Raw genomic sequence first — 51400 nt, 5'->3', positions numbered from 1 at the left:
TAGGTTGAGGTTTTGTGAAACAATAAAAAAACAATGGGATTGGTCAGGGTTGATGACCAAAATGAATCTCTGACCACCAGCATGCCCCGTCCTAACTTGAAATTTTTCCTCGATTAATTTTATAACTTTCTTCGATTTGTAGGAGGAGTTTAGACTGAAGTAGTTCTGATATTCTGATTCATCATAAACAAAACGTAAATCCGATTCTACAGACCCATCAATCAATACTTTGACGGAATTCACTTGTGATAACTCCTCCCATAATTCGAAGATTGCGGGAAGAGTTAAGTATCCTGAGGAAATATAAATCTCTGATTGATTAGAAATTACTTTTTTTAATTCGTCTAAAAGGAGCGTGTCTTGGTTGTTAATCAGCTTCATTCACATCACTATTTTGGTCTCAAAAATTAATAAAAACCTAAAATAGCATTTTTCATCTTTTTAGGGCAATTCTATTTTATGATTGATAAAGATATCACCTATTTAGTTAGCTGTCTTGCCAGCTCAAATTCCTTCTCGAAAGGCATCTGAAGGTCCCCCAGTACCTCAGGCATGGCAATTGCCCAACTGACATAGTAAAAAGCCAGAAGTTTGTATCCAGAAAATGAAGTATTAGGAATCAGATTCAATTTGTACCCTTTTTTCTGAGGATTAATACCAGTTCTACCTAACATAGCTATTTCAAAGGCTATTTCCTTGACCTTATCGATTGACATGTTTTTGAAGTAGTTCAAAGCACCCACCATATACATGGCCACAGCCATATTGAGGTCCTTGCCTGCGTGCTGTTGTTTGAAAAGCTCCAGTTCAGCCGCTTCATCCTCTTCCAAGGTGGAATTTTGGAAAGGATCATTTTCGATCTGCTCCAAGATATCCTCTGCTGATTTGGTCAGAACAGATGGTTCGGAACTCGTTGTCTTTTCTTCTTCCAATCGAAAATACGCATCCAGCTCTAGGTCCTCGCCCCAATGCTGAACCAATTCGTATTCTTCCCCCGGCTTCTTATCAGTTCGATATTCGTTGAATTCTTCCCAGAAAGCATCTATCTGTTCCTGTTCAAAGGGTTTGACGGTATATGCCTTTTCCATTTTGATTCCATAGAGTGATTCAAAGTGTCTGGCAGATACCACGTTGAAAATTCGGCTTTTGGTGAGGATATCGGGAGGTGAAAGTTCGATGATTTTTGGATCATTGACTGCTTGGTGCGCTTCCAGATTCAGTTGATAGAGGGAAATAAACTGCACATAGCGCAATTCGGGAAACTGATTGAATAAATAATCCTCTATAAAGAGGTCTATTGGTGCATTGTACACCTGCCCAAGGATTCCATGGAACAAATCGTGCGAATATTTAGAAATGCTCGCCGCAGGTATTCCTCTTTTTTCCAGTTTTTTCAAGGATGTCTTGATGCTTCCCTTGAACTCTTCGAGTTTGCTGTCTTTCCCGATAAAGCGCATGTTTACGCCTTCTTGCCGAGCTTCCTCAGCTAGTTTGAGGTGGGTAAGTTCGTGTGCGATTAGATGGTCCGTATTAGGGTATTTTGGATTGGTTTTGACCAAGTGAAAATCTCGATTGTAATTTTCTGCAAACTCAACTTTTGCCGCTGTCGTGATCGTGGAATCCTCTTCAATTCTGACTTCCTTTCTTGTCAAGGTTTCGATTTCGTTGATGTAGTCAACGAGGGTTTCTTTTCCAATTTGTTGTTTGACGAGGGTATTGGCAGCTTCTAATGCAAGCTGGAGAGCTTTTTGATAAACTGGTCCATCTATCTTTTCTTCATTTTTAATCGTGTCAATTGCCAGTTCAAAAGCCTTTCTGAATTCCCCTTTCTCAAAATTCACCAAACCTAAGCCCAAGGTGATATGAGGAAATTTTGGATTTACTTTATAGGCTTTGGAGAGGAATTTTTCAGCTAACGTGAGTTTGCCCAATTGTAGGAATGTCCCTCCGATATTGTTTAAAGCGACATAATTATCCGGATCTGCTTCCATCACCTGGTCAAAGTAGGTCATAGCCGTATTCACATCTGAGAAATAGCGGATGTAAATATTTCCCATCAAGATCAAAGCCCAGTGATTTTTAGGGTCCCACTTGAGTGCTTCTATCAAGATATCAATTGCTTCCTGATAATTGCCTTCCTCTTCGTAGGTCTGCGCTAGGTTTCTATGATATTCACTAACCGTTGGATACCTGCTGATAAGTTCTTCTAATAGAGGACGCGCTTCTGAGAATCTTCCTTGTGCACATAAGTTTGTAGCCTTGGAAAAAACCTTCGGGTCTTCTTTTAATTGCTCTTTTGGAAATAGTACTTCAATGGTATCTGCTGAGAGTTTGATTTCCGGATTAAGTTTACTGTTATTGAAAAAAGTTTTCAATGCACCTAACACCTGTTCGTCATCATGAATATCGATAGAAGGAAAAAGCTTTTTTAGAAATTCAGAGCGTTGATAAAATATCTTCATTGGGGTCGGTCTCATGTATAATTATGCAATTGTAAAGATAGTCCTTAGCGCTTGGATGGACAAAAAATCAAATAAAACAAAAAACCCGAAGAGCTTAATCTAAAATTCCTATGATCCATCTTCCCATACTAGAGAAAGTGCGTGTTTTGCCATACTAATCAGGGTCTGTGCACTTAGTGACGTTCAACTTGACGTAGGTTTCTTTCTCCTTCGCATTTGAAGCTGTGACTTTGGAAATGATCATGATAAAACAATGATTTCATACACTGCCATCACCCAACTCCAAACCAGCTGTGCGTATCTGATTGAAAAAAGAGGTTTTGAAAGTTGGCAGATATAAAAAGTGCGCGTTACTTCCTCTCCTACAGGAAGGTAGAAGAGGACTTAACATACAAGTCTATTCTCCTTAGGAATACGTATGCCCTAAAACACTAAATCAATACGTACATAACCCACAAAATCATCGGATTCATGCTGTAGGAGCTTCAGGTACATGCCGGTAGGAGTGAAAAAGGCCTGGGAAGAGAGACGCCCGCCATCGAACTTTAGCTCGGCCAAAAGCGTAAATTGAGCATCAAATACCAAAAAACGACTGTCACGCCGCACCTTCTCTTCTTCACGCACCTCAGAAACAAGCACGTGTCGAAATACAAGCGAACGATATGGATCTTCCTGCAAGGAACCATAGCGACTGCTCTCGGGATTAGGTACAAAGTAAACCATGTCCCCCTGTTCCACTGCTTTTCCCTTTACGAAGTTCATCTTTGCAGCGGGAGCTGCAAAAACCCAATCTTCGCCCTCTTTCCCGATGCGCAACAAAGAGTCCGATGCCGCAAAAGAAATTACATGCATACCCGTAGCCTCCTGATAGAGATTGAAATAAGTGCCTAGCTCCACATCATCGGTAAACTCCTTATACCCAGTAGGAAATGAAAAGGTCTGTAAAGGCTGTACGCTGTCCCTCAGCATATCTACCTCCCAAATCCAAGGCAAAGGACGCAAGCTTTCCTCCTTAAGGATAAAAGGAATACGTGGTAACACAACGCGCTGCCGTGCCGAATCAAAATGCATGCTTTGACCTTTCAGTGTAGTGAAAATGCTGTGCGGTAAATCGCTTTCCTGCGGAAAGGGTATGCGCTTAATCACCTTACCTGAATAATTAAGTTGAATCAACTCCTTGGGACTGTTTAGCACCAAGAAAAATTCAGAAGTAAATAGACTTCCATAACTAAAAGGACCAATGCCGTCTGGCCCTTCTTTATCCAAAGGAGTTTTGCGCAAAGGAGCTAAAGCAGGATAGGGGACCTGTAGCAGCTCCCCCTGGTTTATGGCAAAAAGCGCTGATGCGGTAGGAACATAATGCCACTTAGCTGGCAGCGCTGCGGTTTGCGCGTCTTTTTCTAAATAAACCGTATCTTGTATAAAATCAACTAAATGACCATAAAAAACATCCCGGCTTTTCTGCCCGTCCTTGGAGGAACAGGCAAAAAGAATATAAAAGGACAGCAAAAAGGTAATGCCGCATAAATAAAAACTACCTGGTTTCATGTAGGTAATATACAGAAAAAGCCAGAGATACAAAACGTTTCAGTCTACCATGCAGCAAGAGTGAAGTAGGAAGAGATGGTGTCAGGATAGTTAAAACAGCCAAGCATTTTGCTATGGCTTTTACTTTCCGAAATCCAATTTAATACGTTGAAAACCGAGCTCATCCTCCACGTTAATATCTGACCATAGATGTTAAGCGTGTAAAATGCGAAAAAGTGTTGCCACTTTCAAACCCTTTTAGAGAAATCGCACTACTTTTTTGGTTATAAATAACTGAATAAGAATTCGTTCTCAGTGTTGCTAATCCGTGATTTTTTCGAACAGCAGCTCCGCACCGCCTTGCAATAAGGTGAACTGACCCACCTCGGGTTGGAAAATAAGGGTGATCCCGGCCGGCTCAAATTTAAAAACATGCCCCTCGTAGGCCACCATCGGAATGGCACTTTGGCCCGTGGCCTGCGTAAATAAGGTCCCCGCTTCTGCCGTCACCGTGATGGTCAAAGGAAAGTTTTCACTCCCATACACGCCCACATAGGCCTCCAAGGTTTGCTGGCTGGGCTTGATCTTGCGCTCCTCCTGGATAGGCTCGCCATACAGGGCCCGCCGCATCGGGCGAACGGGTAGCGTGGTGCTCGGCAAACTGTTGTTGGAAAGCAAAATAAGCGCTTTGTCGGTGTCCAAGTGGCGCTCTATGTACGTGGTGAAGCCAGCCCAGCCCCCAGCATGGAAAGCGATTTTACCGAAAACAGGGTCCTCTTCCACGAACCAGCCCAAGCCATACGGATGCTTCTCCCCATCTGCCGTTCGCGCCGTCGTATAGAGCAGGTCCCGGTTTGTAGCGTCCAACCAGTCGCCTTCCCGCAGCGCCCGATCCCATAGGTAGAGATCGCCCACCGTGCTAGTGACCATACCGTCGCCCACGATACCGTCGAGGAAATAGGTGAAAAAATCCTTTCCCAGCTCCGCAGTAGTTACCTTTTGACCATCGGTGCCCAGGCCATAGCCGAGGGCCTTATTTGGCATTTCTCTGGGCGCATAGAAACGTTGGTAAACAGTAGTTTGGGCCATGCCCAAAGGCTGAAACAACTCCTCCTCCAAAAATTCCCCAAAAGAACGACCGGAAACCCGCTCGATCACGGAGGCGAGCAAGACGTAGCCGGTATTGCTGTACGCAAAATCTGTCCCCGGAGGAAAGTCCAGCGGCACCTGCTGTTCCTCAAAATACTGAATCAGCGTCTCGTTGGTCACAAACTCCACATCAGGGGCCTTCTCGGCCAGTGGCTCGATGTAGTCAGGCAGGCCACTGGTATGCTGTAACAGTTGGAGCAGCGTAATGTCCCCATAAAATGCCAGCTCGGGGATAAAAGTCGCCAACGTCTGTTCATAGGTCAGCTTCCCTTGCTGCTGGAGCAGCACGATGCCCATGGCAGTAAACTGCTTGGATACGGAGGCGAGCTCAAAGCGTGTGTCGGGCATTAACGGGCGACGCTCGGGCTCTTCTGCCCAGCCGAAACTCTTCTGGTACACGATCTCTCCCTGGTCGATGAGCAACACATTGCCATTAAATGCTTCTACCTCTAAAAGATTCGCAAACAAGCTATCGAGGGTAGCTTCTGGAAAAGGATCTTGAGCAAAAACCGGCCGCTGGGCCAGCAGGAAAAGGCCTATAAGGCACCCGATGAGCAAGTGAGCTAAGCGCATATAAAATGGAGAAATGACATTAATTATTTACAAAAGATAAAATTACCGCCAATTTAGGACCTCACCAAAAAATACGCTAACATTCTGTCGGGTAGGAAGGTTGATAGGCTATGGAAGCATACGCCACCTTTACCCCCCTTATGCAGGGAATTGTCCTGATCCGTTTTACTGGCGCGGCAGGAACGAAAGAAAATTTCGAAAACTATCTCCAAGAGACCCTTGCCCTTTATGCCGAAAAGCAGCCGCTTTGCCTCTTGTTCGACGCCAGCCAGGCCAGCATTCCCGGAACCGCCCTCCAAAAAATGCAGGCCGACTGGTTGAAAACCCATGAGGACTTGATGCAGCGCTACTGTCGGGGAACGGCCTATGTCATCCGAAACACCCTGGTGCGGACTGTTTTGAAAGCGATTTTTGCGCTTCAGCGCCAACCCGTCCCCTATGCCCTCTTCAAGACGAATGAAGAGGCCCTTACTTGGTGCGAGCAGCGCATGGGGGCAGACTCCTCCGAGACAATGACGCCTTCCTAAGCAGGATTCTTTGGGAGGAAATGGACTTTTGGCAGGGATTTTGGGCCTTTTTTGTGTAAATTACGTACACCTTTCAAAGAATTGTTCCATTTTAAAACCCAAAACCATGCAAACAAACTCTTTTCCGCAAGTAGGGGTATGGCTTGACCAAGCCAAGGCCCGCATCTTTAAATATGAAAATGGTCAGGCGGAACTGTACGAAATCGTGGACTCACCGGTAGAAACCGTTAAACGTATTCCCGGAGAAGAGCCCGATACCACCCGCTTTAGCACGAACAACGAGCACATTTCTAATAATGAATACCGGAAAAATAACATCACCCAAAATGAAATTAACGAATACCTGAAGTTGCTGGAGCAAAAGCTGGTACCTTATGAGGACATTTTGATTTTCGGGCCTGGCAAGTTTAAAGACCAGTTCATTAACCATATAAAGGAGAATAAAACCTTCGGAAAGAAGTGGATCGCCGTAGAATCTGCGGACCAGATGACTGCCAATCAGCTTTTGGCCTTCGTGCGCGATTTCTTTAATAAGTCCGTGCCCGATCGCCCTTAATTTTCAGCGAAGGCCGCCTGTTGGGGATTCCCTAGCAGGCACATCGCAGGCTTACCAATCCTCGTCTTCCTCTTCACCAGGGGCTGACGAGGATTTTTTTTGTGCCGGCTCCTCCGGGCTCGGATAGGGAAGGGCAGCTCCGGAATTAGGCGCTAGAAACGCGTCACTTTTTAGCCCTTTTTTCGAGAGGCCGAGGGCATCCGCATGAGTTGGAAAATACCTGAGCTCCGGGTAGCGGGCTTGCGCCCAAATGTCATCCAAATAGGCAAAACCAGGCTTTTCCACGGTAGCATCTAGCAGGCGAAGGCGTGCATCCTCCTTGGTAAAGCTGGCGCCCTGCCCAAAAAAATGTGGGAGCAACAAGGCGGAGCAGTGAAAGGCTATGCGGTCCACCCGATATAGCGCCTCATAATGCGCCATGCGAGCATGAATTTCTATCAGAAACCGCTGCGTTTCGGCTAGACGTATCCGCGAGCCAGCCCGCGACTTCCCTTTGGTTTTCAAATGCTTAAGCTGGCTTTTCCCCTGCTTTTTACGTACCATATAAGCCCGGAAAACCTTGTGGTCGAGGAGCGTATCTCCTTCATAAAAAGCGGTTAAGGCCTGGCCGGACTGGATGTAGCAGAGGGCCACATGCACATCGTGCTCCTGCTGGAGGTTAAGCCCTTTCCAAGACTGGGCGATGCCCGGGCGCAACTTGGCTAGGCGCTGCTGCCCCTGATAGACTTCCAGCAGCATACTTTTCTCCGGGCGATGCAGCGACAGCCCCGCCTGCTTTTTCCAGTGCTCCACCAGCCTCAGGGCCTCCTGTTCTGAGATCCGAATCCTCTCCATAAGGGGTAAAGATACCAAAAATAGTGCTGGGGAATTCAGACGAAAGGCCTACCTTTGCAAAAAAAAGATGCGAGACTTATCCTACTACATCGCCAAAATCACCGATCCAAACGAAGAGGAGGCCTATTTTTTTGCCGACAGAATCGGACAGCTCGGAACACCCGAAGCCCTGCAGGCGATGGTGGACCTCTTGCATCAGGAAGATGAGGCCCTGCAGTACCTGGCCGCACGCGCCCTGAGTGGGATGGAAGATAATGCCGCCGCCTTAGAACCCCTCATGACCCTTATCTTAGCTCCAGAAAACAAGCAGCGAAACGGGGCATTAGTAGAAGCCTTAGAGGGATTTGACCTAAGTGAACATTTCGTAGAAGTGGTACGCATTTATTTGTTTGGCAACTTCAAAGCCAGCCGTTTAGCCAAAAACTATTTGGATTATACTGATTTTTCGATTAGTCCAAGAATGATTAAAAAAGCAAAGAAACACCTCAGTCATTTCCTCAATAACAGCAATCAAACATTGGCCGATGAGGCCGAAAAAGCCGCCGAGGTAGGGGCCATAATCGCCGAATTAGAGGACATGTTCCGTGCCGACTAAAACAAATTAAAACCATGGGGGTTAAGAAGCAGTTCATCCTCACCTTTAATCCCCTATGGATCAGATAGAAGACTTCCTAACCGACTTTGGCTTTCACTACGATAAAGAGATAGAGGCTTTTACCAAGCCCAGTGCCTACGGCAAGCAGGTGGTGCTCCACCACTACATCAAAAGCGACTCCTACAGTTATTTAGAATTTCACCTTGGCATCCGCGTGAAAGAGGTAGAAGAGACCATTTACACCTTTTTGCCCAGCTTTCACCAGTACCGCCAAAAAAGCTTCACCTACATCAGCCCGCTTGATCATGTAGATGCCCAAATGCCCCGCCGCCAGTTTATTAATCACCCAGGAGAGCTCGCCTTGCATTATGACAAGTTCGAGCGCTTTATGGTGCATCAAGGCTTTCGCTGGCTGGACCGCCATGAGGAACCCGAGGTGCTGACACCGATCTTTTTGGAAAAAATTCACCTCAACTTACAGATGCAGGCCTATGTCAACAAAGCCTGCCGGGCCTTAACCTTGGCGGCGATGTGCGCACCTGAGGATTTCCACCAGGTGAAGGAGCAGTATTTGGAGCAGCTGAAGCGGAATAGGACCCCGGTGATCCAGCTGAAACAGTTTGATTCTTTACACAAGCATCTCACAGAAAAGCATTTTCTCTACCAGGTGCGCTAGGCCCGTCCGGGACCAAAGAGCAAATTGCGGCAGGGTATCCGAAAAACATGCAGCCCCCAACAGGGCGGAGGCTGCATGTTTTATTTAGAGGGCCTTGGCTTGGCGCCACGCATGGGAGCGGCCTGCAAAGGATCCTCGGGCCAGGCGTGCTTGGGGTAACGCTGGCGCAATTCTTTTCGCACCTCAAAATAGGTTTCCGCCCAAAAGCTTCGCAGATCCTTCGTCAGCTGAACCGGCTTGAAACCCGGTGACAGCAGCTCCAACACCAAAGGTAATTTTCCCTCCAGAAGAGTAGGCGTCTCCAGCTGCCCGAACATTTCCTGCAGACGTACGCGGAGATGCGGCACCTCCCCATCCTCCCGATACGTGAGGGGGATGGCGGCGCCGGTGGGCACCAAGATGGACTTTGGCGCCAGCCGATCCAAGACCTGCTGCTGCTCATAGGGAAGCCATGCCAGCAGCACCTGCTCCAGCTCAATCGCCTGCAGGGCCTTGGCATCACGCACCTGAGTCAGGTAGGGCCGCAGCCAGTCCAGATCTCCTGCCAACAGCGTGTCGGGCCGTAGATCCGGCCATTTTTCTCCCTGCTGACAGCGCAGAAAATAGAGGCGTAGAATAAACTGCATGACGTTTTCGTCCCAGTTGAGAAGCGCCTTCCCTCTTTTACGAAGCTCTGGAAGCAGCACCTCCCAGACCTCATCATCTGTATAATCCGCTGTAGGTGTTCGCTTTAACTCGATGGCGCCCAAGCGCAAAACGAGATGCGCTTGCACCTTTTCTTCCTCTCGGTTCCACTGAAGACGTTTACTTTCACGTAAGAAATCCTTAAGATCCGCAGGGTTTAGCGGTGCAGCAGAAAAGACTTTTCCGACTCGCTCCCGAGGATTTACTTCCCCGATGGCCAGCCAAGCCTGGAAGGCCATGTCGTCATGGCCGGGGATTTGGGCCAAGGTGCCATTCGCCAGCTGAAAATGTCCCTTGCGCTGGGGAAGTTGGCAGGCGATGCGCTCTGGAAAAGCATAGGCGAGCAGGAGGCCCACCTGGTAGGGGTCGGGCGGCTTCTGGTTGGTTTTCACTCCCAAATGCCGGGCATACTGCTGAGCGACCTTCTCCAGTTTGCTGAAATTCCGAAGGCCATCGGGCTTTTTTTGGCTTCGCAAACGATACCAAGCCTCGAGACGCAGCGTGATATCCACGCTCCCCAGTTGCGGCAGCGGATCTTTTTCTTCCAAAAGTGCCGCTAGATCCACCCCTAAGGAACCGATACCCAAGCGTTTGGCCTGCAGGAGCAGCTGAGCCAGTCGAGGAGGGGCGGGTACGGCCAAAAGCTGACGGCCATGTGGGGTCAGCCTTGTGCCTTTTACCGCTTCCCAAGCTTCCAGCAGCTCCCAAGCCTGATAAATGGCTTTTTTCGGCGGGGGACTCAGCCAAGGCAAGCTAAAGGGGTCTTGCACACCAAAATCCAATAAAAGCAGCAGTAGGGCGCTTAAATCTGCCGTCTCTATTTCCGGTTGGCGAAATGCCTGCATGCGCAACTCACTGGCCTTCGACCAGAGGCGGTAGCAATGCCCGGGCCCCAAGCGACCGGCTCTTCCCGTACGCTGCGTGGCGGCATCTAAAGACACTGGAATCGTCACCAGCCGATTCAGGCCAGACTGTCCATCGTAAACGGCCTGTCGATTACGCCCTCCATCGATCACGATGCTGACACCCTCTATGGTGAGGGAGGTTTCAGCGATGCTCGTCGCGACCACGATTTTTCTTTTACCCCCTGGATGAGGCAGGAGAGTTTGCTGCTGTGCAGCCAGGTTCATCATGCCATACAAAGGTTTTATGGCTACTTCCTGCCGATTTACTTCAGCATGTAGGGCAGCACAACAGGCCTCTATCTCTGCTTTTCCGGGTAAAAAAATGAGGAGGTCACCTTCCTGTTCCTGCATAGCGCGAAGTGCGGTGGCGGCAGCGGCCTGCGGCAAAAGCTCCGGTACTACATCGCCGATGTAGTGAATTTCCACAGGATACATTCGGCCCGGAACATCCAGTACGGGAGCCTCCAGCAGGGCAGATAGCGCCTGAAAATCCATGGAAGCAGACATGAGTAAAAGCCGCAGATCAGGCCGAAGCAGTTGCTGTGCCTCCCGGGAAAGAGCCATGGCCAGGTCGGCTTGTAAATTGCGCTCATGAAACTCATCGAAGATGACCAGGCCAACTTCCTCGAGCGCATTGTCGTTCTGCAACATCCTCCCGAGGACCCCTTCGGTGACCACGAGTAGCCGTGTTTTCTCACTTGACCTTCGTTCAAATCGGATCGCGTAACCTACCGTACCGCCCAGAGGTTCCCCTAAAAGGGAAGCGAGCCGTTCGGCGATGGCTTTGGTAGCCAGTCGTCGGGGTTCGAGCATAACAATTTTTTTACCCTCCAACCAGGGGGCATCTAGCAGCGCGAGGGGAACCACTGTACTTTTTCCAGCACCGGGTGGCGCATGTAAAATGAGGTTGGGATGGGTGGCTAGGGCCTGTTGGATTTGCCCTAGCGCACCCGAAATGGGCAATTCAGGTAAACGGATCTCCATGCATTTAGATATGGACCCAAGCGTCTTTCTTAGCGCTTTCCACGATTTTTTCACAAATGATTAATTCCCGCAGGCCAGCGGCAAAGTCCGGATATTGTCCTTCTTGCGGTTGTCCTGCACGAATGGCCGCATAGACCTCCTTAAAGAGTTGCTTCGAGGTATCGGGAAAACCCTCATTATGCCCACCCGGGAATGAAATGAGTTGTCCCGCCGCAGGTTCTGCCAGTGCAGGATCTTTTAGCAGGTGGCCATTGGCTGTCTCCCGCTTGCCGATCCAGAGCTCATTAGGGCGCTCCGAGTTCCATTCTAGGTTGGCCTTCGAGCCTGCGATTTCGATATTGAGGCGATTTTTTCTTCCTGCATGTACCTGGCTGACCGTCACGGAACCCTTGGTGCCATTCGTAAAGCGCAGCAGCACAGTGGCATGGTCTTCAGTATGGATGGGCACCTCTTCGTAATCCTCTGGCTGCAAGCTTTTTCCGCTATACGTTTCGATCGCCTTTAGCGGCTTAAAGCGCGTCTTATGCACAGTAGAGAAGTCCGCCATGACGGCACTTAAGGAAAGCCCGGTCACATATTCGGTGATGTCTAGTAGGTGGCTTCCGATATCCGCGATGGCGCGTGAGTCGCCCGATTTATCTGGCTCCAGGCGCCAGTTATAGTCTGTCTGCAGGAACAACCAGTCCTGGAGGTAGGAGCCGAGCACGGCAAAAATCTCACCCAGCTCTCCTTTTTCGCGCAAGGCTTTCATCTGGCGCACCATCGGGTAGTAGCGTAAGTTAAAATGTACAGCATGGATGAGCCCCTTTTCCTTAGCGATAGCCAAAAGCTCTTCCGCCTCTTCCGCACGATTTGCTAGGGGCTTTTCGCAGATCACGTGCTTGCCTGCTAAGAGCGCAGCCTTCGACTGAGGGTAATGGAGAAAGTTGGGCGTACAAATATGGACCACATGGATGTCTGGATCCTGCAGCATGTCTTCGAAAGAATAGGCGCGAGGAATGCCCAGCTGGGCTGCTTTTTCAGCAGCCAGTTCGGGGCTCGCTTCGCAAAGTCCCAGTACCTGCACATACGGAATACGGCGTAGGGCCTCCAGGTGAGCGGGGCCTATAAATCCAGTGCCCACAATGGCGGCATTAATAGTGTCGGTTTTTTTCATGGTTAGGATAGGTTTAATAGGCTAAATATACGGCTTTTCCTTTATTTAGGGCTGTTTTCACAGCAAATCCTTTCCTGCCCGTCCAGCGGGGCAGCAGCTCAGCATCTTTCTGTTTCTCCACGAATGGGGATAAGCCGTTTGGGGGGCTAGCTGGCCCTTAGCAGCTTATTGAGGATGTCCTATAAAAAAAAGCCCGGCCGTAGCCAGGCTTTAGGAAGTAAATGACCCTAAACGGAAGTGGCTGCCGAAGCTGCCACTTGCTTAAGCTGAAAAATCCATTTTGGATAAAGGGAGGCGACGCACCCGCTTGCCTGTAGCCGCGAAAATGGCATTTGTAAAGGCAGGAATGGCGGGGGGCAGGCCCGGTTCTCCCAAACCAGTCGGCGGGTACGGTGTGTCGAGGAACTTGGTCTCGATCTGCACTGGGGCATCGCGGAGCATGGCTAGCCGGTAGGCATTGAAATTTTGTTCGGCCACTTTCCCCTCTTTGAGCGTCAGCTCACCGAAGAGCGCATGCCCGATACCGTCCACGATACCCCCTTCGATCTGGTTTTCTGCTCCCGAAAGGTTCACCACCTGGCCACAATCCACCGCAGCATAGACTTTTACAATCTTGGGCTTGTTGTTGACCATTTCGATTTCAACGACCTCGGCCACATAACTCATAAACGAGTAGTGCGCGGCAAAACCCTGAAAACGAGGGCCTCCGGAACGGTTATTGTCCCACTTGCTCATCTGCGCTACCGCTTCGATAACGCCTTTATAGCGCTTCGGGTCATAGTTGAGCTCACCCACAGGATTGGCGATGGCTCGGTCCAGGAGCTCCAGCTGCAGCTGCAGGGGGTCCTTTCCAGCAGCGTGGGCACATTCGTCGAGGAAGCTTTGCTCTGCCCAGCAGACGATATTGTGGTTGGGCGCACGCCAAGGCGCTGTGGTGACGTTACTGGAGAGATTATGATCGTCGATACGGAAATTTTCTAAGGTACCCGCCGGAAAGCTGGGCCCGAGAGAAGCTCTACGGCTGTTGAGTGCAGCAGCAGAAAGATGCCAGGCTTGGATCTGGCCCGCATCGGAAATTTTCGCTTTGTAGCGATAGCGCCCATTCGGACGGTACATGCCGGCCTGCATATCGTCTTCGCGCATCCAAACGAGCAGCACCGGCTCTTGTGCAGCAGCAGAAATTTGCGCAGCTTCCAAGGTAAAATCTGCCATCAGGCGACGACCGAAGCCACCGCCCATACGGCTCAGTCCTATTTCGATGTTTTCTGCTGGTATACCCAGCACACGGGCTACTTCGGCGTGTGTACGGGCAGGCGTCTGCACGGGCCCATACAGATAGGCCCGATCTCCTTTCACATCAGCGAAAAAGTTCATGGGCTCTAGCGTGGCATGGGGGAGGAGAGGCGCCTCATACAAGGCCTCCAGCACAGTACCATTAGCCAGCTGCTCTTCGGGATTCCCATCCTTTCGGGTAGGCCTTTCGGCCAAAGTCTCCGTCAGCGCGGCCATCGTTTTTTCTTGCTCGGCACTGCTTTCTGCAGGGCTATCGGTTACCCAGTCAATTTTCAAGGCATCGCGTCCTTTTTTTGCTGTCCAGGTATTTTTGGCCAATACGGCCACCACATCGCCTGCTTGCACCACCTTATGTACTCCGGGGATGGCTTCCGCTGCGCTGGCATCGAAGGACCCCAACTTGAGCCCGAAGGCGGGAGGACGGGCCACAACTGCCATGTACATCCCCTCGGTTCTGTAGTCTAGGCCAAAAAGTGGCTTTCCAGTTAAAATCGCCGGGTTGTCCACATTTTCGATACGCTTCCCGATGAGGCGGAAATCTTTTTTCTCCTTAAGTCTGATGTTCTCGGGCACGGGCAACTTCGCAGCCTCAGCCACAAGATCGGCATACGCTAAGGACGGACTTCCCTTGGGGTGGATCACCTTGCCGGCCTGGGTGGTACATGCTTCAGGCGAAACACCCCACTTTTGGGCGGCAGCCTGCACGAGCATCAGCCGTGCTGTAGCTCCCGCCTTCCGGGTTTCTTCCCAGCGATTGCGCACCGAGCCACTCCCGCCAGCGATCTGCACTCCGAACTTCTTGGCATCGAAGTGTGCTTGTTCCACCTTGATGCTATTCCAGTCCAGGTCCATCTCTTCTGCCAGCAGCATGGGCAAGGCCGTTTTCACGCCCTGTCCGATTTCTGGATTGGGAGCCAAAAGGGTGATTTGGCCGTCGGCCGTCAATTTAATATAGGCATTCGGGATAAAGTCGGTGGCAGCTACTGCTTCACTTTTGCCTACGAAAGGAAAGCCGATGAGAAGACCTCCTCCCAGCAAGCTCGTGACCTTTAAAAAGTCCCGGCGGGCTATTTTTCCTACTCCTTCCATGCATTACCTCCTTTCTCAGCTGCCAGTGCTACGGCCTTGCGAATCCGCGTATAAGTGCCGCAGCGGCAAATGTTAAACATACCATTTTCGATGTCCGTGTCTGTTGGATTCGGGGTTCGCTTCAGGAGTGCTACCGCCTGCATCACTTGCCCCGCTTGGCAGTAACCGCACTGGGCCACATCCACCTCGCGCCAAGCCAGCTGCACGGGATGATCTCCCTTTTCACTGATGCCTTCGATGGTGGTGACGCTCCGCTGGCCGATCGCCGAAACTGGGAGGGAGCAAGAGCGTATCGCAGTATCATCAAGGTGAATCGTGCAGGCGCCACACTGGGCCACACCGCAGCCGTATTTGGTGCCCACCAGCTGCAGCTCATCACGCAGCACCCATAGGAGGGGCATTTGCGGGTCTACATCGACCTCATGCTGCTTGCCGTTAATGTTCAAGGTGAATTTTGCCATATGGAATTGGGTTTATGGTCTGTTACGTATTTCTTTTACTTTTTTCGCGCTTATCGTGCCGCCTTCATTTCCCCAGCTGTTCAAAATGTAATTCATTACATCGGCCACCTCTTGATCCTCCAGATGGGCCTGTGCGGGCATGGGCATATCATAGGTTTCCCCATTAACCACGATCTCCTCTGCCTGTCCGTTTAGGATGATGCGTACGGCACGCTCCGGATCCTCTAGGAGGTAATCGGCTTGCGCCAAAGGAGGGAAGGTGCCTGCCATTCCTTTGCCATCCGCCATGTGGCAGGAACTGCAAGAACGTCCGTAGATAACTTCTCCGCGTGCCTTACTGGCCGCCAAATCATCCTGCTGCGATAACGCTAAGGAAAACAGTTGCAGCACAACGAAGGCGCTGACCACGAGGGATTTTGTTAGCATATAAAGATGTATATAGATTCAGATTTTAACTTAGGCCTTCAACTTTTTGCCCAGTAGGGATGTTTAACCACTAAAGGTCTAGAATAGCCGTTTGTCTAAAATCGGGTGAAAACAGGCCTTAAGATAGGGCTTTTGGCTTATTTTAACAAACTTTCCTAGCGTTTCAGGACGCTGGCTTTCGCAAATTCCAACTCCCACATGCTGTATTTAGATTACAATGCCACTACGCCTCTCGATGAAGAAGTCCTCGACGGTATGTTGCCGTACTTTCGGACGCATTTCGCAAATCCCGCCTCGGCGCTGCATGGTGCCGGCTGGCTCGCAGCAGATGCGGTGGAAGAAGCGCGCATGCGCTTAGCGCTGGCAAGTGGCTTGGAAGCAGATGGCTTTTCTTTTCATGGCAGTGCTACAGAGGCGCTAAACGTCATGCTACTGGGCTTCGATGCCGCACATGCTAGGCAAAAACGACACTATCTGGTCAATCCCACGGAACATAAGGCCGTGCTGGCCTGTGTGGAACAGCTTAAGTTGAACGGTGCCGATATTACATACATACCTGTGGATAAGGAAGGTAAGCTGCATTTGAATCAAGTTCAAGATTGTATACTACCCCATACCCGTGCATTGATTTGTATGGCAGCGAATAATGAGACAGGGTGGATTTATCCATTGGAAACCTTGGCTGAACTCGCCCGTGAACGAGGTTTGGCACTCCTTACTGATGCCGCCCAAAGCTTCGGGAAAATAGAGTTGAATTACGGTCAACTCTCCGCGTGTGTTTTTTCAGCGCATAAATTTTACGGACCGAAAGGTGTTGGAGCTCTTTACTTAGCAGAAGAGCTGCGCCCACTTTATAAGTCTTTCCGTCTGCTACATGGGGGAAATTCGGCCCCTATCTACGGTGCGGGAACTGCGGCCGTGCCCCTTTTGGTGGGGATGGGACTCGCGGCATGGAAGGCTAGAAGCTATCCCGAGCGCTACGCTGCGCATATTCGACCGCTACGTTTGGAATTGGAAGCAGGTATACGGAAGCATTTTCCAGCGGCTCATATCCATAGCCATCGGGAAGGTCTTCCCCATGTGTGCCATGGTAGCTTTCCAGGATATGCTGTAGCCGATTTTTTTCAGCGGACAGGGCACATATTGGCCCTTAGTAGTGGTGCTGCCTGCAGCAGTGGGCAGCGATTGCGTCCCTCGCATGTGCTTTTGGCCGTAGGCCAAAGCGAGGAAGCGGCAACAAAAGGGATCCGTTTTTCTCTCGGATTAGAGACTCAGTCTGCAGACATCACGCACTGTTTGGCGCTTTTGGCGGATCATTTACGCCCCTTAACTGCCCGTATGGAGGCGTAAGAGCGCCTGATAGTCGGCTGGAGTATCGATGTCTGTGCCCGCCTCGGGTAAGTCAAGGGTCAGACAAGCTTCTGGGTATTTGGCCGCGATCCCTTTGGCCCCATGGGCCCCATCTAAGCGCAAAAGCGCATCGAAAAAACGTGCTGGAAAGAGGCAAGGAGGACCCGTTTCACCGGAGAAAGCGCTCTGAATAATCTTACCCGGATTTTGTAGGGCTAGCTCCACGAGAGCTTCTAGATGTGGGCGCTCGATCAGAGGCTGGTCGGCCAGTGCGATGAGCACATAATCCAAGTGGTTTCCCTGAAGTAATAGTTCAAGGCCATAGGAGAGGGAGTGGCCCATGCCTCGGGACCAGTTGGCATTCACGGCAACTTGAAAATCCTGCCAATGCGTTTGTTTGGATATTTCCTCTTGATGGGCTCCGAGCACTACAAGTCGCGCCTCAGCAGAGAGGCTTTGATAGACATTAATGCTGTGTTGGATCAGGGTGAGGGTCTGGTAGGGCAGAAGCTGTTTTACGCCGCCGTTCATGCGGCTTCCAGCGCCTGCTGCCAAGAGTAAAATACCGATTTGAGGTGTTTGCATGCGATTATCCTAAGACATGTTTGTGTATGGGTCCTTCTATGTCTTTAAGATGTTTCGGCGCCATTTGTTTGCGTACCGCAAGGATTTCTGCGCAAACCGCTAAGGCAATTTCCGCTGGCCCTTCTGCTCCCAGTTGCAGGCCGATCGGCGCATATGCAGCGGCTGCCTGTTGGTACACATCTTCGGGCACTTCATCGGCACGAAGGGCATCCAGCATTTTTACAAACTTTTTTTTCGGTCCCAGCATGCCGATGTAGCGATAGGGCTGCACGGGTAAGGCAGCCAAGAAATTTTTTTCTTGGGTAAAATTATGACTCATCAGCAGGAGGGCATCTTCCGGACGTAGCAGCGTATAAGGAAAAGTGTCCGCTGTGATGAGTTGGGTCTGCACAGCTTCGGGGAATCGTCCAGGGCGCAGATAGTATTCTCGATCGTCCAAAAGCAGGAGATCCCAGCCTAGTAGGAGGGCCTGTTGGGCCAAAAGCTGCACGTCATTTCCTGCTCCAAGGACGACCAGTCGCTGCGGTTTGGGGATATATTGAAGAAAAAAGTGGTGCTGGGAAAGGTTACAGCGAAGGTTGCGCTGGAGCAAAGTGGCCTCCTCACATTGGGATATAAACAGCTGACCTTCTTCTTGCTGTATAAATTGACTGCTGGTTAAAATAGAAGTCACTTCCTCGATCTGGAGCGCATTAGCGGCAATCGGCAAGTGGGTACCGGCATGTTTTTTAGCCAGCGGCTGTGGGTCATAGCCGGTGCAGAGCAGGACTGCATCGGGGCTGTCTAGGGTTTGCTGTAGGGCTTCGATTGGAGTTGGTGTGGTGCGTAGAATAGGTTCTACCAAGACGTGAATCAGGCCATTACAACCCAGTCCAGCGCCAAAATTTTTCGTATCCTCCTGGCGCGTATCATACACGAGCAGGGAAGGACGCTGTTTTAAAATAGCTGTGCGTGCTTTTTTTAGTGCATCGCCTTCGAGGCAACCGCCCGAGATGGCGCCTGCAAAGTCTCCATCTTCAGCTACGAGCATGCGGGCACCGGGTCTACGGTAGGCGGAACCTGCTACGTCGACGACGGTGGCGAGTGCGCAGCGCTTGCCGGCTGCGGTAAAGGTGGTGTAAGCGTTTAAAATGGCTTTTATTTCGTGTAACATGGGGAATAATCGGCTGGCGAATCCTTAATTTCGGTAAGATAACGCTTGTTTTGGGCAATTTTGTTTGCGCACGCTTTTTTTCTCGCTCAGTACTGCTTTATTTTAAACCATGAAAGCGCAATCTTTGAGTGAATTAAAAAAAGAGTTGAAGTTGATGGACGAAGCACAACTTCGAGAGACCGTAGAGGCTTTATTGCGGTTTGAGACTAGTAACAAACTCTTTATATCTTATTATTTTCAGCGGCGTTATGAGCCACAGGCTTTTGTTCAGGATGCTTGTGCGTTTATCAGTGAGCAGTTTTCGGGGAGTAATTTTTCCAACTATCATACGGCTCGAAAAAGCATCGTCAAGGTCCGGAATAAGTTGACCAAAACCCTGCGCATGACCAAAGACCCTGTGGAGCAGTTGGAGTTGATCCTACACTTTTGTGAGGAGATGCTGCGTTATGATTTACTTCGTTTTTATGCCCGACAGGTGGATAATGTTTATGCTACGCAGGTGCGTAAGTGCACGCGGCTTTTTGAAAAAATCCATGAAGACCTGCAGTACGACTATGAGGAGCGCTTAGCTGACTTAGAGCATGCGATGGAGCTTTGATTTTCGCCTTAAAATTGGAATTTATCCCTATTTTTCGTACATTTGTTAAAATTTTTTAACTTATTAAGTTAAGACGGATGCTTGGTGGCGCAAGTGTGTTCAGGATCCTCAGGGTTTGGGGATATTTTTAGCTTGTATCATATAAAATTAAATGCATGTCAAAAAGCAGGGAGACCTTCAGTAAAAAAGAAAAGGAAAAAAAGAAATTAAAGAAAAAGCAACAGAAAGTTGAGAAGCGAGCAGAACGTCAGGAAGCCAAGGCAGAGCGCGGCAGTGTAAGTTTAGATGAGATGTTGGTGTATGTAGATGAATTTGGCAACTTTACAGACACGCCACCAGACGAGACGAAGCCGAAGAAGAAGATCGACCCGAATGACATTCATGTGAGTACCCCTGCGGGCAGTGCTGCTGGTCAGCGTGAGCAGCGCACAGGCAGGGTCAATTACTTTAATCCAATGAAAGGCTACGGTTTTATCGTAGATCAATTAACGAGTGAGAAGTATTTCTTTCACGTCAACGACTGTGTGGAAGAGGTAACGGCGAACGATTTAGTTTATTACGATACAGCGAAGACGCCACGTGGTGTGAGTGCTGTAGGCGTAAGTTTAGTAAGTTCCAAGAAATAAACGGTTTTCTTTAGAAGATGCCGCTGTGCAAACAAGGCATCAAAAAGTAAAACTGTTGGTTGAAAAAGCCGCAGTACAAGGGTAATGCGCCCAGACACGAAAAGATGGTGTCTGGGCGTTTTTTTTAGGCTATGGCTACTTGATTATCTGTTATATAATTTATATTATGTTAAATAGAGATTTTAAAGACCTCCTCGGCCCACGTAGAAATGAAGTAAAAATTTCAAACCTCTCCTCAAAACACCCAGAAATGAACTGCCTTCCACACAAAAAAAGCTTTTGCATTTGCAATTAAAATCAAATTGCGTAACATGCATGCGTATAAACGATGAGCTGAGTAAATTTACGTCAGCAAAAGCTCCTCTAACACTTTACGCCACGTGACAGCCAGCAGCATCGGGCGCCTATTAGGCCCCGCCTTTTTTCTATTTTTTCTCTGGTCCGGAATTCCTGCCGAGCTCAGCACGGAAGCACGTGCCATGCTGGGCATCACACTCTGGATGGCCACCTGGTGGATGACCGAAGCCGTCCCTATTCCAGCTACCGCCTTACTGCCGCTCTTGCTTTTTCCGCTACTGGGGATCAGCAGCATCAGCACCACAGCCGTTCCCTATGCACATCCTATGGTACTGCTCTACATGGGTGGGTTTATGTTGGCCGTGAGCATCGAAAAATGGAATTTGCATAAGCGCCTGGCCATACATGTGATCCTGCTGCTTGGCAACCATCTCCGGGGCATCCTGCTCGGATTTATGTGCGCCACCGCCTTCCTCTCCATGTGGATTTCGAATACGGCCACCTCCCTTATGATGCTCCCCATCGGACTTGCTGTCACCCAGCAGCTGGATGGGGCTAACAGCAGCAGTCGGCCTTCGCCTACCGGCAAAGCCCTCATGCTGGGCATCGCCTACAGCGCCTCCATCGGTGGACTGGCCACCCTGATTGGTACCCCAACGAACATCACCCTCTCGGCGATGATCCAACAGTTTTATGGCATTTCCATCGGATTTAGCCAATGGATGCGCTTTGGCTTACCCGTTTCCCTACTGCTGCTGGCCATCTGCTGGTACTACCTCGCCTATCATGCCTTTTCCTTCCCAAAGGCTCCGGGACTGCAAGAAGCACGCGCCGAAGTCAGCCAGCAACTTACCGCCCTTGGCCCCATCCGGAAGCCAGAAGTGCGCGTTGCCCTCGTTTTTGGCCTCGTGAGCATGGCCTGGATGTTTCGGAGCCAGCTCCAAACTTTTATTCCTGCATTAGACGACACTCTCATCGCCCTAGGAGGTGTTTTACTTTTGTTTATTTTGCCTGCAGGCGAGAAAAATCGACCTCGGGTCCAGCTTTTAGATTGGAAAACAGCTGAAAACATCCCTTGGGGTATCTTGCTGCTTTTTGGAGGTGGCTTGGCCCTAGCTGATGGTTTTCAGGCAACTGGCCTAGCCGAAGCGATCGGGCTGCGCTTTGCTCTGCTGGAAACACTGCCTTACTTGCTTTTCCTGCTCTGTATCGTCTTCGTCGTTAATTTTTTGACCGAAATCACCTCTAATGTCGCCACAGCCTCTGTTTTGCTCCCTATTTTAGCTGCCGTATCCCTACAAGTGGGCATGCACCCCTACGGCCTCATGGTAGGTGCCACTTTAGCGGCCTCCTGCGCGTTTATGCTGCCTGTCGCTACCCCTCCCAATGCCGTCGTTTTTGGGTCTGGCTACCTGGAAATTCGCGATATGTTGAAAACAGGCTTTCTCCTCAACTTGCTCTCTGTCCTGCTGATCAGCCTGCTCGTTTATCTGGTTTTGCCCTTGGTCTGGAACATCGACTTGCACCACTACCCTTTTTAACTAACTATTCAGGTAGCGCATCAACCTTCCATCCGAAAAGACTTGCAAGAAGCGGAAAATTGCTGGATGTTGGCAGGGATTTAATCCTAAAAACCATGCGAAAATGTATCTTGCTGTCACTGGCAGCCTGTTTGCTCTCCTTTTGGGCTCCGGCCCAAAGCTACTTTTTCCCTGAAGGTGAACGTTTTAGTTCCAACATCCAGTCCCCCGAGGAATTTCTGGGCTACCCCATAGGGGAATTCCATACTCGCTACGACCGGGTGCATGCCTATTTAGCGTATTTGGCGGAAGCTAGCCCCTATGCGCACTTGGAAATCATCGGCTATACACATGAAAGGCGGCCTCAACTGGTGCTTTATGTGTCCGAAAACACGGATCCTGCTCACGTAGAGCAAATCCGACAGCAACATTTAGAACTCACCCGCCCGGGCCAAGCGCTGCCTGATGTAAGTAAGATGCCCGCGATCGTTAATTTAGCCTTTTCCGTTCATGGAAATGAGCCTTCTACGACTGAGGCCGCCCTTCTCAGCGCCTACTGGCTGGTGGCGGCGGAGGGTGAACTGGCACAGCGCGTGCGTCAAGAGGCTTTGGTCCTCATCGATCCCGCCATTAATCCTGACGGCAGAGACCGGCATAGTCACTGGGCCAACATGCACCGTGCCTTTCCACCTGTGTCAGATCCGCTAGATCGTGAGCACAATGAAGTCTGGCCGGGGGGACGCTCGAATCATTACTGGTTCGACCTAAACAGAGACTGGTTGCCGCTGACACAGGTGGAGCTACAGCAAAAAATGGCCTGGTACCACCGCTGGTACCCTAATGTGGTGGGCGATTTTCATGAGATGGGGACGAATAGTACCTATTTTTTCGAGCCCACCAAGCCCTTTAGCTCCGAAAATCCTGTGGTACCACGTAAAAATTATGAAGAAGTGACGCAGCGCTTTGTGCCTTATTTTGCCAAGAACTTGGATGCAATCGGCTCACTTTACTGGACGAAGGAGGTTTTTGACAATAGCTACCCGGGCTACGGTTCCACCTACCCTGATATTCAGGGAGGCCTCGGCCTAGTCTTCGAGCAGGGAAGCTCCCGCGGCCATGTGCAAGACTCACAGCGCGGCCCCATTACTTTTGCGTTTACGATTCGCAACCAATTTAGGACCGCGCTGGCGACCTTAGAAGCGGCCATCGAGTCGCGCGAATTCATGCATCGCTACCTGCGGGAATTTTTCGAGATGGCCGAACAAGAGGCGGCCTCCTCTCCTACCCGGGCCTATGTCTTCGGGGATCCTAACGATGCAAGTAAAAACCGATTATTCTTAAACCTTTTACTTGCACATAAGATACAGGTTATTGAAAATCAGTCGACTATAAATCAAGACGGGCAGCGCTATGAGGCAGGAAAATCTTGGCTAGTGCCCACCCGACAGCCTCAGTACCGCATGGTGCGCAGCATCTTTGAGCGTGTGACAGAATTTGCGGACTCGGTCTTTTACGATGCCTCGGCTTGGAGTATGGCCCTAGCGTATGACATGCCGCATGCAGGCTTACGCCAAAATCCGGGTGGTTCTCCCCTTACGGAGCTACCTGCAGCCTCCTTGCAGCAGCCCGATACCCGCCCTTCTGTGGGCTACCTCATCGCCTGGGAAGACTATTATGCCCCGAAACTGCTGCAGCGCTTGCAGCGTGCTGGTGTACATGTGGAAGCCAGTGGCGGTGCATTCACCTCGGAAACCCATCTGGGTGAGCGAAGCTTTGGGTCGGGAACGCTGCTCATCCCGCTGGCATTTCAGCAGTTGCCAGCCGAACAGGTGGAAGCCTTGGTTTTGCGCGAAGCGCAAAGCCTCTCTCAGCAGGTCTATGCTGTTTCCACTGGCCTTAGTAAGCAAGGAATCGATCTGGGCAGCAACCAGGTCAGCGCGATACGACAGCCAAGAGCCCTCATGCTCGTTGGTTCGGGTGTAACCTCTACGGAGGCGGGAGAAATATGGCATCTTCTAGATACACAGTTGGAGCTGCCGCTTACAAAAGTAGACGTGGAGCGTTTCAGTCGGGTTAATTTACACTCGTACAATACGCTGATTTTGGCCTCGGGCGATTACAGTGGAATCGGTGAGCGTGGCCTTAGCCATCTGAAAGACTGGCTCTCCCGGGGAGGAGTTCTGATCGCTATTAAAGGCGCTAATCAATGGTTGACACGTGCCGGCATCACCGCCTTAACAAGCTTGGAAGAGGTTCCGATGGCCCCACCCGCAAAGGGACTTGGTTTTGGAAACCGCCGTGATTATTACGGTGCCCAAAGCATCGGGGGAAGTATCTACGCCACGCGGTTGGATTTAAGTCATCCTCTGGCTTTTGGGTATACGCGAGAACGCCTGCCGGTATACCGAAACAGCAGCATTTTCTTTGCGCCCGTGGCGGATCCCTTCCAAAACCCCGTTCGCTATGAAGAGCTGCCACTACTCTCCGGCTATGTTTCGGAACGGAACTTGACTCAAATCCCCAAGGCGATGAGTGTTTCCGTGTCGAAGTTTGGTTCTGGAACGGTGGTGCACTTTATCGATAATCCTAATTTCCGAGGGACCTGGTTCGGTACCAACAGGCTTTTCTTTAATGCACTCTACTTTGGGGACCGCATGTAGGCCGCTCCCTTTTACGATCACTTCCTAATGTGCTGAATTCGCGCTATCTTGCAGCCTATTTAGTCCTGAAGGAAGTGATCGTACTTATTACCCCACCGTTTACACAGCTAAACACCCCTTATCCCGCCACGGCCTACATCAAAGGCTTTCTAAACACCCGGCAGATCCATTCTCATCAGTTTGATTTGGGCTTGGAGGTGATCTTAACGCTCTTTTCCCGAACAGGCCTGGAGCGACTCTTTCAGCTGTTGGAAGAGAAATATGAGAACTTGACCGAGGGTCAAAAGGCGATTGTTGACATGCAGGACGCATACATGCGGAGCATAGATCCGGTGATTCGTTTTCTTCAGCATGAAGATCCTACCTTAGGTTATGCCCTAGCCGCAGGAGATTTTTTGCCCCAAGGGCCTCGTTTTCAGCAGTTGGAAGAACTGGACTGGGCTTTCGGGCAGGTGGGAATTCAAGATAAGGCCCGGCATTTTGCCACCCTATTTTTAGAGGACCTCAGCGACCTGATCACCCAGGCTGTGGATCCCTATTTTGGCTTTAGCCGCTATGCGGAGCGCCTCAGCCGTTCGGCCAGCAGCTTTTCCGGCCTGTTGGACGCCTTACAAGCTGCTCCTACATTCATCGATCAACTGCTTTTTGAGCGATTAGCGCTACATGAACAGACGTTAGGCAATGCCACTTTAGTTTGTCTTTCCGTGCCTTTTCCGGGCAATTTATACAGTGCCCTGCGCATCGGGCAGTACTTGAAACGGCATTTTCCAACAGTAAAAGTAGCGATGGGGGGCGGCTATCCGAATACTGAATTGCGTAGGCTTTCGGATCCGCGTGTGTTCGACTTCCTCGATTATGTGACCTTAGACGATGGCGAGCGTCCTCTGCTGCAGATTTATGGGCATGCGTTAGGACAGGTGGAGCATGCACAATTAAAGCGTACTTTTTTGCAAAATGCGGAGGGGCAAGTGGAATTCATCGATTCTTCTGAGCAGCCGGACTTTCCCTTTACTGCATTAGGCACGCCTGACTACAGTGATTTACGGCTTCGGGATTACCTGGGCGTTATCGCATGGACCAACCCCATGCATCGGATGTGGAGCGATGGCCGCTGGAATAAACTGACCATGGCCCATGGCTGCTACTGGAAAAAATGTTCCTTTTGTGACATCAGTTTACCTTATATTCAGGATTATAGTCCATTGAGCGCCAGCCTTTTGGTGGATCGTATGGAGGAATTGATCACAGCCACGGGAACCACAGGCTTTCATTTTGTGGACGAGGCTGCGCCGCCTGCGCTGATGCGAGAGCTTGCTCTTGAAATTCTACGACGTGGACTCATCTGTACCTGGTGGACGAATATTCGCTTTGAATCTAGGTTCAGCTATGACCTCTGTCGTCTGCTGAAGGCGAGCGGCTGTATCGCCGTATCAGGAGGGCTGGAAGTGGCCTCCGACCGGCTCCTGGAGAAGATGCAAAAAGGGGTTACGGTGGCGCAGGTAGCGCGGGTGGCGCGCAACTTTACCGCCTCGGGAATTATGGTGCATGCCTACCTCATGTATGGATTTCCGACGCAAACGGCCCAAGAAACGGTCGATAGTTTAGAAATGGTGCGTCAGCTTTTCGGGCACGGTGTCCTTCAAAGTGGCTTTTGGCATCAGTTTGCGATGACAGCCCATGCGCCGGTTGGCTTGACGCCGGAGGATTTTGGAGTGGCAGAGGTGGGGCCTGTGTTTGCAGGATTTGCCGATAATGACCGTTTCCATGAGGATCCTAGTGGTGCAGCGCATGAGCGTTTTGGACCTGGCTTGAGTAAGGCCCTTTACAATTACATGCATGGTCATGGCCTAGACTTTCCGCTTTCTGACTGGTTTGACTTTAAGGTACCCCGAAGCAGCGTGTCACCGGAGTTTATCTACGATGCCTTGGAAAGTGAGGAAGATGAGGCAGAAATCAAGCCGAGCACGAAAATCGTTTATATCGGTCATCCTTTCCGACTGCGAACGCTTGAGCTGCCGAAAGGCCGTCGCCAAGCGCTGTATCGTGCCCAGTTGGGAAGCGGTCAGGTAGAACTTAATGGCAGCCCAGAACTTCGGGCGTTTATGGAGCAGGTAATGCCCCTTTGCGCCCCTGGCGCGGACAAAAAAAGTCTTAGCTGGAGCCGTTTTCAGGCTGCCTGTGTGGCGGCGGGGATTCAGGATTTCGATGCCTTCACAGAGTCAGAAGCTTGGATGGGGCTTTTGGAAGCAGGTCTCTTGCTGCTATAGCAGAAAAGCCCGTGCTGAAGCGGTTTTTGTCGCTTAAAATGGCCTGAAAATTGATAGGAAGTGGCGTGGAACTGGCGTTCATACGCTATATTTGTGTGTGCAAAAACTAAGCCTATAATTATGTTCTTGATTGACTACCCGTACGTATCCGATTTTCTAAAAAGCACGCTGGCTGGCAGTGAGACGCCAGTTATCAAAACACCTGTAGCAGAGGAAATTATGGAGGGCTATTCGCCCAAATGGATTTCGGTTTCCGAGGCGATAAAGCGCATGGAGCAGCCGGAGCGGCCGAAGCTATACACCAATTCTGAAAACACTATTTACTGGTTGCAGCAGTTTGCCGGCCATACCCCTATCCCCGAGAGTCTTTCCTTTTTTAAAGATAAACATCGTTTTCGAGGCTTGGTAAAAGCGGCTTTTCCAGATTATTTTTTCACACAAGTAGCCGAAGAAGAGTTAGATCATCTCGACGTGAGTCGTTTTCCTTTTCCTTTTATCATCAAGCCGGCCGTAGGCTTTTTCAGCTTAGGGGTCTTTAAGGTGGATAGCCCAGAACACTGGCAGGAGGTGCTTCCTGCTTTGCAGGCGCAGCTCTTAGCCACAAAGGACATGTATCCGGGCGAAGTCGTGAATACGCAAAAGTTTTTAATCGAATCGTATATTCGCGGGGAAGAGTATGCGATCGATTGTTATCTTGATTCAGCGGGTCAGCCGGTGATTTTAAATATCATGCACCACTGGTTTACCTCTGAGGCGGACGTTTCTGATCGCGTTTACTGTGCTTCTTTGGCGACTTGGAAGCGTCTACACGAGCCAGTTTTAGCGTTTTTGAAGGTCTTAGCACAAGTGACAGGCTTGAAAAATTTCCCTTTGCACCTTGAAGTGCGGCAGCAAGAAGATGGCCGCATCCTTCCCATCGAGGTGAATCCGATGCGCTTTGGTGGCTTTTGTACCACAGCAGATGTGGCTCATTTTGCTTTTGGGCTAAATGCCTATGAGGCGTTTATGCAGGAGCAGCGCCCCGATATAGAGGCGATGATGCAAGAGAAGCCAGACTCTCTTTTTGCTCTTGTCTTATTAGATAATACGAGTGGCATTCCTGCCGATGAAATCGCTGGGTTTAATTTTCCAGCATTGGAAAGGGATCTCACGGGTATTTTACATGTGCGTAAGCTGCCCTTTAGCACCTATGGCGTTTTCGGGTTTGTGTTTACCGAGACGCCGCTGGAGAAGCGCGAGGAGTTGGAGCAACTTCTCCACAGTGATCTAAGGAAGTATGTGGTGCGCAAAGATGCCGTCACCCGTCCGACACCCTGCTAAGCCCGTGACACTGCGCGCATGAGTTTTGAACCTGCTGAGATTTTTCTTGTCTGAACTCAAATAGGTGACTTCTGTCACCTATTTGAGTTGTGGAGATAAGATAAATTTGTGAAAAAATTAAAAAATACAGCTATGAGCGCAGATCCTAAAAATGAAGAAGAGCTAATCGTACGTGATTATTTGGCTCGCCAGCGAACCACAATGGCAAATGACCGTACCTTATTATCGTATATCCGAACAGCGCTGTATTTTCTGGTCAGCGGCACTGCCCTTATCGAGGTAAAAGCGCTCGATCACGTGAGTGACTTAGGCTACGTGGCTTTCGCGCTTTCTGTAGGGCTGCTGGCTTTAGGATTCTACAACTATTTCCGGGTCAAAAGAAAGTTAGAAAAGCACTACTACAAGCAGATGTAGGGTGGCCAATGTATGGAACATGAACAGTACACCCTTATTGGGTTTTTCCTCCTGGTTCTCGTATTGCTGGGAATCGATTTATTTGTTTTCAACAGGGAAGCCCATAAGGTCAGTACCCGAGAGGCATTAAACTGGTCCATCGTCTGGGTGGGCCTTGGCCTTCTTTTTGGACTTTACATCGCTTGGGACTACGGCAAAAGCTTCGCGTCCCAGTATTACACGGCCTTCTTAATCGAAAAGGCCTTGAGCGTGGATAACCTGTTCGTGTTTATTCTGATTTTCAAGTATTTTCAAGTGCCCGATAAGTATCAGCATAAGGTCCTCTTCTACGGCATTTTGGGGGCCATCATTTTCCGGGCCATCTTCATTTATTTTGGCGTAGCGCTCATCGAAATCACCTATTTGCCCACCTTTTCTGTAGGCGACCTATCGGTCAAAATCAACGTCGTCATGACCCTATTCGGCTTTTTCTTGCTCTATGCAGGCATTAAAAGTTGGAAATCTGACGAGGAAGAGGAAGAAAAGGATTTTTCTTCTTCCCTGGCGACGCGCTTGATTCATCGCCTCTTTCGCGTAGACCCCCGCTACCATGAGGGCCGTTTCTTCGTTCGCCTCGCAGATGGTAAGCGCTATGCGACACAGTTGCTCGTCGTCGTGGCGGTGGTTGAGTTCACCGACATTCTATTTGCGGTGGATTCCATTCCTGCGATCTTTGCGATTTCGAATGAACCGCTGATCCTCTACACGTCAAATATCTTTGCCATTTTAGGATTACGTGCCTTATATTTTCTTTTGGCCAATAGTTTTGATGCGTTCCATTATTTGCAGCATGGCTTGGCTTTAATTTTGGCATTTATAGGTACTAAAATGCTGCTTTCTGCCGTCTTTCACGTGCCAGCAACTTTCTCACTTTTGGTTGTATTTTCCATTCTCAGTATCAGTATCGCAGCTTCCTGGAAGCATTATCGGGACAAGCATGCCGCCTCTTAAAGCCCCCTTTTTCCAAAAGCATAGAGGCGAATCCTTTCTATAGTGCATGGACGCCTGTAAAAAAGTAGTATATTAGTAATTGAATCATGTTTCACCAACCCCCTATCTTTTGAAGTTAGCCGCCGTAGATATCGGATCGAATGCCATCCGTCTCCAGATCACAAACGTTACCCACCACGATGGACAAGCCACCTTTAAAAAATTAGAATACCTACGTTTCCCACTGCGTCTAGGTATGGATGTCTTTCACCATCAACGTATCTCGGAGAAAAATCGCCGCAAGTTTGTCAAGCTTATGAAGGCCTTTAAGCTCCTCATCGACCTCTATGAGGTAGACGATTATATGGTCTGTGCTACCTCAGCGATGCGAGAGTCTTTAAATGGCAAAGAAATCGCCGAGGAGGTCCGCGAAGACATCGGCCTAAAAATCAATATCATCGACGGAAACCGTGAGGCAGACTTAATCAATGTCGCCCTATGGTCCTACATCGATGAAAAACCTTACCTGCATGTAGATGTAGGCGGAGGCAGTACCGAGCTCAATATCTACCACAAAAAGCAGAAAATCGCTTCGAAGTCCTTTAAAATTGGCTCCGTGCGTGCGCTCGAGTCAAGCAATATCCCTCTTTCTGTCTGGAAAGGCATGCATGATTTTATTACCAAGCATGCCCCTCAGAAAGCAAACATCACCTGCATCGGAACAGGGGGAAATATCAACAAAATTTTCGAGATGAGTAAGCCCCGTAAAGGAAATCGCTACATTTCTAAGGACCGCATCATCGAAATTCAAACCTATTTAGAAGGTTTCTCCTACGAGGAACGTGTCAATAAGCTCAACTTAAACCCTGACCGCGCGGATGTGATCATCCCGGCCTCTAAGATTTATTTGGCCGCCATGACAGCTGCCACCTCGAAGCGGATGTTTGTCCCCGATGTAGGCTTAAAGGATGGGCTTATGAGTGTACTCTACGAGCGCAACAAAAAATAAGCCCTTCGCTCCTACCTCAAGTATCAGACGCACTCCCCTTGCGCAAATAGGGGTTTAACTTTCCTCTCAGTTAGGTTTCGGGCGAGGAGTCCAGCTTGTCTTGTACGCGGAAAATATGAAGCACTGCAGGAAAAATCGCTGCCATGGATTCTTTGGCGCCAGCCGTACTGCCCGGAATACTGAGCACCAGTGTACGCTCGAGCATCCCTGCTACCGAGTGACTAAACATGGCGTAGGGGGTGCGCTCCTGTCCATAGCGACGAATCGTCTCCTCGATGCCCGGAAGTGGGCGCTGCAGGAGCGGGCGAATCACCTGGGCGGCCATATCCTTCTGCGTGAAGCCGCTGCTGCCGATAACGATCACCATCCGCCGACCTGCCTGCACGGCTGCCAGCAATTCCTTTTCCAAGGCCTCTGCTGATTCCGGAAGCACCTGATACGCTTTTATCTGCACATTTTTGGCCTGAAGCGCCTGGCGAACCACTTGCCCCGCTTCATCCGATTTTTTTCCATTTAGCACATCCTCCGCACAGAAAAACACCGCCGCATCTACCTTATAGTCTTGCGCCAAAGTAGCATAGTCGGTTTTACCACCTGTTTTTTTCAATAAGCGGATAGACGAGATTTCCACCCCTTTATCGATTGGCTTGAGCATATCATACATGGTAAGCGCCACAACCGAGGCGGCGTGCATCGCCTCCACCTCCACCCCTGTCTTGTAGATGGTATGGATTTCCATTTCGATGCGCACTTCCAGGCCTTCGATGCTGTAACGAACGGTAGCGAACTCGATAGGCAGTGGATGGCAGTCTGGGATCATGTCTGCGGTCCGCTTCGCGGCAAAAAGTCCTGCTACTTTAGCCATTTCCAGGACGTCCCCCTTAGGTACGCGCCGCTCTTGAATCGCCTGGATCGTCTCCGCACGGCTTACCAGCACCACTGCCTGTGCGATGGCTTTACGTAGGGTGGTGGTTTTATGGGTGATATCTACCATTTTATTCGGTTTTTTTCTGTATATGCGTTTAGTTGGAGCCACTGCTCCACAGTATTTACATTTAGAAACTCGGCTGCCTGATAGCGTGGATCCCCGCTTACCTCCACCGTTAAGGCTTCCACCTCCTGGAGCAGGGGCATCAGCGCCAGGCGCTCTGCATCCAATGCACGTTTTACAGTAGGCAGTATTTGTTGTGCATAAAAGCCTACTGTCGGGCAGGGCCTTCCTGCTATTTGCAAGACCACAACAGGTGCAGAGCGCTGCAGGTGGTGCAGATACAGGAGCTCCAGGGCCCAAAACGGAAGCAGGGGCATATCACAGCTCAGCAGAAAGAGAAATGGAGCCCTGCTCGTCTGAAGGGCCACTTCTAAGCCAGCAAGCGGACCTTTATTGGGGCGATTTTCAGCGATACAGGGGATATCAAGTACCTGGTGTGCGGCATGTCTGCTAAGTAAATAGGTAGCAAAACCATGCTGCCGGAAACGTGCATCCAGCCAGTACCAAAAGGGTCTTCCCTGAAGTTCCATGCTGGCCTTATCTTGTCCCATGCGCGTGCTTTGGCCTCCGGCCAAAATGTATAGAGGAAAGGCATTTATTGCTTGCATACTTTCAACTGGTACTGCTTCGGGGTGAGGCCGATCTGGCTTTTAAACGTTTTTATAAAGTACGACGTATTCGAGTAGCCCAGTGCGAAACAGGCATCTGCCACGCTCATTTCGGGGTTCTTTAGCATCTCGCGTGCTACCCGTATCCGCTGTTCGTGCAGGTACTGCAGCGGTGTGGTGCCAAATTGCGTTTTGAAGGCTCGAAAGAAAGTGGGAACACTCATGTGCACCATATCGGCTAACTTTTCGATGTCTAGCTCTTCTTGATAATGCTGGCGCAAATAATCGCCCGCTTGGCTTACATGCCCCTGAGGAGCTGGAGCTGGCACCAATGGGAGCGTTTTATTTGCCCTATTTTGGGCTACCAGCAGACGAGCGAACTGCTTCATGGCGAGTTCCAAGATAGCTCCCGGTCCATCCATAGGCCTGTCTTTATAGAAGTAATGAACGATACGCGCCAGAATCTCCTGGGTGTCTTTTTGATCGGCATGAAGAATAAAATCTACAAGCTCCAAAAACTCTTCCTGTATATATTTAGTATGCGCCTGAGCCTGCATCTCGGGAACCCCCACGTAAAACATGCCGATCAACTGGTCTTCTTGGATGATCGGATTATAAGCAGTCAGGTACCAATCATTCACGACAAAGGCAGAGCCCCGGTAGTTTTCATGCCGGAGGATGGATGCTGCTACGGGGGAGCGGTTCGGGATGTAGTAGTTCACCGCCCGGCTGCCATCGCTGTTTAAGATATTCGTTGCGATACGTAAGAATCCCTCTGGGATGCGCTGGAATATGGTCACCGTATTCTCCGTAACCTCCTTGATGGTGTCGACCAGCTCAGTATTAAAATGTACTTGTTGTCCTTGAATTTCCCAGGGATGTATCTGTGCCTTATGCTCTTCGAGGGTAATTTGATTGATGGCAGGTACGGTAAGCGTGTGCGACTTGACCACTTGAATCGCTCCTCTCGCATAAAACAGCTCCTCTGCTTTCTCCATGGCCTGCTCCACATGCTGCAGTCTACTTTTATTTTCTGCCTTCAGACTTTGATAGTATTCGGTAAGAATAGTATCCACATGCGTAGTCCTTATTTCCATGTTTTTTTTTGATTAAACTCGCTTCTGGCGCTAGAGTTTGTAAGGATTAAAAAAAGGATGTACCAAAGATACATCCTTTTCTATGTCCAAAATAGGGTAAAGCTAAGTTTTTCGTCTTCACTGAAAGATCGCAAGGGTTTTCAGAAAGACCTGTCCTACGCCCCACAGTAAAGGGATGCTGACAAAACCCCAGGCTAGGGCGATCAGAATAGGAGATGTTTTTGACTGCTGTTCAGAGTTGCTCATGATTTCGCGGTTTGAAGGTTTTTAGTAGAGGTGCTGCCTGCAGGGCTTTCTTGCATGTGGTATTTGGCATCTACAGGTTTAACCATAAGATTCGCCAGCATTCCGATAACGAGTAGTCCTGCCATAATGTACATGGTAAAGGAGTAAGCTTGCGCTGCAGGTAGGCCCACCGTTTCGATTTGGTAGGCACGAAGATAATTGATAAGGCTAGGGCCAAAGACAGCAGCCAGTGACCAGGCTAGGAGTAGTCGTCCGTGGATGGCTCCGACTTCAAAGGTGCCGAACATGTCTCGTAAGTAGGCAGGGATCGTGGCAAAACCACCTCCGTACATGCTGATGATGATGCAAAAGGCAACAATAAAAGGTACTGCAGAGCCTAGGTTACCGAGTGAAGGAATCACGAAGTAAAGGACGGCACCTAGCAAAAAAAAGATGGTATAGGTATTTTTTCTACCGATCTTATCGGAAATAGAGCTCCAGAAGAAGCGCCCCCCCATGTTGAAAAGCGATAGTAAGCCCACGAAGCCCGCAGCGGCGGCGGCACCGATGGCTTTATCACCCACAGAGTCCGTTGAAAAGAGTTCTTGGATCATGACTGAAGCCTGGCCCAAGACACCGATACCTGCCGTTACATTTAGCATAAGTACGACGAACAACAGATAAAACTGGGGCGTTTTAATGGCCACATCCGCTTCGACGTTATTCTTTGTAATCATTTTGTTTGTAGTCGCGGGAGGCGTATAGTTTTCCGGTTTCCAATCCTTTGCGGGAACCCGCACCATAAACACGCCAAAGAGCATGAAGATAAAATAGATGAGGCCCATGGTCAAAAAGGTTTCCGCCACGCCGGTGCTACTGCTGGAAGCAAAGAAGTCCATCAAACTAACGGATAAGGGGGAGGCGACCATAGCTCCGCCACCAAAACCCATGATAGCCATCCCTGTGGCTAGCCCAGGTCTGTCAGGAAACCATTTGATGAGAGTCGATACAGGTGAAATATAGCCGAGACCCAGGCCAATACCTCCCAGGACACCGTGTCCCAGATACACTAGCCAAATATTATGAATGGATACGCCAAAAGAAGCAATTAAAAAACCACCTGCGAAACAAAGTGCTGCTGCAAACATGGCTTTGCGGGGACCCGCTTTTTCCAGCCATTTCCCAAAAATCGCCGCGCTGGCACCTAAAGTAAAGAGGGCAATACTAAAAATCCAACCCAAAGTGGTGAGTTGCCAATCTCCCTCTGCAGGGGCATCGATACCGATAATACGCGTCATCGGTTCGTTAAACACGCTGTAGGCGTAAATCTGTCCAATACAGAGGTGGATGGCTAGCGCGGCTGGCGGAACGAGCCATCGGCTATATCCGGGTTTGGCAATACTTCTCTCCCGGTCGAGAAAACTAAGAAATCCCATAGGTTTATTGTTTTTAGCGTAAGAAATTCAGTTTACAGGGTATGCATCTGTCTGTTTTGTAGCTTTTGTCACTATGCAAGTAACTCATTTAGCATGCAAAAAAATACCTGATAGATGTCAACATTTTCTGTAAATCCGATATTTATGAGGGATTAAAGTCGTAGGTAAAGGTATAATTTTACAATTACCTACATGTGTTTTATGCGCATGTGCAGTAAATTTATTTGCATGACCCAAAATAGCTTACATCAACATACGGTTTATCGTGTTACAGCGGAAGGCAGCCAATCCATGGCAGATTTAGTCGCTGTGGAGGAGCCTTTGGAAATCCGATTAGGCTATGGTGAACTTCCCTTTCGGGAGGAAATGGCTTTAGCCGTGACCATGCGCACTCCTGGCGAGGATGCTGCGCTGGCAGTAGGGTTTCTTTTTTCAGAAGGGCTGATACAGCAGCCGAGTGACTTACTTTCTGTGAAACACTGTACGCGTGTAAAAAAACCCGAACAATATGGCAATGTGCTTCGAGTGGAACTGGCGCCAGAGCTGCCGATGGATCCTACTCGCTTTCAGCGCAATTTCTACACCAGCTCCAGCTGTGGGGTCTGCGGCAAAAGCTCTATAGAGGCTGTGGAGCAGCAGTGTTCTTTCATTCCCATAGGATCGCAGCGCATCTCATCGCACCTGATAGTAAGCCTGCCCGAGCGGCTTCGGGCGGCACAGCCCAATTTTTCGGCCAGTGGTGGCATTCATGCTGCGGGCTTGTTTCAGGCAGACGGTACCTGTATAGCCGTTCATGAGGATGTGGGCCGCCATAATGCAGTAGATAAAGTAATCGGTGCTCGTTTTTTGGCAGGTGCATGTCCACAGGAAGCGTTGCTCCTACAAGTGAGTGGTAGGGCCAGTTTTGAGCTTGTCCAAAAAGCGGGCCGAGCGGGCATCGTTTTGCTTTCCGCTGTGGGGGCGCCGAGTAGCTTAGCAGTGCAGCTGGCCGAGGCAACAGGCATCACGCTTGTCGGTTTTAATAAAGCAGGCAGATTCAATATTTACAGCCATCCGGAACGGGTGCAGGAGCTAGTCGCGACCCATAATCAGGAAGATATTAAAGGATAAATCAACTATAGTATATGGCAGTTACTGAAAAAAACATACCCGCGGCCCAGCCGCCTGAAAAATTTGAGAAAATACGACTAGAAAAGCCCAGCACGTCTGCAGCAGGCTTTATGGGTGTGAAGGTGGCCATCGAGCATGTAGTCAGTGAGATGGGCGTGGGCGGTTTAGCTACCATGTTTAAGCTCAACCAAAAAAACGGCTTCGACTGTCCGGGTTGTGCCTGGCCGGATCCTGATGAAAAGCGCTCATTTTTAGCCGAATACTGCGAAAATGGGGCGAAGGCTGTTGCTGAAGAAGCCACCCTCAAGCGTGCCGACCCTGCTTTTTTTAAAAAGCACAGTGTGCATGCACTCACGCAGTGGACGGATTATGAGCTGGGTAAATCCGGTCGTATCACCCATCCGATGATTTTGCGCCCTGGCGCAAGTCATTACGAACCGATCAACTGGGAGGAGGCTTTCCAGCTGATAGCGGACAAGTTAAAAAGTCTTCCATCGCCGGATAGAGCCATTTTTTACACTTCTGGACGTGCTTCGAACGAGGCAGCTTTCCTGTATCAACTCATGATTCGTATGTATGGGACGAATAACATGCCGGATTGCTCGAACATGTGCCATGAATCCAGTGGCTATGCGCTAAGCACGACGGTGGGCATCGGGAAAGGATCTGTCACCTTAGATGATTTTCAACATGCCGAAGTCATTTTGATCGCGGGTCAAAACCCGGGAACGAACCATCCCCGTATGCTTTCTGCGCTGGAGGAGGCAAAAGCCAAAGGCATTAAGATCGTCTCTATCAATCCGCTACCTGAAGCGGGCCTGATGAACTTTAAGAACCCGCAGGGCATTAGCATGATCACGGGCGCCCCACTGACGGATATTTTCCTTCAGGTACGCATTAACGGCGACGTATCCTTATTCAAAGCCTTGCTTAAGTTGATGTGGGACAAGGAGCAGCAACTACCGGGAAGTGTGTTCGACCATGATTTCATACGTGAAAAAACAGAAGGTTTTGAGGCCTTAAATGCGGACATTGCTACCTATGACGCAGAAGCTTTAGCGGCAGATAGTGGTGTTCCTTTTCATTTGGTGCAGGAAACGGCTGAGCTGCTTTGCAGCAAAAAGAAAATCATAGCTTGCTGGGCGATGGGCCTGACACAGCACAAAAACAGTGTCGATAACATCCGCGAGCTAGTCAATATCCTGTTGATAAAAGGAAGTATTGGCAAAAAAGGCGCGGGCACCTGCCCTGTACGAGGGCATAGCAATGTGCAGGGAGATCGTACCATGGGGATTTGGGAGAAGCCAAAGCCAGAGTTTCTGGATAGTCTACAGCGTGTATTCGGTTTCGAGCCACCACGTGCACACGGACACGATACAGTGAGCGCGATTGAAGCCATGTATGCTGGAGAAGCGGATGTGTTTTTTGGCCTGGGCGGCAATTTCCTTTCCGCCACGCCAGACACCAACTATACCGCAAAGGCCCTTATGAACTGTGACCTTACGGTGCATGTGTCTACCAAACCGAATAGAAGTCACCTGATCCATGGAAAAACTGCTCTTATACTTCCTTGTTTGGGACGTTCTGAAGAGGACATACAGGCTTCTGGGGCTCAGTTTGTAACTGTAGAAAACTCTATGGGGGTAGTGCACATGTCCCGTGGCGACAGAAAACCAGCTTCGACGGCCCTGCTGAGTGAGCCTGCCATCGTGGCTGGGCTTGCGAAAAAGCTTTTGGGCAGCGAAAAAGTGGACTGGGATAAGATGGCACAAAATTACGATAACATCCGCGATGCTATAGAAGCGGTTATTCCAGGATTTGACTCCTACAATCAGCGGGTTCGTAAGCCGGGCGGTTTCTATTTGCCGAATGGCTCGCGCACAGGAGATTTTACGACGCCGGATTGTAAGGCACATTTCACCATTAACAAGGCGCAAAAGCTTCAAATAGCGGATGATCAGTACCTGATGATGACGGTTCGTAGCCATGATCAGTTTAATACGACCATTTATGGATTGAATGATCGCTACCGTGGGGTGAATAATGAAAGAAGGGTTATCTTTATGAATCCTAAAGACATGGAGAAGGCTGGGCTGCAGACAAAAGATGTGGTGAATTTGATTGGGCATTACGAGGACGAAAAGCGCTTTGCGTATAAGTTTTTAGTCATTCCCTTCGATATTCCAGAGCGCTGCACAGCTACTTACTTCCCAGAAACGAATGTGCTGGTACCTATTCGCAGTAAAGCAGACCATAGCCATACCCCGACCTCGAAGTTAGTTGTCATTTCGATCGAAAAAGCAAAAAGTTAAGATGAACACCTTATACGACAATCACGGACGACCGATTAGTTACCTGCGCCTATCTGTTACAGATCGCTGTAATCTGCGCTGTTTTTACTGTATGCCTGCAGAGGGAGTTCCGTATGTACCCAAAAAATCGCTTCTCAGCTATGAGGAAATGTTGCGAGTTTGTCGTGTATTAGCGGATAATGGCGTTAGCAAAGTACGCATTACGGGTGGCGAGCCCTTTGTCCGAAAGGGGCTCGTTTCTTTTTTATATCAACTAACCGCATTAAAAGGGATAGAAGCCGTAAACATCACCACGAATGGCGTGCTGACGGCTCCTTACATCGCTGAGCTGAAGGCGATGGGCATAAAAAGCGTGAACTTGAGCCTAGACACCTTAGACCCAGACCGCTTCTATGCCATAACACGGCGCAATAAATTTCATGCTGTCATGGACTGCTTGGAAAAACTTTTAGCTGCGGGTATAGAAACAAAAATCAACACAGTGGTGATGGATGGCCAAAACATAGCAGATATCCTGCCGCTTGTAGCTCTAGCACAAGACAATCCTATCTCCGTCCGCTTTATCGAAGAAATGCCTTTTAATGGCGAAGGGCAGCATTATTCGGTGTTGAACTGGACGCACAAGAAAATTCTACAACATATTCAAGAAGTCTACCCTCAGCTCAAGCGCTTACCGACTGCATCCGGAGCAACTTCTACCAATTATGAAATTTCTGGATTCAAGGGAAATTTTGGCATTATTGCAGCCTTCAGCAGAACCTTCTGTGGGAGCTGTAACCGCATTCGTATGACTGCTCAGGGCGACCTAAAAACCTGCCTGTATGGAGACCCTGTACTACAGCTCAGAGACCTTCTGCGCTCAGGAGCTACAGATGAAACAATTCTGCAAGCACTACGTCACGTTTTTCAGCAGCGGGCACGCGATGGTTTTGAAGCTGAAAAAATGCGTAGTAGCGGTGTTGTCACGGAATCCATGTCAACGATTGGAGGTTAGGTCTAGTCGCCTCGATCGGTGTCCACAGGCGAAAAAGCGTAGCTACAAGTCTGCGCGAAAATCCTACGCCGAAGCTCGATTCTTTTTTATCACACGTATGGTAACCTCGAACTGTAACTCGCTGCCTTCTTCACAATAAAAAGTCTGGCGCATTCGTGAATACTTTATTTCCAAGCCAATATCGCGTAGTTGTTCTAAAATCGTGTATAATTTAGAACGGCTTATTCCTAAGCGCGAGGCAAGCATATCCGGAGTTCCTGTATTTTCTTGTTGTAGAAGTTGATTGAGGAATTTAATGCGTTCGATTTGGAGAAAAAGTTCCATAGGTACTGGGGGTAATCGGTTCAAGCGGCCTGCAGGAACACAGCTTGTTTGCGAATCATTTCATAGTAGACACCTTGAAGAGAGATCAGTTGCCGGTGATTTCCTTTTTCCACCACCCTTCCGGCTGCTAAAACAAAGATTTCGTCGTATGGCTGCACTGCTGCGAGGCGATGTGTAATGCAAAGAATAGTTTTGCCCTGCTGGGCTAAGTCAAGCAGGCACTGTTGGATGATACGCTCCGAATGCGCATCCAAGGCCGCTGTGGCTTCATCCAAAATGACAATTTCTGGATTTCGATAGAGCGCTCGAGCCAAGGCTATCCGTTGCTTTTGTCCACCAGAAAGTGTAGCGCCATGCTCGCCAACATGCGTCGCCAGGCCCTGAGGAAGGGTGTCAATAAAGCTATCCATTCCCAGGCGTGAACATAGCTCCAAGACACGCTCCACATCTGGCGAATAATCACCTAGTGCGATGTTACTTAATAAATCCCCAGCAAATAAGGTCACATCCTGAGGCACCACAGCGATACGTTCGCGTAAGCTTTCTGGCGTTAGGTAGCGCAACTCATGCCCCCCGAACCAAATTTTTCCTTTCTCCAGGGGATAAATCCCTTGTAATAGCGCCATCAGGGTACTTTTTCCAGAGCCGCTCTCTCCCACCAGTGCGCTGATTTTACCAGCCTGAAATTCGGCCGAAAAGTCAGTGAAGACAGGCGCTTTGGCCCCATAGCGAAAGTGTACCTGCTCAAACCGGATAGACCGAATCGGCTCAGCCGGTAAACCATAGCAAACACTTTCCACTTCTTTTTCCTCTTCGGTCAGCTCCATGATTTCAAAAAGGCGATCAGCCGCAATCCAGGCATTCTGAATCGTCTTGTTCATGCCTACCAAAGCACTAATCGGCCCCGTCAGATAACCACTCAAGGCATAGAATGACATCAGTTCACCCGGACTCAGGGCTTGTTGCAACACATACCCTGCGCCCACCCACATGATCAATAAAGCAAATGCACGTGACACAAACTCAGAGCTAGTGCCTGTAAAAAAGCTTACCATTCCAGAGCGATACACACTTCGAAGCAAATCTGTAAAGCGTGTTTCCATTTTCATGCTCACAAATTCCTCGGCGCCAAAGCGTTTAATCGTACCTATACCGTTAAGAGACTCAACAAGATGGGCATCTAACTCCGCGCCATCTTCCATAAGCTTCCGTTCCGTTTTCTTGTTGAGCTTATTGGTGATCACATAGAGCAAGGCATATATGGGAATAATCGCTAGCAGGATAAGTGCTAGTTTCCAATAAAAAAGCAGCATGAGTGCAAAGGAAAAAAGAACAACACAAACGTTGACAACCAATCCGATAAGTGTGTCATTGATGAAGAGCCGAATTTTAACCGCATCATTGATACGTGATACGATTTCACCTACACGCATGGAGTCAAAAAAGCTTTGCGGTAGCCGCAGCACATGCTTGTAATAGCCCAAGATCAGCCGGGCATCAATCTTTTGGCCTACCTTGAAGACGAATAGATTTTTTAAAAACCCAATGCCCATTTGGAAAAGTAAGATCAAGAGCATGGCACAGGAAAGTAGATGGAGTAAGCCCACATTTCCTCCTACAAATACAGTATCTACTAATTTTTGGACGTACAGCGAAGAGGCTAGGCCCAGCACGGTATAAAGAATCGCTCCGACCAGCGCTTGTAAAAGCACGGAGCGGTGCGGGCGCAAAAGGTATCCAAAGCGCTGCCAAATGGAGATTGTATGATCGCCTGCCTGGAAGTCGGCATGCGGCATTATAAGGAGAAGCACACCCGTCCATTTTTCTAGGAATGCTTCCAGCCCTTCGACATGCATGCGCCCATCTGCCGGATCCATATACTGTACCTTCTCTTTGGCCAGGCGGTACAGGACGACGAAGTGCAGGAGACCACTTTTCAGCTGCACATGTGCAATCGCGGGATAATTGATCTCCTGCAGTGCCGCTGCGTTTCCGCGTACTCCTTTAGCAGAAAAGCCCATTTTCTCGGCTGCCTGTAACATGCCCATCACGCTGGTTCCCTTTGTATTGGTTGCCGCCATTTGCCGGATCTTGGCCACCGAAAGCTTCAACTTATAATGCGCTGCGACGGAAGCCAGGCAAGCCGCTCCGCAGTCAGTAATGTCTCTTTGCTTGATCTCTTTTCGTATCATCGTTTAAAAAATTAGTTCGTAGATACTTGATGTGGACTAAACCAGCGGTCTAGCCGCTGATACAGCAGATGCCAGAGGCTCCTTTTGCCAACTTGAAAGCGAGCCTGCACTTGCATCCCCTTCTTAAGTGCTCCCACCGTTCCATCTTTGCGCGTGAGCGCTTCGGCATCCAGAGCGCATACGACCCAGTATCCTGCCTGCTGTTCGCCAAAAAATTCCCGATCCGCACCGATGTCGAGGACTTTCCCTTTCAGCAGGCCCCAGATATGATGATGGAAGGCATCTACCTGAAACCAGACCTCCTGCCCTTCCTGTAAAAAAGCGATGTCCTGCGCTGGAACGAGCACATGCGCTCGTAGCGTTTCCTGAGGTGAAATTTGGGCTATTTTTTCACCTGCCAGCAACATATCTCCCGGGCGGATGTCAGCCACTTGCAATAAATTCCCGGACACACCCGCGTAAACATGATGCATAGAGACATTGGCCAGCAAGCGCGCCTCTTGCTGCTTCAAGCGCGAAATCTCCAGCTCTACCTGCTCCATTGCTAGTGCAAATTCCGCCAACTTTTGCTCTTGAAACGCTTGAAATAGCAAACGCTCCTGCTGGTAGTGCACCTGGACCTCGTCGAATTCGGTGAAAGGCAAAACCTTGGCTGCAAATAAGTTTTGTGCGCGCTCAAAATCCCGCTCCGCCTTGCGAATAGGGCTTTGGCGCTGCACTAGCTGCGCCTGATAGGCTTTCCACTGGTTTTCCACGCGCTTACTCCGAAATGGCCGCTCTTCCTTTTTTTCAACTGCCGTTCCTAATAAGTAGGCTAGATCTGACTGTACGCCTTCTTGATAGGCTAAACTTTGGCGGAGCTCAGCCAGCTCAGAATTTACAGCCTCCACATCCAGGGAAAGTAATAAATCCCCCGCTTTCACTTGGCGATTTTGACGCAAAAAAACCTCTTGCACCCGACCAGAGAGTGGAAGCTGGACCACATTCGCTCGGACTGCTGATTGTAGAGCCCCTGCTGCATCCACACTCACAGCGACCTGCACCAGGGGAAGTGCCAGTATTGCACATAGCACTAAGGACACTAATAAGAGGTAGATGGATTTTTGTGTCACTCCGATTCGGGCATCGTACACCTCTACAGTGCCCTTTATAATTTCAGGAGGAAAAAGTGATGACTTGCGCATACGCATAAAAAATTTTTCGATAGACTGTAAACTTAATGCGCGGACTAGCTTACAGTCGGGAAAGAAGCGTTTAAAACCGTTTAAAAAGTACTATACCCTAAAAAAGTCCCCATCCGTACTCAAGGCGTAGGATGGGGACATCGAACAAGTGCTTAAAGAAAGCATTTTACTGCTTAATAAATCGAATACGCTCGGTGTAGGCCCCGAAGTCCACAGACATGATATACACCCCAGCCTTTAAATCCATAAGCGAGAGCTCTAGGCGGCTCAGCCCGGGCGCGATTGAAAAACTTTGCCGCAGGCGCCCCTGTGTATCATGCACGTAAACATCCACTCCACCACGGATAGCTGAGCGAAAAACAAGGTGGCTAACTTCCCGTGCTGGATTAGGGAATAAACTTGCCTGACCTTTAATTTCCACTTCTACGCGGTTCGATTCCAACTGATACTGCTTGAGTACTGCCGTCGTCTGGTGCCAGCCTAAGGGCATCTCGTCCAGCTCCAAAATCCAGGTATGTGGGTCTTGTCGCTGCCAATGCTTCTCAGCGTCTGCAAGCAGCTGGGCCTGCTGAAATCCGCCAGCGAGCTCTACCTCCCCCAGCTGCTCTAAAGGCTGCTTGGTTTGCAGGCGTAAAACTGCCTTAAGCCCCTCTTTTTGGCTTACTTCCAATCGTAGCGCTTGGTCTGCCAGCGTCTGCTGCATCGGAAGTAGGGGTACTAATAGCGGTGCTGCAGAAAGTGGAAGTCGAAACTCACCTTCTTGGATATCCAGTGTTATTGGCTCCAAATCAGTGCTTTGGCCGCTGATGCGGAAAGCCTCCTGAGCTGCGTAGGGGTAGAAAAAGGCATGCTCCAGCTCTTCCAGTTGGTCTCCCGGCACAGGGCGCCATGCCAAGAGATGGGAAGGCTCCCCAGCAGTATTAGCCAACACATAGATATAGGCATGCTCCGATTCTTCGACGATGCCATGAAAATACAGATCCCCCATGAGGTTTTGCATGCGTTCCATGGCTTTAAAGGCCAATTTTTCTCGGAAACCAAACAGTCGAGACTCCGTCAATCCCGAGCGGTCATAGTTGATCGGCGTACCCCCATCTTCCATGGGCACATTCGCATAGAAGAACCAATCTGCGCGGTCCACTCCCATACGGCTGAGCCAAAACAATCCCCGCAGCGCATACAGGGCCTGCGCCTGCTCACTTACGGCTTCGGTATTTACGGCCTGCTCGTTCAGGCTAGACGCGTCCCAGCCCCACTCCGTGACATGGATCTCTTTCCCTGGCATATTGTGGTCACGGAAGCGAATGCCCGCGAAGAGATTACGCATGCCGGATTCAGGATGTTCGGGATGCACAGCGATGCGATTTCCTGCAGCATCCCGCGTATAACTGTAGACGTGAATGTTTACGCCGTCCAAATAGGGAGCCGCTCGTGGGGACAATTTATAGCCCATAAAGTTTTTACTTACGCCCGTGTTGCCCATAAAAGGATTGGAAGCCTGAAGTGCTGCTGGCAAGACTTTCAAATGGGGATCTGCCGTCTTCATGGCTTTGGACATACCTTCTAAGATGGCGACATACGTGCTATCACTATAATCCCAAGGTTCATTTCCGATTTCGACAGTTTGCACCAAATTTTCATGAGAGGGACCGAATACAGAAGCGAAAGCGGTGCCCAAAGCAGCAGCTGAGGCGTAAGGAGTATTCCATGCCGTTTCTTGGAAACGATCGAAGGTGTAGGTGGCATTCACCGTGAAGCCTTTTTCCTGCCAGTCAGCATATTCTCTAAGCCACTGCGTCCAGCCGCGTAAGACCCGCACATCACCGCGTGTGTAGCTGGGGGTTTCGTCTGGATCTGCTGTATCCCAATGTAAATTATGATAGTTACGCGCATTTCTGCCGGCTCGAATAAATTTTTGTGCGCCCTCTTCCGGCCCTTGTAAGCTAGGAATGCGGTTGGTTCCCCAGGCCCACACGGTGTTGATGCCTAAGAGATCAGAAAAGCTATGTTGTTGCCTTTTTGCTTGGGGCGGTGGCCCAAAGGCACCGAAGGCATCGTACACCGTGAGCTCTTGGACGCTGGCTTTCTTAAAGTTTTCATCGACGATTTCATGCACAACACGCACATATCGGATGCTTAAAGCACTGTCGAAACGTATACTTTCGTAATGGATTGCCGACGGATTTAGGGTGGCCACTTGCCGCATGTCTGTAGAATCCTGCCCGACTTCCAGGTAGCTACCTAGGACATTTCCGACGCCATTAAAATGTCTACTACGCACCCAGCTTACCTCTTTCAGCTCACCCAGATCTAAGGTTACGTATTCCCGAAGCGGTTGGCTATAGGCAGCGATTTCATGAATGATAAATGGCGCGGCAGAAGTAATCCGTATATCGGTAACTCCTGCAAGCTGCGGCATAAAATGACGATTCGGACTCCCTCCTACCGGATAAACGAGCGTCGTGTCACGGGCATCAGCTGTGTTGAGGCGGATGAAAATAGGTGCCGTATGATTGGCAAAACGAGCATTTAGACCACGTATACTGGTTTCAGGTACACTGAGTTCATACCAGGCCAGCCCTGCTTGGGAATCTACGGGAATGGTAGCGGTACGTATGCCCCATGCACCGTCTGTGGCTGCCTGTACGGGCACATTGCCGGAGGCAAAGCCGAAAAGATGCAGGAGCACATTCTGATGGTTCGCACTGGCATAGCGATCAGGAAGTGGATTACTCGAAATCCAACTACTCGAAAAGTCTTCGTCTATGATCAAATCAGGGGCGTTCGTCTGCAAATTCACCGTGGAACTGGCAGAAGCAGTGGAGGTACTAGAAAGACTAGGATAAACTCCTGCATAAGGGTCCCAATGGCTCGGGAAATCTGGACTTTGTCCGGTACCAGAATCCCCGTCAGAGGCGGAAGTATCACTAGATTCGGCGAAAGCCTGCAGATGAAAAGCACTAACCCGACGCCAGTTTTCAGGAAGTACGGTATGTCGAATCTCGATAAAACGCAAAAGCGTCGGTTCGGCAAGATCTACCGTGACAGTTCCTGGGTAGTTGGGATCTAAAGCCTGCAGGAGATTTAAATGCTCCCGGTCCAGCCCACCGTATAAGGCACTTGCACTTGCACTGCCACTTCCGGGAAAATGCTTCAGCTCAACAGAGGTTACCAGCTGATCTTCAGTTAATTCTATACCCACAAATTCCGTTAAGAGTCCTGCAGTAGTTCCGATTTCAAAAATGCCGAAGGAAGCAGAACTGCTCAGGAGCAGTGTTGTGACGCCCGCCTGCTCGGGAGAAAAACGCAGATGTTGAAAGTTTTGGCTCGCTGCGTAGGTAAGGGTCTGTAGGGTGTTTCCTTGAGCATCTTGCAGGTGCACATGAACCGGTTGGCTCACATTCCGCAAACGAATCCCCAGTCGATGAATGGTCTCAGGAACAGGAAAAGTAAAGCGCACCTCAGCCAGGCCTTCCGAAACGGGGATATTTGGGGTAAAGGATTGCAGATTGCCGTCTAGGGCCAGATTTAAGTTTAGGCCTGCAGGAGCGGTCCAGTCTGCTTTAAGTAGAGAATTTTGCCGCTCTGAAGCATAAAATGCATCTGGAAAAGGCGCTGTAGATTGCCAAGACGAGCTGAGGTCACCATCTACTAGCAAAGCGGCTGGCCTCAGTTCAGATTCTGAGCTCGCGTATACTTTGCCCGCTAGTGGAACCTTGGTGGACGAGGATTGTCCGTGGGCGTACTCCCCCTGCACCAGCAGGAATATCCCGAGGTAAAGTAAAACACGTGTCATAAAGGAATAATTGTGTGGTTAGGCGCTAATTTAAAATAACTATACAGTGATTCGCAATAAATTGTTACTTTTTTATGGAAAACAAAAAAAATTAGAGCAACTATTTTTCGGAAAACAAAGATGTAAAAGTGTTAATTCTAAATGATCAAGATAAAAAAATAACATTCACTCCTCCCATTTTACTAAAGAAGGCCTAAAAAGAAAATAATAAAAGTGATGAGGAAAACTTTAGAAGAGCTACCAAAAGGCCATCTCTACTTGCTACCTACTGGCACGAAGAGATGGCCTTTCGTATTAATAATAGGGGCTACAGACCGTAATGGCTGTTGCATCGAAGGCTTCTGGACTTGTATCGTTACGACCTACATTTCCAGCCACCAGTATCTGCTCATACTCAGGACCGCTATCGGCTAGATGTACTTTTATATGGCCATCGAAATTTTGGAAATCGGCGAAGGTTAACGTTTTGCCATTCGATAAAGACCCGAGGACTGTTTCCGAACGTAGAGTTTCACTGTTTACAGGTGTCAGCAAAAAGGCGATGTCTGCATCCACTTCATTATAGGATCCAAAATGCAGGTGAGCAGGAAATGCCACGCTAGCATCTCCCTTCGGACCATTCATGCGAAGATCTAAGGTAAGCGTGCCGTCTTCCAACTCACGAACGGTAAACGTTCCATCGAAGGCAAAAGGGGCATTCCCCTGGAATAAGGGGTACTCCACTTGATTTCTGTAACGGGGGCTGTCTTCTGAATCCCTACACCCGACTAAGGAGAGGGATAGTAATCCAGCAAGCAATAGTAATGAGAGGTTTTTCATAGCAAACATATGATGGATAACGTGGCTGATCGAGCTTTAGTTAGTTTAATCGTTGAATTCTTTTACAAAGATACGAATAGGACACGAGTATTAGGTGACCTTAGTCCTATAGCTACCTGATATTTAACGAAAAAAACCCCTCGGCAATAACCAAGGGGTTAAATAATTCTAAATCCAATTCTATTATCGGTTGATGCGGAAAGCACGTCTCGTCACATTTCCAGCGGTATCTTCTGCCCAAAGTATGAGCCATAAAGTATCGTTACCTGTCGGCACATTAATGGCAGCGTCTCCTGAGAATAAAGTAGCGAAATCCAACATCGAAGTATTGGGAAGCGCAGGGCCTCGGAAGCGATCGCCATTATTATCTACGCGGTGCATACTTCTGCCCCACATACGCTCATAAATGTCATTGCCAGCCAACACAAGATCTTCATCATCGCTATTTTCCGTGCTCACACGTGCCCAAAAGAAGGCGAGCTCAGAACTCAATGGGTGATTGGTCACCTCTACTTTTCCTTCAACCTGTAGAGGCGCACCAGCAGCGGCCGTAAATGCACCATTAACGGCATTATCAATTAAAAATTCCGGTGCGTAAGGACGCTCGATAAAGAAAGTTTTCGATACTGTTGAACCGTCTGCATGCCCCGTAGCGTTTCCAAAAATGTCAGTAGCATCGATTGAAATGTGATAAGGACCTGCTAAGACGTTAGTCTCGATGCGGTTACGAGGATCATTTCCTTCCCAATACACGTCTAAACTAGAGTCGTCATGGTTGTAAAAACGATCACCATTGACATCGATGATATCATTAACCATCAACATCTCGAAAGCTCCAGAAACACGACCATGCGTATGACCATCAAATCCTCCATGGATATCGATGCGTACCTGCTGAATGCCTGACTCATCCTGTACGCTGAAACGGACGTGCATATGATCGGTGGCACGCGAACGAATCTCATTCATGGCCGGACGGAATCCATCGCGATTTTCTGCGAACGTAATCGTGGGAGCTTCCATGTCGCGTACGCTGTCATCTTCACTGTCACATGCAAAGGCGATTACGCCTGCTAGCATCACGGGAAATAGTAATTTCTTTTTCATTGTATAAATATGTGGGTAGTTATTTAATGCAATATTATTGCAAATATAGGATAAGAACGCCGACTATGCAACAAGGTTACACAACCGATTAAATTTTCTTTAATTTTTTTCATTCTTTTCTCCTATGGGTACCTTTAGGGTGAGGATAAAATTCCTTCCTTGCTCGGGCAGATTCAGTAGGCGGTACCGAGAAAGATGATTGAAGTAAAAAGTATCCAGTAGGTTTTGGCCGGAGGCCTGCACCTGAATAGGCTGCTGGAAAAGCCGAAGATTAACATGAAATCCTGCCTCTAGAAGCATGAATCCATCGGTACGGAGCTCATTTCGATCCACTCTATTCTGTGCAGCACTGATGCGATGCTCGATAAAGCCCCCCCACTGGCGCACTGCTCCAGAGTTAGACTTTGCCTCATAACGCAGCCCGTTTAGCACCGATAAAGGGGGAGTTAAAGGTAAAGGAAGTCCTGTATCCAAATTATAATTATACACATATTCAAATGCACTGCTTAGCGTCCAGCGACGGTGTAGCTTCCATTCCGCCTTTAGCTCCGTTCCCATAAAGACGGCATCATGCTGGCGATACTCCCACATCATGCCGGACGCAGGGAGTGTACTAAATCTCCCCGTAGGTGCTAAATAAATAAACCCTTCATAGAAGGACCAGAACGGTGTAAGCGCCAGATAAAACGATTTCCTCTGCCATGCATAGCTAACATCCACTTGATACGAACGCTCCGGCCGCAGGTCGGGATTACCGATTTCATGCCGGAAATTGCCATGATGAACACCATTTGTAGCAAGTTCGATGGCAGTAGGCATACGAAATGCCGAACCTAGGTTTACTTTCAACAAATGATCCGGATGTATAAGCCAACTTAGGCCCGTACCACCACTGAGATTTCCCATAAAACGGTCGATATCAGCATTTCGCTGCTCAAATTCTCCAGTAGGCTGCTGACGCCGAAAGATAGGCTGGAGATGCTCCTGAATCATATGCGTCCCGAAGTCCAAGCGAAGGCCTGCATTCCAGGTAAACCCTTCCCGCGCGGATTGCTCGTGAAAAAAGAAGAATCCAGCCTGCTCGCTTGTAAAGTTTGGCAGCAAAAACTCGAAGCCACGCTGCTGATTTTCCATGCGCTGCCACTGAAAACCGAAAATCTGTTGCACCCCACGTCCAAAATGCCGGTAAAAGCGGGCATTTGCCGTGTAGGTATCCAAATCTAGGCCTAAGGCCAAAGTGCCCTCCGGCGTAGGAGCCTGCCCATGCACATGAGGCGGACTATTTTCTTCCCGAAGGTTACGCTGATACCCTAAATCCACCTCTAACCAGTTATTTCCGAGTTGAATACGGGTATTATGCAGGACTTTCCAGTGGGTATTGTCCTGCTGGGGCAAAGAAATATTCCTATTCCCCCCGCGATGCTGCAAATTGAAACTATTCGGAATCCCCACCGCTCCAGGGAATATCCCTGCCAACTGATGGAAACGACTCACCGTCAGTGTGCTCTCACCCCATTTTTTTACCACTCCACTTGAAAGGCTAAAATGCCGTTCTCGGCCTGCGGTATTTTTAAGTCTCCCATCGAAAATGGGGAGTACAAAGCCAGCATACGTAAAACGATCCGTAGGAATTCGGTAGTCTGCATAGTCCTGAAAAGTAAGTCTTCCACGGAACACCCAGTCCCCTTCTCGACCTTCTAGGCCTGCAGAAGTGCTCCACATGTCATTATTGGTACGATATGAGCTGATAATATCACCGCGCAAAATCCCTTTTTCAGGGTGGGCCGCAGGCAGCAAGTTAATTACACCTGCCATTCCATCTGAACCGTAGATTAGGCTTCCAGGGCCTTTTATCACCTCTACGCGCTCCACATCAAAAGGGTCGATTTCCAGCCCATGGTCGGCCCCCCACTGCTGCCCCTCTTGCTTAATCCCCCGATCATTTATCATTATCCGATTAAAACTTAAGCCCCGTATCACCGGCTTAGAAATCCCTACTCCCGTATTTATGGTGGTCAGTCCGGGAAGTTTTTCCAGCGCAGCTGCAAAGGTGACGGCCTGCATGCGCTCCACGTACGAGCGATCCAATACCTCTACTGTTTGGCTGAACTGAATGGGACCATTACGAAATGGATTCGCTTGAATGACAGCTTCTTGCAGATCAAGAGTGGACTCTCGAAGAACGATGGCCAACTTTTCGGTAAAGGTACCTCCTAGCTCCAGTAGGACTTGCTCCGTGCGGTAGCCCAACATGGATACTTGTAGGTGATAGGTGCCTGGACGAAGATCCTTTAGCGTAAAATTGCCCTCCATGTCCGCGACAGTGCCTTTACGTACTTCCTTTAGCGACACCATCGCAGGAAGTCCCTCCCCGGTCTCACTTAAGACTCTACCCTGAACCACAAAAAGCTGCTCCGCATGCAGTGCTTTACTACAAACAAGCAGACTCAGGAAGAAAAATATACTTACGGGCAGACGCAGCAACATGGGGTAGTCCAAGACAATTTCAAGCAAATACGTGTTTGATGAAATGATGTTGC

At 49.4% G+C, this 51400-nt stretch carries 41 protein-coding genes; 17 read left to right on the top strand and 24 right to left on the bottom strand.

The window, feature by feature from the left end; all coding sequences use genetic code 11:
• The 4 genes from ACXIT9_RS13955 to ACXIT9_RS13940 form a co-directional block, all read right to left on the bottom strand.
• On the bottom strand, positions 1–381 hold a 381-nt coding region (locus tag ACXIT9_RS13955), incomplete at its 3' end, for a hypothetical protein (RefSeq protein WP_458056858.1).
• A gap of 98 nt (positions 382–479) precedes the next feature.
• On the bottom strand, positions 480–2462 hold the full coding sequence (locus ACXIT9_RS13950) for a tetratricopeptide repeat protein (RefSeq protein WP_458056857.1): 1983 nt from the start codon (positions 2460–2462) through the stop codon (positions 480–482).
• A 423-nt stretch (positions 2463–2885) separates the two neighbouring features.
• Positions 2886–4010, bottom strand: a complete 1125-nt coding sequence (locus ACXIT9_RS13945) for a DUF4221 family protein (RefSeq protein ID WP_458056856.1) — start codon at positions 4008–4010, stop codon at positions 2886–2888.
• 300 nt (positions 4011–4310) lie between these two features.
• On the bottom strand, positions 4311–5711 hold the full coding sequence (locus tag ACXIT9_RS13940; protein WP_458056855.1) for a serine hydrolase domain-containing protein: 1401 nt from the start codon (positions 5709–5711) through the stop codon (positions 4311–4313).
• A gap of 110 nt (positions 5712–5821) precedes the next feature.
• Between ACXIT9_RS13940 and ACXIT9_RS13935 the strand changes: the two genes are divergently transcribed.
• Together ACXIT9_RS13935 and ACXIT9_RS13930 are read left to right on the top strand one after the other, a co-directional pair.
• Positions 5822–6238 carry an STAS/SEC14 domain-containing protein gene (locus tag ACXIT9_RS13935; RefSeq protein ID WP_458056854.1) on the top strand — a complete coding sequence of 139 codons (417 nt, stop codon included), beginning with the start codon at positions 5822–5824 and terminating at the stop codon, positions 6236–6238.
• A gap of 106 nt (positions 6239–6344) precedes the next feature.
• A complete protein-coding gene (locus ACXIT9_RS13930; RefSeq protein WP_458056853.1) occupies positions 6345–6794 on the top strand; it encodes a hypothetical protein in 450 nt (149 codons plus the stop codon).
• A gap of 51 nt (positions 6795–6845) precedes the next feature.
• Here the strand turns inward: ACXIT9_RS13930 and ACXIT9_RS13925 are convergent, their stop codons facing one another.
• The gene (locus tag ACXIT9_RS13925; protein ID WP_458056852.1) at positions 6846–7628 is read right to left on the bottom strand and encodes a hypothetical protein; all 783 of its coding nucleotides are present in this window, start codon (positions 7626–7628) and stop codon (positions 6846–6848) included.
• Between the two features lie 67 nt (positions 7629–7695).
• On the opposite strand from ACXIT9_RS13925, the gene ACXIT9_RS13920 reads away from it, so the two are divergent.
• The gene (locus tag ACXIT9_RS13920; RefSeq protein WP_458056851.1) at positions 7696–8223 is read left to right on the top strand and encodes a HEAT repeat domain-containing protein; all 528 of its coding nucleotides are present in this window, start codon (positions 7696–7698) and stop codon (positions 8221–8223) included.
• 55 nt (positions 8224–8278) lie between these two features.
• Positions 8279–8899 carry a hypothetical protein gene (locus tag ACXIT9_RS13915; protein ID WP_458056850.1) on the top strand — a complete coding sequence of 207 codons (621 nt, stop codon included), beginning with the start codon at positions 8279–8281 and terminating at the stop codon, positions 8897–8899.
• A gap of 80 nt (positions 8900–8979) precedes the next feature.
• Here the strand turns inward: ACXIT9_RS13915 and hrpB are convergent, their stop codons facing one another.
• The 5 genes from hrpB to ACXIT9_RS13890 all read right to left on the bottom strand — a co-directional run bounded on the left by hrpB (position 8980) and on the right by ACXIT9_RS13890 (position 15897).
• The gene (hrpB, locus tag ACXIT9_RS13910) at positions 8980–11472 is read right to left on the bottom strand and encodes an ATP-dependent helicase HrpB (protein WP_458056849.1); all 2493 of its coding nucleotides are present in this window, start codon (positions 11470–11472) and stop codon (positions 8980–8982) included.
• 4 nt (positions 11473–11476) lie between these two features.
• Positions 11477–12628: a Gfo/Idh/MocA family protein gene (locus ACXIT9_RS13905; protein ID WP_458056848.1), complete on the bottom strand. Its 1152-nt coding sequence runs from the start codon at positions 12626–12628 to the stop codon at positions 11477–11479.
• 261 nt (positions 12629–12889) lie between these two features.
• Positions 12890–15010: a molybdopterin cofactor-binding domain-containing protein gene (locus ACXIT9_RS13900; protein ID WP_458056847.1), complete on the bottom strand. Its 2121-nt coding sequence runs from the start codon at positions 15008–15010 to the stop codon at positions 12890–12892.
• Entirely contained in the window at positions 14998–15471 is a 474-nt protein-coding gene (locus ACXIT9_RS13895) for a (2Fe-2S)-binding protein (protein WP_458056846.1), read from the bottom strand. The genes ACXIT9_RS13900 and ACXIT9_RS13895 overlap by 13 nt, the downstream gene beginning before the upstream one ends.
• A 12-nt stretch (positions 15472–15483) precedes the next feature.
• On the bottom strand, positions 15484–15897 hold the full coding sequence (locus ACXIT9_RS13890; protein ID WP_458056845.1) for a c-type cytochrome: 414 nt from the start codon (positions 15895–15897) through the stop codon (positions 15484–15486).
• A gap of 198 nt (positions 15898–16095) precedes the next feature.
• Between ACXIT9_RS13890 and ACXIT9_RS13885 the strand changes: the two genes are divergently transcribed.
• Positions 16096–17247, top strand: a complete 1152-nt coding sequence (locus tag ACXIT9_RS13885) for a cysteine desulfurase family protein (protein ID WP_458056844.1) — start codon at positions 16096–16098, stop codon at positions 17245–17247.
• On the opposite strand, the gene ACXIT9_RS13880 is transcribed toward ACXIT9_RS13885, so the two are convergent.
• The gene (locus ACXIT9_RS13880; RefSeq protein ID WP_458056843.1) at positions 17224–17832 is read right to left on the bottom strand and encodes a nucleotidyltransferase family protein; all 609 of its coding nucleotides are present in this window, start codon (positions 17830–17832) and stop codon (positions 17224–17226) included. The two genes, ACXIT9_RS13885 and ACXIT9_RS13880, sit on opposite strands and share 24 nt — an antisense overlap.
• Positions 17833–17836: 4 nt before the next feature.
• Positions 17837–18985, bottom strand: coding sequence for an XdhC family protein (locus ACXIT9_RS13875; RefSeq protein ID WP_458056842.1), 1149 nt, complete (start codon positions 18983–18985; stop codon positions 17837–17839).
• Between the two features lie 109 nt (positions 18986–19094).
• Between ACXIT9_RS13875 and ACXIT9_RS13870 the strand changes: the two genes are divergently transcribed.
• From ACXIT9_RS13870 to ACXIT9_RS13830, 9 genes are all read left to right on the top strand, one after another.
• Entirely contained in the window at positions 19095–19583 is a 489-nt protein-coding gene (locus tag ACXIT9_RS13870; RefSeq protein ID WP_458056841.1) for a hypothetical protein, read from the top strand.
• A gap of 155 nt (positions 19584–19738) precedes the next feature.
• Positions 19739–20209, top strand: a complete 471-nt coding sequence (locus ACXIT9_RS13865) for a cold shock domain-containing protein (protein WP_458056840.1) — start codon at positions 19739–19741, stop codon at positions 20207–20209.
• A gap of 380 nt (positions 20210–20589) precedes the next feature.
• Positions 20590–22047: an SLC13 family permease gene (locus tag ACXIT9_RS13860; RefSeq protein WP_458056839.1), complete on the top strand. Its 1458-nt coding sequence runs from the start codon at positions 20590–20592 to the stop codon at positions 22045–22047.
• A gap of 95 nt (positions 22048–22142) precedes the next feature.
• On the top strand, positions 22143–24686 hold the full coding sequence (locus ACXIT9_RS13855; protein ID WP_458056838.1) for a M14 family zinc carboxypeptidase: 2544 nt from the start codon (positions 22143–22145) through the stop codon (positions 24684–24686).
• Positions 24687–24715: 29 nt separating this feature from the next.
• A complete protein-coding gene (locus tag ACXIT9_RS13850) occupies positions 24716–26953 on the top strand; it encodes a B12-binding domain-containing radical SAM protein (RefSeq protein WP_458056837.1) in 2238 nt (745 codons plus the stop codon).
• Between the two features lie 120 nt (positions 26954–27073).
• The gene (locus ACXIT9_RS13845; protein ID WP_458056836.1) at positions 27074–28273 is read left to right on the top strand and encodes an ATP-grasp domain-containing protein; all 1200 of its coding nucleotides are present in this window, start codon (positions 27074–27076) and stop codon (positions 28271–28273) included.
• 132 nt (positions 28274–28405) lie between these two features.
• The gene (locus tag ACXIT9_RS13840; protein WP_458056835.1) at positions 28406–28687 is read left to right on the top strand and encodes a YidH family protein; all 282 of its coding nucleotides are present in this window, start codon (positions 28406–28408) and stop codon (positions 28685–28687) included.
• Positions 28688–28699: 12 nt separating this feature from the next.
• Positions 28700–29677: a TerC/Alx family metal homeostasis membrane protein gene (locus tag ACXIT9_RS13835; RefSeq protein ID WP_458056834.1), complete on the top strand. Its 978-nt coding sequence runs from the start codon at positions 28700–28702 to the stop codon at positions 29675–29677.
• Positions 29678–29786: 109 nt separating this feature from the next.
• Entirely contained in the window at positions 29787–30665 is an 879-nt protein-coding gene (locus tag ACXIT9_RS13830; RefSeq protein WP_458056833.1) for a Ppx/GppA phosphatase family protein, read from the top strand.
• Positions 30666–30735: 70 nt separating this feature from the next.
• Here ACXIT9_RS13830 and moaCB read toward each other — a convergent pair whose 3' ends face one another.
• The 5 genes from moaCB to ACXIT9_RS13805 form a co-directional block, all read right to left on the bottom strand.
• Positions 30736–31659, bottom strand: coding sequence for a bifunctional molybdenum cofactor biosynthesis protein MoaC/MoaB (moaCB, locus tag ACXIT9_RS13825; protein ID WP_458056832.1), 924 nt, complete (start codon positions 31657–31659; stop codon positions 30736–30738).
• Positions 31653–32264: a molybdenum cofactor guanylyltransferase gene (gene mobA / locus ACXIT9_RS13820; protein WP_458056831.1), complete on the bottom strand. Its 612-nt coding sequence runs from the start codon at positions 32262–32264 to the stop codon at positions 31653–31655. The genes moaCB and mobA overlap by 7 nt, the downstream gene beginning before the upstream one ends.
• A complete protein-coding gene (locus ACXIT9_RS13815) occupies positions 32252–33361 on the bottom strand; it encodes a Cache 3/Cache 2 fusion domain-containing protein (RefSeq protein WP_458056830.1) in 1110 nt (369 codons plus the stop codon). The genes mobA and ACXIT9_RS13815 overlap by 13 nt, the downstream gene beginning before the upstream one ends.
• Before the next feature lie 117 nt (positions 33362–33478).
• Positions 33479–33607: an MFS transporter small subunit gene (locus ACXIT9_RS13810; RefSeq protein ID WP_458056829.1), complete on the bottom strand. Its 129-nt coding sequence runs from the start codon at positions 33605–33607 to the stop codon at positions 33479–33481.
• Positions 33604–35022, bottom strand: coding sequence for an L-lactate MFS transporter (locus ACXIT9_RS13805; protein WP_458056828.1), 1419 nt, complete (start codon positions 35020–35022; stop codon positions 33604–33606). The genes ACXIT9_RS13810 and ACXIT9_RS13805 overlap by 4 nt, the downstream gene beginning before the upstream one ends.
• A 228-nt stretch (positions 35023–35250) precedes the next feature.
• Here ACXIT9_RS13805 and fdhD point away from each other — a divergent pair, with 228 nt between their 5' ends.
• Genes fdhD through moaA form a run of 3 tightly spaced genes read left to right on the top strand, consistent with a single transcriptional unit; the run spans position 35251 to position 39438 of the window.
• Positions 35251–36132, top strand: a complete 882-nt coding sequence (fdhD, locus tag ACXIT9_RS13800; RefSeq protein ID WP_458056827.1) for a formate dehydrogenase accessory sulfurtransferase FdhD — start codon at positions 35251–35253, stop codon at positions 36130–36132.
• A 14-nt stretch (positions 36133–36146) separates the two neighbouring features.
• Positions 36147–38444, top strand: a complete 2298-nt coding sequence (locus ACXIT9_RS13795; RefSeq protein ID WP_458056826.1) for an FdhF/YdeP family oxidoreductase — start codon at positions 36147–36149, stop codon at positions 38442–38444.
• A gap of 1 nt (position 38445) precedes the next feature.
• Positions 38446–39438, top strand: coding sequence for a GTP 3',8-cyclase MoaA (moaA, locus tag ACXIT9_RS13790; protein WP_458056825.1), 993 nt, complete (start codon positions 38446–38448; stop codon positions 39436–39438).
• Positions 39439–39501: 63 nt separating this feature from the next.
• Here moaA and ACXIT9_RS13785 read toward each other — a convergent pair whose 3' ends face one another.
• The 7 genes from ACXIT9_RS13785 to ACXIT9_RS13755 all read right to left on the bottom strand — a co-directional run bounded on the left by ACXIT9_RS13785 (position 39502) and on the right by ACXIT9_RS13755 (position 51374).
• Positions 39502–39762: a DNA-binding protein gene (locus ACXIT9_RS13785; RefSeq protein ID WP_458056824.1), complete on the bottom strand. Its 261-nt coding sequence runs from the start codon at positions 39760–39762 to the stop codon at positions 39502–39504.
• A gap of 20 nt (positions 39763–39782) precedes the next feature.
• Positions 39783–41954: a peptidase domain-containing ABC transporter gene (locus tag ACXIT9_RS13780; protein WP_458056823.1), complete on the bottom strand. Its 2172-nt coding sequence runs from the start codon at positions 41952–41954 to the stop codon at positions 39783–39785.
• Between the two features lie 11 nt (positions 41955–41965).
• Positions 41966–43138 (bottom strand): HlyD family secretion protein, encoded by a 1173-nt coding sequence (locus ACXIT9_RS13775; protein ID WP_458056822.1) that lies wholly within the window; start codon positions 43136–43138, stop codon positions 41966–41968.
• Positions 43139–43304: 166 nt separating this feature from the next.
• The gene (locus tag ACXIT9_RS13770; protein ID WP_458056821.1) at positions 43305–46934 is read right to left on the bottom strand and encodes a T9SS type A sorting domain-containing protein; all 3630 of its coding nucleotides are present in this window, start codon (positions 46932–46934) and stop codon (positions 43305–43307) included.
• A 294-nt stretch (positions 46935–47228) separates the two neighbouring features.
• On the bottom strand, positions 47229–47657 hold the full coding sequence (locus ACXIT9_RS13765) for a hypothetical protein (protein WP_458056820.1): 429 nt from the start codon (positions 47655–47657) through the stop codon (positions 47229–47231).
• A gap of 279 nt (positions 47658–47936) precedes the next feature.
• A complete protein-coding gene (locus ACXIT9_RS13760; RefSeq protein ID WP_458056819.1) occupies positions 47937–48860 on the bottom strand; it encodes a DUF4625 domain-containing protein in 924 nt (307 codons plus the stop codon).
• 99 nt (positions 48861–48959) lie between these two features.
• Positions 48960–51374: a TonB-dependent receptor gene (locus ACXIT9_RS13755; protein ID WP_458056818.1), complete on the bottom strand. Its 2415-nt coding sequence runs from the start codon at positions 51372–51374 to the stop codon at positions 48960–48962.
• Positions 51375–51400: the final 26 nt, after the last annotated feature.

It is taken from the genome of Nitritalea sp. (genome assembly GCF_054166705.1).
The sequence above is the reverse complement of the archived record's forward strand: the minus strand, read 5'-3'. Positions and strand labels throughout refer to the sequence as shown.

Bases quoted from the DNA above. Each gene is read 5' to 3' on its own strand.
- ACXIT9_RS13950 (WP_458056857.1), bottom strand. From the start codon at position 2,462: ATGAAGATATTTTATCAACGCTCTGAATTTCTAAAAAAGCTTTTTCCT.
- ACXIT9_RS13945 (WP_458056856.1), bottom strand. From the start codon at position 4,010: ATGAAACCAGGTAGTTTTTATTTATGCGGCATTACCTTTTTGCTGTCC.
- ACXIT9_RS13940 (WP_458056855.1), bottom strand. From the start codon at position 5,711: ATGCGCTTAGCTCACTTGCTCATCGGGTGCCTTATAGGCCTTTTCCTG.
- ACXIT9_RS13935 (WP_458056854.1), top strand. From the start codon at position 5,822: ATGGAAGCATACGCCACCTTTACCCCCCTTATGCAGGGAATTGTCCTG.
- ACXIT9_RS13930 (WP_458056853.1), top strand. From the start codon at position 6,345: ATGCAAACAAACTCTTTTCCGCAAGTAGGGGTATGGCTTGACCAAGCC.
- ACXIT9_RS13925 (WP_458056852.1), bottom strand. From the start codon at position 7,628: ATGGAGAGGATTCGGATCTCAGAACAGGAGGCCCTGAGGCTGGTGGAG.
- ACXIT9_RS13920 (WP_458056851.1), top strand. From the start codon at position 7,696: ATGCGAGACTTATCCTACTACATCGCCAAAATCACCGATCCAAACGAA.
- ACXIT9_RS13915 (WP_458056850.1), top strand. From the start codon at position 8,279: ATGGATCAGATAGAAGACTTCCTAACCGACTTTGGCTTTCACTACGAT.
- hrpB (WP_458056849.1), bottom strand. From the start codon at position 11,472: ATGGAGATCCGTTTACCTGAATTGCCCATTTCGGGTGCGCTAGGGCAA.
- ACXIT9_RS13905 (WP_458056848.1), bottom strand. From the start codon at position 12,628: ATGAAAAAAACCGACACTATTAATGCCGCCATTGTGGGCACTGGATTT.
- ACXIT9_RS13900 (WP_458056847.1), bottom strand. From the start codon at position 15,010: ATGGAAGGAGTAGGAAAAATAGCCCGCCGGGACTTTTTAAAGGTCACG.
- ACXIT9_RS13895 (WP_458056846.1), bottom strand. From the start codon at position 15,471: ATGGCAAAATTCACCTTGAACATTAACGGCAAGCAGCATGAGGTCGAT.
- ACXIT9_RS13890 (WP_458056845.1), bottom strand. From the start codon at position 15,897: ATGCTAACAAAATCCCTCGTGGTCAGCGCCTTCGTTGTGCTGCAACTG.
- ACXIT9_RS13885 (WP_458056844.1), top strand. From the start codon at position 16,096: ATGCTGTATTTAGATTACAATGCCACTACGCCTCTCGATGAAGAAGTC.
- ACXIT9_RS13880 (WP_458056843.1), bottom strand. From the start codon at position 17,832: ATGCAAACACCTCAAATCGGTATTTTACTCTTGGCAGCAGGCGCTGGA.
- ACXIT9_RS13875 (WP_458056842.1), bottom strand. From the start codon at position 18,985: ATGTTACACGAAATAAAAGCCATTTTAAACGCTTACACCACCTTTACC.
- ACXIT9_RS13870 (WP_458056841.1), top strand. From the start codon at position 19,095: ATGAAAGCGCAATCTTTGAGTGAATTAAAAAAAGAGTTGAAGTTGATG.
- ACXIT9_RS13865 (WP_458056840.1), top strand. From the start codon at position 19,739: ATGTCAAAAAGCAGGGAGACCTTCAGTAAAAAAGAAAAGGAAAAAAAG.
- ACXIT9_RS13855 (WP_458056838.1), top strand. From the start codon at position 22,143: ATGCGAAAATGTATCTTGCTGTCACTGGCAGCCTGTTTGCTCTCCTTT.
- ACXIT9_RS13845 (WP_458056836.1), top strand. From the start codon at position 27,074: ATGTTCTTGATTGACTACCCGTACGTATCCGATTTTCTAAAAAGCACG.
- ACXIT9_RS13840 (WP_458056835.1), top strand. From the start codon at position 28,406: ATGAGCGCAGATCCTAAAAATGAAGAAGAGCTAATCGTACGTGATTAT.
- ACXIT9_RS13835 (WP_458056834.1), top strand. From the start codon at position 28,700: ATGGAACATGAACAGTACACCCTTATTGGGTTTTTCCTCCTGGTTCTC.
- moaCB (WP_458056832.1), bottom strand. From the start codon at position 31,659: ATGGTAGATATCACCCATAAAACCACCACCCTACGTAAAGCCATCGCA.
- mobA (WP_458056831.1), bottom strand. From the start codon at position 32,264: ATGCAAGCAATAAATGCCTTTCCTCTATACATTTTGGCCGGAGGCCAA.
- ACXIT9_RS13815 (WP_458056830.1), bottom strand. From the start codon at position 33,361: ATGGAAATAAGGACTACGCATGTGGATACTATTCTTACCGAATACTAT.
- ACXIT9_RS13810 (WP_458056829.1), bottom strand. From the start codon at position 33,607: ATGAGCAACTCTGAACAGCAGTCAAAAACATCTCCTATTCTGATCGCC.
- ACXIT9_RS13805 (WP_458056828.1), bottom strand. From the start codon at position 35,022: ATGGGATTTCTTAGTTTTCTCGACCGGGAGAGAAGTATTGCCAAACCC.
- fdhD (WP_458056827.1), top strand. From the start codon at position 35,251: ATGACCCAAAATAGCTTACATCAACATACGGTTTATCGTGTTACAGCG.
- ACXIT9_RS13795 (WP_458056826.1), top strand. From the start codon at position 36,147: ATGGCAGTTACTGAAAAAAACATACCCGCGGCCCAGCCGCCTGAAAAA.
- moaA (WP_458056825.1), top strand. From the start codon at position 38,446: ATGAACACCTTATACGACAATCACGGACGACCGATTAGTTACCTGCGC.
- ACXIT9_RS13785 (WP_458056824.1), bottom strand. From the start codon at position 39,762: ATGGAACTTTTTCTCCAAATCGAACGCATTAAATTCCTCAATCAACTT.
- ACXIT9_RS13780 (WP_458056823.1), bottom strand. From the start codon at position 41,954: ATGATACGAAAAGAGATCAAGCAAAGAGACATTACTGACTGCGGAGCG.
- ACXIT9_RS13775 (WP_458056822.1), bottom strand. From the start codon at position 43,138: ATGCGCAAGTCATCACTTTTTCCTCCTGAAATTATAAAGGGCACTGTA.
- ACXIT9_RS13770 (WP_458056821.1), bottom strand. From the start codon at position 46,934: ATGACACGTGTTTTACTTTACCTCGGGATATTCCTGCTGGTGCAGGGG.
- ACXIT9_RS13760 (WP_458056819.1), bottom strand. From the start codon at position 48,860: ATGAAAAAGAAATTACTATTTCCCGTGATGCTAGCAGGCGTAATCGCC.